Consider the following 57,671-nt stretch of genomic DNA (forward strand, 5'->3'; position numbering starts at 1 on the left):
TTGGCGAGCCAGGACTGGATCTTCTCGTTGTCGAGCACGATGCGGGCCGGATCGTCCTTGGCCTTCATCGGGTCGTAGGCGCCGACCTTGTCGATGAAGCGGCCGTCGCGCGGGGCGCGGGCGTCGGCGACGACGATGCGGTAGTAGGGGCGCTTCTTGGCGCCGCCGCGGGTGAGGCGGATCTTGAGGGACATCAGTCGTTCCTTTCGGTGTCTTTGGTCTGATCGACGCTTTGGGCGATCGTCTGGTGGTGCCGGATGACTTCCTTGACTACGAAAGCCAGGAACTTCTCGGCGAAATCGGGGTCGAGCTTGGCCTCGACCGCGAGATTCCTCAGGCGCTTGACCTGACGCGCCTCCCGGTCCGGATCGGAGGGAGGCAGGCCCTTGCGGGCCTTCAGCTCGCCGACCCGCTGCGTGCAGCGGAAGCGCTCGGCGAGCAGATGGATCAGCGCGGCATCGAAGTTGTCGATGCTGTCGCGCAGGCGCGCGAGTTCGGGATCGACCCCCTGGCCGGACAGAAGCGTCATTTCTTCTTGCCCGGCAGGAAGCCGCCGAGACCCGGCAGCTTGGGACCGCCGAGCCCCGGCAGGCCCGGCATCTTGCCGCCCCCCATAGGTCCACCCATTCCCGGAGGCATCGGCGGCAGCTTGCCGCCGAACTGCTTCTCGATCTGCGCGATCTGCTCCGGCGTCGGCTCGGGCATGCCCGGCGGCAGGCCCATGCCTCCGGGCATCCCGCCGCCGAGCCCGAACATGTTGCCGAGCGCCGCGCCGATGCCGCCGCGCTTGCCCGATCCCATCGCCTTCATCATGTCGGCCATGGTCCGGTGCATCTTGAGGAGCTTGTTGATCTCCTCGACCTTGACGCCGGCACCCGCCGCGATGCGCTTCTTGCGGGAATTCTTCAGGATGTCGGGGTTCTTGCGCTCCTGCGCGGTCATCGAGGAGATGATGGCGCGCTGGCGCTTGAACATCTTCTCGTCGAGGTTGGCGCCCTCGACCTGCTTCTTGATCTGGCCCATGCCGGGCAGCATGCCCATCAGGCCGCCGATGCCGCCCATCTTCTCCATCTGTGCGAGCTGCATCGACAGGTCTTCGAGGTCGAACTTGCCCTTCCGCATCTTCTCGGCGGTGCGGAGGGCCTGCTCCTGATCGATGGTCTCGGCCGCCTTCTCGACGAGCGAGACGATGTCGCCCATGCCGAGGATGCGGTTGGCGACGCGCTGCGGGTGGAATTCCTCCAGCGCGTCGACCTTCTCGCCGACGCCGACGAGCTTGATCGGCTTGCCCGTGACGGCGCGCATGGAGAGCGCCGCTCCGCCGCGTGAATCGCCGTCCATGCGGGTCAGCACGATGCCGGTGACGCCGAGCCGCGTGTCGAAGGCGCGGGCGGTGTTCACCGCGTCCTGGCCGGTGAGCGCGTCGGCCACCAGCAGGGTCTCGTGCGGGTTCGTCGCCGCCTTCACCTCGGCGGCCTCGTTCATCAGGCCCTCGTCGACCGTGGTGCGGCCGGCGGTGTCGAGCATCACCACGTCGAAGCCGCCCAGACGCGCGGCTTCCATGGCGCGCCGGGCGATCTGCACCGCCGACTGGCCGGCGACGATCGGCAGGCTCTCGACCTCGACCTGCTTGGCGAGCACCGCCAGCTGCTCCATCGCCGCCGGGCGGCGCGTGTCGAGCGAGGCCAGCAGCACCCGGCGCTTGTCGCGTTGGTTGAGCCTGCGGGCGATCTTGGCGGTGGTGGTGGTCTTACCCGAGCCCTGGAGACCCACCATCAGGATGGCGACGGGGGCGGGGGCGTTGAGGTCGATGATGCCGGCATCCGTGCCGAGCATGGTGATGAGCTCGTCGTTGACGATCTTCACCACCATCTGGCCGGGCGTCACCGACTTGAGCACGACGGCGCCGACCGCCTTCTCGCGCACCTTGTCGGTGAAGTCGCGCACGACTTCGAGCGCCACGTCGGCTTCCAGAAGCGCGCGGCGCACCTCGCGCATCGCGGCGGTGACGTCGGCCTCGGTCAGCGCGCCGCGGCGCGTCAGCCCGGAGAGGATGCCGGAAAGGCGGTCGGAAAGGCCTTCGAACATGCGTCGCGATCAGCCCGTGCTACTGGTGGAGGCCGGCATTGGCCACGCGGCGGGCGCGCAGCGCGTCCTCGAACGACGCGACCGCGCGGGCGAACTTGTCCCGGCACTCCGTGTTGCAGAAGCCGACGACGGCGCCGTTGTACAGCGTCAGCGCCTCGGCCACGATCGGCTTGCCCGACCACGGGCAGAGATCGTTGACGGCATCCTCGATGCGCAAAGTCGGGTCGTGGGCGGGCGCCATGAGCGGGCTCGGTGTTCGGCCTTCGCGCTTTTTCGGCAACGACGAGTGCGCCCGAGGGCGCGGACGCGCTGTCGGACGTTGACCTCCGGCCTCTCGGACCGGTCGGCGGCTCATCGGGACGTCGAAGCGTCGAAATGGAGTTCGGGCGGATAGGCGCGATGGCCCCTCAAGTCAATCCCGGCGGCGCCCGCGATGTCCCGGCGGCGGGCGGTCCGCCGAGGCACAACCTTTACCGATCATTAAGCATAACGGACGTAAACACTTCCATGCACCGCAAGGAGGTGCCCTGAGGACTGACCCGATGTCGGAACCCGCGCGACAGACTGCGTCCCACGAATCCGCCATCCGCGGACCCGGCACCGCTGCGCCGCTGCGCGACTGGCTCGCCGCCATGCGCGCCGTGACCGAGACCCGTCCGGCCGAGCCCGCCGCCGAGCCGGTGCTGCGCCCGCGCATCGTCGAGGCCGCCCCCGTCGCGCCGGAGCCCGTCGCCGAGGTCGAGACCGCCGTCGAGGACAGCCGCGCCACCCTTCAGGACAGCCGCAACGGCTGGGCCCCCCGCCTCGTCAACGTCGCCAAGGCCGGCGAGGAGGCCGACGACGAACTCGCCGAGATCATGGCCGAGAACATGATGCTCAAGGCCAAGCTGCGCCTGGAGGCCGAGCGCCGCGACGAGCTTCAGATCCTGCTCGCCGCCGAGCTGCGCGAGCTGCGCGCCCACATCGCCGAAGAGGTCGGCAAGATGGAAGACCTGCGGGCCGAGCGCGACCTGTGGCGCGCCCGCTGCGAGGCCCTGGCCTCGCCGCTGTTCCAGATCGGCCAGCGCTGAGCCGCCTCATCCCCGAACAAAAGCGAAGGGCCGCTCCCCGGTGGGGGAGCGGCCCTTCCATTGTCGAACCGGTCGGCCCGACGAAACCTGTCGTGATCCCGCGAATGCGTCAGGCGCAGACGAGGGAGGTAACGGTCCAGGTCGTGGTCGTCGGCGACGGCTGATGACAATGAGACACTGGATCACCTCCTTTCGTTCGTTGCTGGGAGCCACAAGGTAGGGACGTTCTTTGGGAGGCGAAAGCCCCAAGGGACGTTGTCCGCTGCGTTGTCTCGCCGCGGTGCAAAAACCGGTCTTTTCGGGCCGCTGGTACGCGGGGGCGGGAGCGCCTAAACAGGGCGCCCGTCCGAAACCGGTCAGCTCTTCAAAGCATGTCATCCGCCGCCGCCCCGCGCGCCTCCGACGACAGCCTCGATCCGAAGGCGATGCGCGAGCCGCTGTCCAACGCGTGGTACTGCGTGGGGCAAGCCGCCAGCATCGCGGGCGGCAAGATGCGGGCGGTGGCGCTCAACGGCGAGCAGGTGGTGCTCGGTCGGGGACGTGACGGCGCCTTGTTTGCGCTGCGCGACCGCTGCCCCCATCGCGGCATGGCGCTCTCCAGGGGCAAGTTCGACGGCGACACCCTGATGTGCCCGTTCCACGGCTGGCGCTTTTCCACCGACGGGCGCTGCCGCGACGTGCCGACCTTATCTTCGCACGACGCCTCCGACTTCTCGCGCATCGCGGTCCAGCGGTTTCCGATCCGCGAGAGCGCGGGCTTCCTCTGGGTCAATCCGCATCTCGGCCCCTCCGACCCGGCCGCCGTGCCGGCCGTGCCCGAACTCGGTTTCAAGGCGGCGGGCAGCCTCGTGGTGGAGCTGGAGGTCGAGGCCTCGTTCGACCTGACGACGCTGAGCCTCGTCGATCCCGGCCACGTCGCCTTCGTCCACGATTCGTGGTGGTTTCGCCCTTCGAAGGAGCTGCGGGAGAAGGTCAAAACCTTCCAGCCGGTGCCGCACGGCTTCGTCATGACCAGCCACGCGACGACGAAAAGCTCGCCGGTCTATCGCCTGCTCGGCGGCGTGCCCGAGGTCGAGATCGAGTTCCGCCTGCCCGGCGTGCGGCTGGAGCGGATCGCGGCCGGCGACAAGCGGGTGGCGAACTACACCTTCGCGACGCCGCTCTCGGCCAACCGCACGATGCTGACCAACGCGCTCTACTGGAGCATGCCGGCCCTCAACCTCTTGAAGCCGCTGGCTCGCCCGCTGATGCGCCAGTTCCTCGGCCAGGACCAGCAGGTGCTGCAGCACGCCCAGGCCGGCCTCGACCGCAAGCCGACCATGGTCCTGCTCGGCCAGGGCGACCTGCCCTCGCAATGGTATTTCCGCCTGAAGCGCGAGGCGCTGGAAGCCGCCCGCGAGGGCAGGGCCTTCGACAACCCGCTGACCCGGCAGGAGCTGCGCTGGCGCTCGTGAGGGGGTGGGGTGGGATGAGCCGATCGAACGGGCTCTTCCACAATCCGGGCGCGCTAAGAATCCGCACGTCCCGCGAAACTTCTCCGCCGCCCCCCCCGTAAACGACCCCGCGGCGCACCCGGCACCGCGGAGGATTTTTGCGCGTGCCGAGTCCGCACTACGTCGTCCGCCGCAGCCGCTCCGGGCGGTTCAACTTCACGCTGCTGTCCGAGCACGGACGCATCAGCGGCGTCGTGGTCGTGCCGACGGAGAAGCTGACGCGCGAGGAGATCGAGCGCAGCGCGCGGGTCAAGATTCAGGAACTTGCCGCCGCGCTGGTGGCGGCGGTCGGCCCGAAGCCCGAGGAATGAGGGCCTACCGCATCCCGGCGACGCGGCGGTCGCGCTTGCGCTCGGCGGCCGGCTGGTAGGCGATCTGGGCGTGCTGGGTGCAGTAGGGCAGGCCGGTGATGGCGCGACCGCCGCAGAAGCGGAAGTCGGGCTTGGTCGGGTCGCCCATCGGCCAGCGGCACATCGATTCCCGCAGGTCCATGATGGTGACGCGCTCCGACACGGCGAGCGCCACCGGCTGGGCGGCGGCCGGGGCTTGCGCTGCGGCCCGCACCGGCTCCAGCGGGAAGTCCGGCGCCGGGCGGTGGGCGACGATCGCGGGCGGCTCCGGGAGGGTCGGCTCCTCGACGATCCCGGCGGCCTCGACCACCCCTTCGTCCTGCGGCGCGTGGCCGTCGACGACGGGGCCGATCGCCTTCACCCGGCCGGCGAGCCCGAGGCGGTGGACCTTGCCGATCACCGCGTTGCGGGAGACGCCGCCGAGCTGCAGCGCGATCTGGCTGGCGCTGAGCCCTTCGTCCCACAGGCGACGCAGCAGCTCCACGCGCTCGTCCGTCCAGCTCGGGACCGCTTCCGTCATTGCCCCCTCCACCGCGCTCCGGCCTGAGCGGCCGAAAAATCTCGAAGTCGCCGCAGGCACGGCCCATGGCGCAAAGCCGCCGCGTGCGGACCGCCGGGGCGGCCCTGCACGGATCGGTTAACAAATTGCCGAAGACCCCCTCGGCAGTCCGGGGAGACTACAGGACAGCTCGGCCGCGGAGCAAGGGTCGCGGCGGGCTAGGCCGCGGTTTCCCCCGGCAATCGCCGGCCCGGCCGGCAGGGGGAGGGGCGGGTGGTTCAATGTTCGGCCAAGCCGTTACGAAATCTCGATAATTTTAGCGATTCCGGTGACGCTTCGCTCACCCCTCGCCGGGGCGCCCCGCCCCGGTGCGATGGCGTTCGGCGGTTCGCGCAACGTCCCCACCGGCCGCGCCCGAACCCGTGGACGACGCCCAAGAATTCCCACCCGGACCGGCGCTTCAGGCGCGCCCTGTGGCCAGGCGGCCTCACTGTTCTCCCGGCATTGGACTGATGGGGCGCTTCGACTATCTGTCGGGCACCGGGTCGCGCGCGCGGCCCCTTCGTCCTCGGAGTCCGCATGCGTCTGCGCCTCGCAACGACCCTCCTGCTTCTCGCCGCGGGCGGCGCCTCGGCGGCAGGCCCGGCCGCGCCGATGCCGGACGAGGCGCCGATCCGGCTCACCAACCACCGGGCGGTCTACGATCTGTCGCTGGCCAAGTCCGAGGGCACGCGGGCGGTGGAGGGCGTGCGCGGGCGCATCGTCATCGACTTCTCGGGCGACGGCTGCCGCGGCTTCACCATGCAGACCCGGCAGGTGACGCAGCTCGACTCGTCCGAATCCGGCAACCGCACCTCGGACCTGCGCAACACCACCTTCGAGGGCGGCGACGGCGCCACCTTCCGCTTCCGCACCGCCACGCTCATGAACAACGCGCCCTCGCCCCCCGTCGACGGCACCGCCGAGGCCGGCCCCCAGGCGCTGACCGTGAAGCTGAAGGAGCCCAAGCGCGCCGAGTTCCAGACGGCGGGCGAGGTGATGTTCCCGGTCCGCCACATGATCCGCCTGCTCAAGGCGGCCAAGGCCGGCGAGACCACGGTGTCGGCAAAAGTGTTCGACGGCTCGGACGACGGCCGCAAGGTCTACGACACGCTCGCCGTCATCGGCCGGGCGAGCGCGGCGCCCGCCGCCGATTCCGAGCGCGACAAGCCGCTCCACGAAGGCGAACTCGCCGGCATGCGCCGCTGGCCGGTGACGCTGAGCTACTTCACCGCCGGCGAGGGCGAGCGCACGCCGATCTACACGCTCACCTTCGATCTCTACGAGAACGGCGTCAGCGGCCGCCTCAACCTCGATTACGGCGACTTCGCCATCGCGGGGAACCTCACCCAGCTCGACCTGCCGAAGGACAAGAGCAAGGGCGAGGCGGAGTGCCGGCGCTGAGGTTCTTTCGGTGATCGCCGGTCCCCGGTGATCGCCGCGCGCTCCGCCCCAAACCCGTCATTGCGAGGCGAAGCCGAAGCAATCCAGCGCTCTGCAGGCCCCGAAAGGGTCGCGACGCGGCCGACGCTTCAATGATCGCCGCGCCTCATCGAGAGACCTCGCGCCCTGGATTGCTTCGGCTCCGCCTCGCAATGACGGCGTGAGGCGACGCGCGGTTAACCCCGCCGCTCGCCATCCCCCGAAAACACCAGCCCGCGCTGGATCGCGCCCGCGCCGAACTTTTCCCGCACCCGGTCGAGGGCGGCCTCGCGGCGGGCCAGCCGCTCGATGCCCTGATCGGCCAGATCGCCCCGGTCGGCGTGGAGTCCGGGGCAGAGGTCGCCGCCGCCGATGCCGATCAGGCGAAACGCGGTGCCGTCGCAGGCCGCGCGCAGCATCGGTTCGCCTGCGCGAAACAGGCTCTCGGCGAGCTGCGTCGGCGGCAGGCCGCCGCGGGTGCGGGTGCGCAGGCGAAAGCGCGCGTCCTTCAGCTTCAGGGTGACGCTGCCGGCGGCGAGTTCCGAACGCTTCAGCCGGGCCGAGACCCGCTCGCACAGCCGCCACAGGATCGGGCGCAGCTCCTCGAAGCGGGCGATGTCGGCGGCAAACGTCGTCTCGGCCGAGACGCTCTTGGCCTCGCGGGTCGGGCGCACGGGGCGCGCGTCGCGCCCGTCGGCCAGCGCGATCAGACGCAGCGCGTCGCGGCCGATCGCGGCGTGCAGCCGCTCGGCGCCGACCCGCGTCAGGTCGCCGACGCGGGTGACGTTGAGGCCGGCGAGCCGCGCCCGCGCGCTCTCGCCGATGCCGGGCAGGATGCCGACCGGGCGATCCTTGAGGAAGTCCGCGGCGTCCTCCCCGGCGATGATCGAGAAGCCGCGCGGCTTGTCGAGGTCGGAGGCGATCTTGGCCAGGAACTTGTTGGCGGAGAGCCCCACCGACACGGTGATGCCGACCTCCGCCTCGACCCGCGCCGCGAAGCGAGCGAGCGTCAGCGCGGGGCTCGCGCCGTGCAGGCGCTCGGTGCCCGACAGATCGAGGAAGGCCTCGTCGATCGAGACCGGCTCGACCAGCGGCGTCAGCGCCAGCATCATCGCGCGGACCTCGCGGCCGACGCGCGAGTACTTTTCCATGTCGGGCCGGACGACGACCGCCTCCGGGCAGCGCTTCAGCGCCTCGAACATCGGCATAGCCGAGCGCACGCCGGAGATGCGCGCGAGGTAGCAGGCGGTCGCCACCACGCCGCGCTTGCCCCCGCCGACGATCAGCGGCCGGTCGCGCAACCCGGGATCGTCGCGCTTCTCGACCGCGGCGTAGAACGCATCGCAATCGACATGGGCGATGGTGAGCCGGTCGCGGGCCGGATGGTCGAGCAGCCGCGGCGAGCCGCAGGCGCGGCAGCGCCGGGCGCCCTCGCTTTGCGTCGTCAGGCAATCGCGGCAGAAGGGGGACACTTGAGCATCGGCCCGAAAGGTGGACACCGGCTTGTCGGAGAAAGCCGATGCGGCATAGCAACTTAGACAATCGTCCTGGATTTCATATCCAAGACGATTGTCTAAAGACCTCCGCCTCCAGCCGGAGGCTTCGGGACGATAGTACGAATGACGAACGCGGCGGGCCAGGGGCGGACGGGCGATGCGGCGCCCCGTCCTCCGAAAATTCTGATCCTGGGGGGCACCACCGAGGCGAGCGCGCTGGTCCGGCGGTTGGCCGGACGCCCGGATTTCGACGTGACGCTGTCGCTCGCCGGGCGCACCGCCGCGCCGCGGCCCGAGCCGGTGCCGACCCGCATCGGCGGCTTCGGCGGGGCGAAGGGGCTGGCGCGGTCGATCGCGGAGCAGGGCGTCACCGCGGTGATCGACGCGACCCATCCCTTCGCCGCCCGCATCTCGGCCAACGCGGCGTCCGCCTGCCGCGCGGTCGGCGTGCCGCTGCTGGCGATCCGCCGCCCGTGCTGGGCGCGGCAGGCGGGGGACGAATGGATCGAAACGGAGAGCGTGGCCGCCTGCGTGCCGGCCCTGGGTGAGGCCCCGCAAACGGTGTTCCTCACGATCGGGCGACAGGAGCTGTCCGTCTTTACCGCGGCGCCGCAGCACGCCTATCTCGTGCGCACCATCGAGCCCGTCGGCGACGCGCTGCCGGGCCTGCGGCTCACCGAGCTGCGCGCCCGCGGGCCGTTCACCCTGGCGGACGAGATGCGGCTGATGCGCGAGGCCGGCATCACCGTTCTCGTGACGAAGAATTCGGGCGGGGCGGCGACCTATCCGAAGATCGAGGCGGCGCGCCGGCTGGGGCTGCCGGTCGTCATCGCGCAGCCGCCGGTGCTGCCGGAGGTGGCATCGGTGGAGGATGCGGAGGGGGCGGTGCGGTGGCTTCTTTCCTCTCCCCCTTGCGGGCCGGGCCGTCGCGCATGAGCAGAGGTGGCGACGGGATCGTCTTTGCTCCGCGAGGCCCGGTTCATCTTCCTACGGATGGGCAGATCGGAGAGCTACGCCCTCAAGGCTCGGCCCAGAAGCGATCGGGCCCCGAAGCGCGGCAGGCCGACCGCTCGTCTGCGATTCCCCTCCCCACACGGGGGAGGAGAATGCCTACTTCCGATCGGGCGCGACCCGGTCGTCAATGCCCCTTGGCCTGCGCCTCGAACCGCGCCTGCTGGTCGGGGCTCGCCTCGGTCTGGTGCGTCCGCTTCCACTCGTCGTAGGGCATGCCGTAGACGTGCTCGCGGCTCTGGTCCTTGGTCAGGCTGAGGCCGCGCTCGTCGGCAGCGTCCTTGAGCCAGTTCGACAGACAGTTCCGGCAGAAGCCCGCCAGATTCATCATGTCGATGTTCTGCACGTCGGAGCGGTTGCGCAGATGCGCGACGAGCCGGCGGAAGACGGCCGCCTCCAGTTCGGTCTGGGTGGTGGGATCGATGTCGGACATGAGATGACCCTCGTGGGATGTGGCGCTGAGGTCGGCTCGGGCGGGCTCCGCGTCAAGCCGGCACCGCTTTTTGCGCCGCATCGCGGGACCGATCTCGGCCCCGGACGTTCTCCCTTCCGAAACCGGACCGTCGCCCCGCGCGACGGAACCGAGACGAACAGGGAGTTCCACCATGGTAGACACGGATCGCATCGTCGGCGCCGCCAAGGATCTCGGCGGGCGGGCGCAGGGCGCAGTCGGCGACGCCGTCGGCTCGGACCGGGATTCGCTGGAGGGCCGCTACCGCGAGGCCGAGGGGACGGCCCAGCGCCTCTACGGGCAGGCCAAGGACACCGTGCGGGATGTCGCCGACGACCTCGGCGGCTATGCCAGCGACGCCTACGACCGGGTTTCGCGCCACAGCGGCACCTATCTGCGCGACGGGCGCGAGCGGGTGCAGAGCCAGGTCGGCGAGAACCCGTTCCTGGCCCTGCTGATCGCGGGGGCCGTGGGCTACGGCCTCTCGCTGCTGGTGAACAATTCGCGCCGCTGAAGGCGCGGAAAAGGGGCCGGCACGACCGGCCTCTCTCCCACCCAACCCCCTCATCCTGAGGTGCTCCGCTTCGCGGAGCACCTCAGGATGAGGGGGTTGGGTGGGAGAGGCGAGAAAAGCGGGCGGCTTACTGCGCCGTCCAGCCGCCATCCATCGCGAGGTTCGCCCCGGTGATCTGAGCGGCGCCCTCGCCGCACAGGAACACCGCGAGCGCGGCGACCTGATCGACGGTGACGAACTCCTTGGTCGGCTGCGCCTTCAGGAGCACGTCCTCGATCACCTGCTCCTTGGTGAGGCCGCGGGCCTTCATCGTGTCGGGGATCTGGCTCTCGACCAGCGGCGTCCAGACGTAGCCCGGCGAGATGCAGTTGACCGTGATGCCGAAGGTGGCGAGTTCGAGCGCCGCCGACTTGGTCAGCCCCGCGATGCCGTGCTTGGCCGCGACGTAGGCCGACTTGTAGGGCGAGGCGACCAGCGAATGCGCCGAGGCCGTGTTGATGACCCGGCCCCAGCCCTTGGCCTTCATGTGGGGAATCGCCGCCCGCATCGTGTGGAACGCCGAGGACAGGTTGAGCGCGATGATCTGGTCCCACTTCTCCAGCGGAAAGTCCTCGATCGGCGAGACGAACTGCACGCCCGCGTTGTTGACGAGGATGTCGACGCCGCCGAACGACTCCACCGCGAGGTCGATCAGGCCGCCGATCTCGGCGGGCTTGGTCAGGTCGGCGGGCGAGTAGGCCGCCTTCACGCCGAACTCGGATTCGATCTTGGTGCGGGCCGCCTCGATGTCCTCCGGTTTGCCGAAGCCGTTGAGGACGACGTTGGCGCCCTCACCAGCAAAGCCGCGGGCGATGGCCAGCCCGATGCCGCTGGTGGAGCCGGTGACGACGGCGGTTTTCCCTGTGAGGCTCATGGAAACGTCTCTCCGTTGCACGCCGCGCGGGCAGTCGGGGATGGACATGCCCGAAGGCGGAGGTGAAGTCGACTTACACACGCTCTCCCCCGTCATTCCGGGGCCGCGTCAGCGGAACGCGGAATCCACCCGTGATGCGGGACACCCAGCTGAAGCTGCACCGTCGCGGCCAGTCGTGGATTTCGGGTTCGCCTTCGGCGCCCCGGAATGACGGGTGCTGCGGGTGGTTCGGACGGCGGCGATGGCAGCCCATCGGCCCCCCACGGTTGACACCCGCGCCCGCTTTCCCGACATCACGCCCCACCGCGCCGGGGGGCCTGCGGACCCGAATTGGACTGGACCGACATTCGATGGCGGCGACGCGCTCCTATCTCGACTTCGAAAAGCCCGTCGCGGAACTCGAAGCCAAGCTCGAAGAACTCCGGGCGCTCGGCCAGCGCGACGGCGCCGTGTCGATCCACGAGGAGGTCGGGCGGCTGGAGGCCAAGGCGGCGCAGGCGCTGTCCGATCTCTATGCCGGGCTCACCCCTTGGCAGAAGACGCAGGTCGCCCGCCATCCGCAGCGGCCGCACTTCGTCGATTACTGCGCCGGGCTGATCGAGGAATTCACGCCGCTGGCCGGCGACCGCAGCTTCGGCGAGGACGAGGCGATCATCGGCGGGTTCGGGCGCTTCCGCGGCCGGCCGGTGCTGGTGCTCGGCCAGGAGAAGGGCGCGACCACGGAGGCGCGCCTGCGCCACAACTTCGGCATGGCCCGGCCCGAGGGCTACCGCAAGGCGGTGCGCCTGATGGAGACCGCCGACCGCTTCGGCCTGCCCGTGCTGGCCTTCGTCGATACGGCGGGCGCCTTCCCCGGCATCGAGGCGGAGGAGCGCGGACAGGCCGAGGCCATCGCCCGCTCGACGGAAGCCTGCCTCGCGCTCGGCGTGCCGAACGTCGCAGTCGTCATCGGCGAGGGCGGCTCCGGCGGGGCCATCGCCATCGCGACCGCCAACAAGGTCTTGATGCTGGAACACGCGATCTACAGCGTGATCTCGCCGGAAGGCGCCGCCTCGATCCTGTGGCGCGACCAGGGCCGCGCGCACGAGGCCGCCACCGCCATGAAGATCACGGCGCAGGATCTGCTGCGGCTCGGCATCATCGACGGCATCATTTCCGAGACGACCGGCGGGGCGCATCGCGACCGCGAGGCGGCGCTGACCGTCACCGGGGATGCCCTGGCCAAGGCGCTGGCCGAGTTCGACGGTTTGAGCCGCGACGAGATTCGCGACCGGCGGGCGCAGAAATTTCTGGAGATTGGCCGCAAGCTCTGAGAGGGGGTTCTTTCGGGTCATCCCAGCCTAACCCCTCATCCTGAGGTGCCGCGAAGCGGCCTCGAAGGAGGGCTCCAGGGATCTCGCGACTTCTGGAGCCCTCCTTCGAGGCCTCCGCTTCGCTCCGGCACCTCAGGATGAGGGGGTTGGATGGGAGAAGACCCACCCGCGATGCGTGAGACCGGTCCGAAAAGCTCCCTCCGCCTCCCCGGCGCCGGTCTGCTGAGGCGGCTCGTCCGCCGTCTCCCCCGCCGCGACACCCGCGAGCCGGGCGCGCTCAACCACATCTCGCTCGGCAGCCACTGCCACATGGCGCAGATCCTCAAGGCCGAGGGCTTGCGCACGTGGTCCGGCCCGTTCGACTGGATCTTTTCCGCGCCCGGCATGGTCCGCGACTGCCTCGCCGACGATTTTTCCGGACTCCTCGACCGTTCTCACTACGAGAGCACGCCGCTCGCCGAGCGCACGGCGCCGCACGAGACCCGCTGCCGCCACCGGCTGTACCGGGAACGTCACGCGATCCCCTTCGTGTTCAACCACCACGACCCGGCGACGAGCGAGGCGGATTACCGCTTCCTCGAAGCGGGCATCCGGCGGATGCGCACCGCGCTCGACACGCCGGGGACGGACAACCGCTTCTACCTGATGACCACGGTTCCGACCGACGACGCGGTTTTCCCCGAAATCCGCAAGCTGCTCGCCGCGCGGCGTGCGCAAAGCCACCTGACCGTGCTCGAACTCGTCCCCGGTGCCGAGGAACCGGCGACCGTCGAACTGGCCCGCGAGCCCCGATTTACCCGCCTCCGGGTCGAGACCCGCTCGCCCTCCACCGGAATCCGCTTCGCCGACCCTGCGGATGACGCCTTCGTGACCGCCCTGGTGCGGGGTCGGGCGCGACTTCTCAGGGAACCGTAACCCGCGGGCAACACTCGCCGACCAAGTGCGGCGGCGCCTTGTGGTAAGGTCCGGGTAAGTTTACCCGAGCTATGGGTGACGGGGAGTGGCGTCCGCGAACGGGCACGAGTCCGGCGGACGAATGAAGTCGAGGACGGGTTCCCCATGGCTGTGCGTCCGTTGGCGGCGGCTGCCGCCGCTCTGGCGACGAGCCTCGCGCTCTCTCTCGGTGCCTGCAACGACAGCGCCATGCTCGGCGGCGCCTCGACGCGCAGCCTGACGCCGATTCCGCCCCAGACCGTCTCGCTCATGCAGACCAAGGGCATGAGCCAGGGCGACCCGATCCTGATCCGCGCCTTCAAGAAGGAAGCGGAGATGGAGGTCTGGAAGCGCACCGGCACCGGCCAGTACGCGCTGCTCAAGACGTTTCCGATCTGCCGCTGGTCGGGCCAGCTCGGCCCCAAGACCAAGCAGGGCGACCGCCAGGCGCCGGAAGGTTTCTACACGATCACGCCGGGTCAGATGAACCCGAATTCCAGCTACTACCTCTCGTTCGACGTCGGCTATCCGAACGCCGTCGATCGCGCCAAGGGCGGCACCGGCAACTACATCATGGTGCACGGCACCTGCTCGTCGGCCGGATGCTTCGCCATGACCGACGCGTCGATGTCGGAGATCTACGCCATCGCCCGCGAGGCGTTCAACGGCGGCCAGCGCGCGTTCCAGTTCCAGGCCTATCCGTTCCGGATGACGGCGGCGAACGTCGCCAAGTTCCGCAACGACCCGAACGCGCCGTTCTGGAAGAACCTCAAGGAGGGCTCGGACTATTTCGAGGCCCTTAAGGAGGAGCCTCGGGTGGCCGCCTGCGGCACGAAGTACGTGTTCGGCGGCGCGGACGTGGCGGCGGGCAACTGCACCCCGCGGGTCGATCCGCAGGTGGCCGAGAAGCGCGACCGCGACAACCGCGAAGTCGCCGACCTAATCGCCAAAGGCACGCCCGCCACCCGCGTGGTCTACGAGGACGGCAGCCAGAACCCGGTCTTCCGCCCGCAGCCCGCGCCGAACGTGACCTTCGCCAGCCTGACCGACTCCGACAAGGAGAAGGACAAGGAACTCGCCTACACGGCAAAAGATTACGGCCGCCACCATCTCGGCGAGGTCAGCCGGCCCGAGAGCCTCGCGCTCGGCCCGAGCGAGATCGAGATCGACGCCAAGGGCAAGCCGATCCTCGTCGCTGCCGCCCCCGCCGACGCACCCGGCCCGACCAAGGCCGCCGCCGCCCGTAAGGCCCACGAGAAACCGGTGACCGTGGTGGCGGTGCAGGCGCCGGCCAAGGACGGCGCCAAGTCGGCCGATGGGAAGCCCGCCGAGACGAAGCCCGCCCGCATCACGGTCGCCGACGCCGACGGCGACGCGAGCGCCTATCACAAGCTGCTCGCCAACACCGCCAAGAAGCCCAAGGACGCCGCCCCGGCCGAGGCGGAGCCCGCCGGGCGGAAAGCCCCAGTGGCGACCGCCAAGCCGAAGCCGGCTGAGGCCGCGAAGGCCGCGACGCCCACGGTGAAGCCGCAGGCGGCGGTGGCGACGACGGGATCGCTGAAGAACTGACGCGTCCGTGGCGCCTCTCCTCCCCCTTGCGGGGAGGAGCCGGAGGTGGGGGTCGTGCCGGATGAAACGCCCCGGTGCCTCCTGCCCGACCCCCACCCCTGACCCCTCCCCACCCAGATCGGGCTTGCCCGATCTGGGTAAGCAAGGTGCGGATCTCGGGCAGGCCCGAGATCCGTGGGGAGGGGAACGCGCCCGACCGATCCGCCACCTCCGCATCCGCCTCGACGGCACCCGGCCCCGCCGCTGGCACCGGCTGCTCCTCGACCGCCTGACGGCGCGGGGCCTGCACGTCTCCTTCGACGACCGCCCCGGCCTCGGCGGCCTCCCGGCCAGCGCCGAAACCCTGTTCCGCCTCGAAGCCCTGCTGGGCCGCCTGCCCCTCGACGGCCCCGCCGCCCCGCTGCCGCCGGGCGCGCTCACGGCCTACCGCACGTCGTCGGTAGCCCCCGACCTCACCCTCGACCTGTGCGGCGACATCGAATCCGGCTCGGTCTGGCGGCTCGCCTATGACGGCGCCTGCGGCGAGGCCGCCCTGCTCGCCGCCCTGATGGCCGGGCACGCGCCCGTGGCCGCCTTAAGCGAGGGCACCCGCCCCATCGCGGCGGGCCGCCTCGGCAGCGAGACGCCCGGCACGATGCGGGCCGCCTTCGAGGACGGGCTGATGCGCACCATCACGTTCGTCGCCGCGGCTTTGGCCGGCGCGCGTCTCGCCGCTGAGCCCGGCCCCGCGCCCCCCACCCCCACGCCTGCCGCGATCGGCACGCGGGCGCTGCGGGTGCTGGCCCGGTCGGTCGTCTACCGGCTCTACCGCCTGTGCTACCGCGCCCCGCACTGGCGGGTCGGCTGGCGCCGGCTCGACGGGCCCGACCTGATCGACCTGCGCGCCCATCCGGCGAGCGGCTGGCGCGGGCTGCCCGACGACGGCCGGCGCTTCTACGCCGATCCGTTTCCCCTCGACGCGGACGGCCGCACGGTTCTGTTCGTGGAAGAATACCCGCACGCCACCGGCAAGGGCGTGATCTCCGCAGTGACGCTGGGCCCCGACGGGCCGGAGGGCACGCCCCGGCCGGCGCTGGAGGAGCCGTGGCACCTCTCCTACCCGTTCGTGTTCGCCCGCGACGGCGCCGTCTGGATGGTGCCGGAGGCGAGCCGGAACGGCACGGTCGATCTCTACCGGGCGCGCGCCTATCCGGGCGGCTGGACCCGGGAGGCGACGCTGCTGTCCGGCGTCACCGCGAGCGACGCGACGCTTCTCGAGCACGGGGGCCGCTGGTGGCTGTTCGCCACGGTCCGCGACGGCGCCACCGCGCGCGATCCCCACGGCTCCTTCTCGGACACGCTGTGCCTGTGGTCGGCGCCCGATTTCCGCGGGCCGTTCGCGCCGCATCCGAACAACCCGGTGCTGATCGACATCGCCGCCGCCCGCCCCGCCGGTCGCGTCGTCGCGCGTGGCGGCCGGCTGATCCGCCCGGTGCAGGACAATCGCGCGGGCTACGGCGCCGCGCTGGCGCTCGCCCGCATCGACCGGCTGGACGACGAGGGCTTTTCGCAGACCGTCGAGACGATCCTGCGCCCCGGCCCGCTCTGGCCCGGCACCCGGCTGCACACGCTGAACCGGAGCCGAAACTTCGAGTTCATCGACGGCTCGGCCCGCGCGCCGCGCTGGCGGTGACGCGACCGCTCTCCTCCCCCGGCCGCCAGGGGGAGGGGACCCGTGCTCGATGCGGGATCGGTCGGACCTCACGACGCCATCGGCTGCGGCAGGGCCGGCTCCTCGCGCCATCGGGCCGGAGCGACGCCGGCCGGGGCGTATGGCAGGAAGCCCTCGACGATGCTTTTGGGGATGTCGAGCGGGCGGTAGTTGCGGGTATCGACGAACATCAGGCTCTGCTCGCCGCGGCCCAGCAGCCCCTGCGTAACGCTGTGGATCTCGTGCTCCAGCGTCACGAACTTGCGGTTGGCGTGCTTGACGCGGATGCGCACCGTCAGCGGCTCGAACTCCCGCGCCTCCCGGCGGAAATCGTGCTGGAACGACTTCGTCAGGATGTAGAACTCGGTCGAGGCGAGGTCGAAATCCGGCACGCAATGGCGGAAGAACAGCTCGCGCGCCTTGCCGACCCAGCGGACGTAGTTGGCGAAGTAGATGTTTCCGACCGAGTTGGTGTCGTCGTAGGTCGGCGTCAGGCGGATGACGAAGTCGCGGCCCTCGAAGCCCTCGGCGCCGGCTGCGTTGTCGTTGACCACGCGGATCACGGTGGCGACCGGCTCGGGCGCGGCCACCGGCGCCGCGGGAACGGGCGCACTCCAGCCCAGAAACTGCGAAAACATCGGCAGGGCGCCGACCAGCGGCACCAGGGCCGAAAGGGTGAGGAGCCCGGCATTGGGGGTGACGTAGCCGGCGACCGCCAGGAGCGCCGCGGTGGCGCCGAGCAGCGCGCAGAGCATCGGATCGTAGGCGCGCCGCGCGCCGAGCGCCTCCAGCAGCAGGCAGGCGGCGGCGCCCGCGAGCAGGGTGGCGAAGGGTAGCATCAGGTAGATCATCGACAGGTCCGCCGCCGCGACCCCGGCCGCCAGCGCGCCCGCGCCCAGCAGCACCCAGACCGGCGAGGCGACGAGGCTCGGCGGGACGAAGGTGAGCAGCACCGACTCGCTGCGCGCCGTCACGGCCCCCATCGACCAGCGCAAAGCCGCGTAGGCGCTGTCGATGGTCGAGAGCGCGGCGATCACCGCCCACAGCGCGAAGGCGGTGCCGGCGGATTCGAAGGCAGTGCTGAGCACGGCCGCGGTCACCGCCGGCTGGTATCCGAGCAGGCCGTCGGCGCTCGTCGCCGCGCCCGCGGGGCCCGCGGCCGAAGCGATAAGGGCGTTTAGCGTGAGGAGTCCGAGGAACAGCCCGGCGCCGACCCCGTAGGCGAGCCGCACCGAGCCGCCGCCGCGGCGGATTTCGATTACGCGCTGCCAGTGCTGCAGATCGGTCCAGGGCCCGAGCATGAAGCCGACCAGCGTCGGCGCGACGAGGCCGAAGAAGCGTTCGTCGGCGACGAGCCACGGCGTCGGCCCGGCGGGGGGCGCGGCGGCTAGACCGGTCCAGGCGAAGAGCCCCGCGCCGATTCCGACGACGAGCCCCCCGGCATGGACCCAGCGCAACCGGCGCAGGGTGAGCGCGTGGCCGAGGATCGCGGCGACCAGCACGAGGCCGACGAGGCCCCCCGCCGCCCGCTCGCCGAACAGCGGCGCGCCGACGTAAGCGTAGAGCGCGAACAGGGTGATCGCGACGGCGAAGAGCTGCGCCAGCAGGAACAGCCCGGCGTAAGTGCCTTCCGCCTTGCGCAGGATCGCCGCCGGGTCGCGCCGCGGATCACCCAGCACCCAGCCGAACAGGAACAGCCCGAGGGCGTTGGGCCCGGCGAAGGCGGCAAAGCCCATCCAGCCATGGGCCAGCACCACGTGGATCGCGTAGAAGAAGCCCAACCCCCACAACCAGGAGAGGGCCACGGTCGGCGACCACGTGAGGGATTCCGAGAGATTCGAGCGCATCGCCGAGTGTCCGCGACCCGGTTGACGATCCGGGATGCCGCAAGATTAAGAGCGGATTAAAGCGCCGGGTATGCGACGCGATGCATGGCTCGCAAGATTCTTGGGGGGTGTGACGAAATTCTCTCGCCGATGTCTTTTCGAGGTCAACGCATCGACTTCTTAGGTTTGCATCGTCGCACGCGATCGATCCGGCCAGTTGTTTCTCTCTCGACCATGCTCGACCACCGCATCCGAGAAGTCGTCCGGGCCGTTGTCGTGTATCGACGATATGAAAGAATTGTCATTGGCGCCCCCAAAACGGCCGTCGTATGCATTTACTCAAGGTTGTATTCAGCAAATGTCAAGCTGCCGCGCGCGGAAACAATCTTCGCTGTATCGGATCGGCCGCGCGCACGGCGTTCGACGTGCCATTCCAACACCTTATCCCCCTCTCGACTGCGCTGCCCCACAAATACAACCTAAAGGCAACTTGCTGTCGATTGGTTTCGTCTACGACCTTACACAGGCCGAGCCCACCAGCCCGGCGTCGCGCGGCGTAATCGGAGTCTCCGAGCCATGCGTCGGGCCGCACGAGCCCCCGAGCCGGCGCTTGCCTCGCGCAAGCCAGTGCGGCCACCATCGCTTCCGAGTTTCGGAGGCCGGCATGGTCACGCACGACGTCGTCATCGTGGGGGGAAGCGTGGCGGGCTGCGCCGCCGCGATGTTCTTTGCCCGCGCCGGCCTCACCGTGGCGCTGGTGGAGCGCAACCCCGATCCGGACGCCTACAAGCGGCTGTGCACCCACTACATCCAGGCGAGCGCCCTGCCGGTGCTGGAGCGGCTCGGCCTCGCCGAAGCGATCGAGGCGAGCGGCGGCGTGCGCAACCGGCTCGACCTTCACACGCGCTGGGGCTGGATTCGCGAGGGCGAGGCCCTGGCCGGCCATCCCGCCCACGGCTACAACCTGCGCCGCGTCCGCCTCGACCCGCTGATCCGCGCACACGCCGCCGCGACCCCCGGCATCGAATGGCTCAGCGGCCACACCGCCACCGGGCTCGGCATCGAGGCCGGGCGGGTCGCCGCGCTCACCGTCCGCGATGCCCGCGGCACTGAGCGAATTCTTCGCGGGCGCCTGCATGTCGGGGCGGACGGGCGCGCCTCGGCGCTGGCGCGTTGGGCCGGGCTCACCTCCCGCGAGACCCCCAACGCCCGCTTCTTCTACTACGCCGCCTATCGCGGGTTGGATGCGAACGACGGCCGCTCGCGCATGTGGATGGGCGAGGAGGGCATCTGCTACACCTTCTCCAACGAGGACGGGATCACGGTCGCGGCGGCGACCCTGCCGAAGGCGCAGCTCCCCGCCTTCAAGGCCGACCCGGAGGCCGCGCTCGCCCGCACCCTCGCGGCGCTCCCCGAGGGCCCGAACCTCGCCGCCGCCGAGCGGGTCGGCCCGGTGATGGGCTTCGTCGACATGCCGAACCTGCGCCGCCCCGCGTCGCGGCCCGGCCTCGCGCTCATCGGCGACGCGGCGCTCTCGGTCGATCCGGTCTGGGGCACGGGCTGCGCCTTCGCCCTGCAATCGGCCGCGTGGCTGGCGGACGCCACCGCCGAGACGATCCTTTCGCACGGGCCCGTCGACCGCGCCCTCAAGGTCTACGCCCGCCGCCACGCCCGCGAACTCGCCGGCCATGCGTGGCACATCGGAAGCTACGCCAGCGGCCGCCGCTGGTGGCTCCCCGAGCGCCTGATGCTGGAGGCCGCCGCGCACGACCCCGCCCAGGCGGCACGCCTGTTCGCCTATGCGGCCCGCAGCATGGGCCTGACCGCGTTCATGGCGCCGACGGCCCTGGCGCGGGCCGCCGCCACGGTCTTGCGCGCCCGGCTCTCGGGCGGGCGCCCGCGGCTCGACCCGCGGGTCGAGGCGGTCTGAGGGCCCGCCCATGACGGCGTGAAAAAGGGTCAGGCCGTCTTCTGCCGCAGCCCGGCAACCGTATTCCAGGCCGGCGCGATGACGTAGCTCGTCACCGGGATCAGCAGCGCCCCGACCGCGAGGCCGACGAGGCCGGAAGCCGCCGCAGTCACGAGCCATTCGACGAAGCCGTGCGCCGCCGGAACGAGACCGGCCACCGAGGCCGCCGCGTCGTGGATCACATGGGCCGGCGCCTTCACGCCGTACTCTTCGAGCCCGTGGATCAGGATGCCGCCGCCGACCCAGATCATCGCCGCGGTGCCGACCACGGCCAGAATCTTCAGCAGATACGGCATGCCCTTCACCACCGCCCGGCCGATGCCGCGGCCGAGGCCGCCGAGGAAGGACGGGTTGCGGTTGGCGGCGAGCGCCATGCCGGCGTCGTCCGCCTTCACGATCACGGCGACCGCACCGTAGACCGCCACCGTGATGCCGATCGCCACCACGGCGAGCACGGCCGCCTTGGTCCAGAACGTGCCCTCGGGAATCGCCGCGAGGGTGATCGCCATGATCTCGGCGGAGAGGATAAAGTCGGTCTTGATGGCGCTCGCGACCCGGCGATCCTCCATCGCGCTGTCGGGCGCCCCGGCGACTTCCTCCTCGTGGCCGTGGGCCTTGTGGGGGAACAGCGCCTCGTAGACCTTCTCGGTGCCCTCGTAGCAGAGGTAGGCGCCGCCGAGCATGAGCAGCGGCGTAATCGCCCAAGGGGCGAAGGCGCTGAGCGCCAGCGCGCCGGGCAAGAGGAACAGCAGCTTGTTGCGCAGCGACCCCAGCGCGATCCGGCCGACGATGGGCAATTCCCGCTCGGCGGCGAAGCCCACGACGTAGCGCGGCGTCACCGCGGCGTCGTCGATCACCACGCCGGCCGCTTTCGAACCGGCCTTGGCGGCCTGGCCCGCCACGTCGTCCAGCGAGGCCGAGGCCATCTTGGCGAGCGCCGCGACATCGTCCAGCAGCGCGATCAGTCCGACACTCAAGCGAAAGCCCCCCGGTACAGCTCCGCTGTAAAGACGAGCGAGCGGGCGATTCGATCCACCGGCCTGCGCGATTCCGCGCAGCGTCAGGCGCTCTCGACGGTCTCCATGTCGAGCGACAGGTGCGCGCGGAACAGAACCTTGCCCTCCGCGTCGCGGGCGATGGCGAAGAAATCCTGGCGGTCGTCGGTGGCCGTCACCCCGCGCACGACCTTGGTCATGATGCGGGCGAGCCGCTCGCGCACGGCGTCCGGGCCTTCGAGGTCGAAGCCCTCCTCGTCCTTGACGAAGTTGGTGCCGTCATGGAGATCGAAGAAATAGAGGGGCATGCGACGCCAAATTGTGGGATTATGTCCCACACTAGCACCGATCCTCCCTCCGTCGCCAGGGCCGGCAAGGTCGCAGCATGGCCTAGGCCGGATGGTGCGGACCCTAGCTTCCCTTCAAATCTCGTGCCGCGTCGGCTCCCCCCTCGCGGGCCGATGCTCTAGGGACGGGCGCTTCCCCCGAGGCTCCCGCGACAGGCGCCCCCGATGTCCGCCCCCATCCTTTCCGCCCCCGCGTCCGCGCGAGGCCGCGCATGGTGATCGATCCCGAGACGATCGCCGGCCTGTTCGGCGTCGCGGTCCTGGCCGGCGCGGTCGATGCCATCGCGGGCGGCGGCGGGCTGCTGACGCTGCCCGCGCTGCTGCTCGCCGGGCTCGATCCGGTGAGCGCGATCGCCACCAACAAGCTCCAGGGCACCGCCGGCTCGACCTCGGCGACGCTCGCCTTCGCCCGGCGCGGCCTGATCCGCTGGCGGGAGGCCGGCCCGGCCGCGCTCGCCGCGGGCCTCGCCTCGGTGGCGGGCGCGCTCTGCGTCAGCCTGCTGCCGCGCCCGGTACTCGACGCGATGGTGCCGGTGCTGCTCGTCGGCATCGCGCTCTACTTCGCCACCGCCCGGCGGATGAGCAACGAGGACGCGACCGCGCGGATCGGCCCCGGCCTGTTCGCCCTCACGCTCGCCCCCGCGGTCGGCTTCTACGACGGCGTGTTCGGCCCCGGCGCGGGCTCGTTCTACATGATCGGCTTCGTGACCCTGCTCGGCCTCGGCGTGGTGCGGGCGACCGCGCACACCAAGCTGTCGAACGCCGCGAGCAACCTCGGCAGCCTCGCCCTGTTCACTGTCCAGGGCGTGGTGATCTGGCCCTTGGGCCTCGCCATGGCGGTGGGGGCCATCATCGGGGCGCAGATCGGCTCGGTGCTCGCGGTGCGGCTCGGCGCCCGGCTGATCCGCCCGCTCCTCGTCGTCATCGCCTGCACGATGGCCCTGCGGCTGCTGTCGAACCCGGCCAACCCCCTGCGGCAGGCCGTGGCCAGATTCTTCTAGAGCATCGGCCCGAAAGGTGGGAACCGGCTTTCGGAAAGAGCCGATACGGCACGAAAATCCAGAGCAGCGGCTGCGACGCGGCGCGGACTCGCGCCCGTCGCGTCTCTGGACTAGAACAAAAATAGTACGAACGAACCGGGGCGCGATCGGCCCGAAAGGAGAACCCCATGGCCTTCAAGCCGAAATCCGCCGCCGAGACCAAGGCCCGCGACCTCGGTCTGGCGCTCGCACGGCTGGCCGAGAACGAGGGCGTGCCGGCCAGCATCGGCATCGACGCCCTGCGCCGCGCCAGCCCGCGCCTGACCCCGCTGGCGATCGGGCAGATGGTGCGCAAGCAGCGCGACACGGTGGAGGCGACGCTGGCCGAGCGCGGATTGATGCTCGCCGACTACGCCGACCAGGGGCCGGGCCGGGGCATGGAGTTCACCATCGAGCAGGCCGCCTGAGCGGATGGGTTACACCGGCTCGAAGCGGGCATGGGCGATGACGAGGGCGAGGTTGGCGGCCAGGTCGTCGAGATAATCCGGCATGATCAGCGAGCCGCCCAGGCGCGGGTTGATCTCGAGCACCTGCAAGGTGCCGTCCGGCAGGATCTTGTGATCGACGTTGCACGGCCCGTCATGGGCCAGCGGGATCAGGAAGCGTTCGAGATCGGCGAGGTGGGCGTCACAGAGCGTGCGGACCTCGCTCGCCGGATACGACACGGGGCCCCGGATCGGCGCCTCCGGCGCGACGACGTAGCGGAAGGTGCGGTGCCACGCGATGCGCCCGGCCCGGCAGAACAGATAGGTGCTGTAATCCTGCTCCTCCGCGAGGAAGGCCTGCAGGATGTGCGGATGCGCCGCCCAGGCCGGCGAGGCGCTGAAGGCCTCGTACGCCTCCCGGTCGTGCAGGAGGCGGATGCCCTGGCCGCCGTTGCGGGCGATCGGCTTGGCGAGACACGGGAAGCGCGCCTCTTCGACGGTGTCGTAGACCGCGGGCGCGAGCGCATCGAGGCCCTGACGGCGCACGTAAGCCGCGAAGGCGCGCTTGTCGGCCAGCGTGTCGAGCGCCTCACGGCTGGGACAGAGCGTGAAGTAGCCCGGCGGTCGCGACCGGATATGCGGCTCCAGCAGCGGGATGAGGACGGGCCGGCCCTGCGCGGGATCGGGCGGGAGGTCGAAGCCGGGCGACGACCGCTCCAGCACGCGCACGCTCCGCACGCCGCTCAGCTTCGTCCAGACCGGCGCGTTCTCGTCGAGAGCCCGCATCCAGTTCGCGACGTGTCGGCCGAAGATGGTGATCGCGACGGATTCGCTCGATTCAGACACGGAGGCAGACACCCGAAATCGACGGCCCGGCCAAACACGCGTTAAAACCGCCCGCGGTTCCCAGGGGAACGGCCGAGCGGCATGAACCGGTTCTCACGATGTGATCTGAAGTGTTGGCTCCCCGAGCAGGACTCGAACCTGCGACAAAGCGATTAACAGTCGCTTGCTCTACCAACTGAGCTATCGGGGATCACCCGGCCGCCTCGGCGGCGCTGGGGGTCTCTAGCCTCGCTGGATTGCCGGCGCAAGGGTCTCGGGCGATTCCGGCGTCGCTTTTTTGCAAATGGCCGCGGTTGACCGGCCGCGCGACGGTTCCGTGACGATCGCGCCGGAAAGGGCGTTGCCCAACGGCCCGCGGCTCTGCTAAGGACGCCTCGCTCCGGGCCGGCCGCCCCGCCGGAGCTTCGCGCATCACGCCGCGAACGAGGCCTCGTGGCGGAGTGGTTACGCAGAGGACTGCAAATCCTTGCACCCCGGTTCGATTCCGGGCGAGGCCTCCAAACAAGCATCCCCCCCGGCAGACGAGACGCGAACGCCGCCGAGGCCGCGCGGTAAGCCGGGCAATAGCCTTGCAATTCCCCATTCGATCCGTGAAAACCCCTGCCGCTCAGGGGGCGGCTCACGCGCCGACCCGGTCCGGCGGCGAGGGAAACACGGCTCCATGCTCGATTATGCGCAGGCGCGACGCCTCATGGTCGATTGTCAGCTCCGGACCTTCGACGTCAACGACAACGCCGTGCTCGACGCCTTCGACAGCGTCCCGCGCGAGCGCTTCGTGCCCACAGGCCGCGAGGCCTTCGCCTATATCGATCAGGCGCTGACGGTGGCGACGCAGGGCGACGGCCCGCGGGTGATGGCGGCGCCGATGATCCTGGCCCGCATGGTCCAGGCGCTGAAGGTCCGCCCCGGCATCCACGTGCTCGATGTCGCCGCGGGCTACGGCTACGCCGCCGCCATCCTCGACCGGCTCGGCGCGCAGGTCACGGCGCTCGAATCGGACGAGGCGCTGGCCGGCGCTGCCAAGGAACGGCTCGGCGGCCGGGTCGAGGTGGTTCGCGGCGGCCTGACCGAAAAGGTCTCCGGCGGCCCCTTCGACGCGATCCTCGTCGAGGGCCGTGTCGAGACCCGGCCGCAGGCCTTGCTCGACCAGCTCGCGGACGACGGTCGCCTCGTCTGCGTCCTCGGCCCCGACCGCAACGCCAAGGCTACCCTGTTCGTGCGCGCGGGCGATGCCTTCGGCGCGCGTCCGCTGTTCGACGCCAACCTGCCCGCTCTCAAGGCCTTCGCGACCGAGCCCGGCTTCGCGTTCTAGGAACCGCATGAGCCCGCCGAACCGATTCATTCGGTCCGGCGGCGTGTAACGATTCCTTAACCCTGTGGATCGTATCTGCCCCATCGTTGGGCAGATCGGCACCGGATCGGTGCATTTTCGGGCAGCCCCCGCCGCTGCCCCGGCCGAGGATCGTGTCGGCGCCATCGGCCGCGCGTCGAGTCCGACGGATTCCGGCCTCCGGCCCGGAGGCGACCCCCGTCGGGTGTCGCTTTTATGAGCCACCCCACAGGCAATCCGATCACGCGGGCGTGCGTGGCCCTGTCCCTGCAGGCTCAAGCTAAGCTATGCTGCGCCGCGAGGCGGGCAGGCTGTCCCGGCGCTTCAGGCGCGGGAGAGGCCGTGCCGACGAGCCCGGCGGATTTCGAACCGGCGACGCCCTTCGGAGGGCGGGCGCGGGACGAAGACCGAGCCGGGCGCGGCGAAACGGCGAATCGAGAAACCGCAAGGGCTGATCGACGTGAGAGAACGGAACCCTGCGGCGCGGTCTGCACTCCGGTTCGCCGGTGCCGTCGTCACGGCACTGGCGGTCGCGAGTCCGGCCGGCGCCGAGACCCTCGAGAGCGCCCTGTCGCGCGCCTACCAAGCCAACCCGGCGCTGAACGCCGCGCGGGCCAACCTGCGCGCGACCGACGAGGACGTGAACCGCTTCCAGTCCGGCTACCGGCCCAACGCCGCGATCTCGGCCGATATCGGCGTCCAGCAGTTCCAGGGCTCGATCTCCGGGATCCAGGTCGGCGGGCGACGGGGCTCGACCGTTCCGGCCGGCGCGGGCATCACCGTCAACCAGAACCTGTTCGACGGGTTTCAGACCGACAACCGGGTCCGCTCAGCCGAATCGACCGTGCTCAGCACGCGCGAATCGCTGCGCCAGACCGAGATGAACACGCTGTTCAACGCCGCCCAGGCGTACATGAACGTGCTGTCCGACACCGCGACCCTGGAACTCCAGCGCAACAACGTCGAGGTGCTGGAGGAGCAGCTCCGCCAGACCCGCGACCGCTTCAACGTCGGCGAGGTGACCCGCACCGACGTCGCCCAGGCCGAGGCCCGCCTCGCGGGCGCCCGCTCGCAGGTGGCGACGGCGGAGGCGAACCTGCGCGCCTCGATCGGCATCTTCCGCCAGATCATCGGCGTCGAGCCGCGCCAGCTCGCCCCGGGCCGCCCCCTCGACCGGTTCGTGCCAAGCAACCTCGATCAGGCGATCCTGATCGGCCTCAAGGAGCACCCGCAGATTCTCGCCTCGCTCCACGCGGTGGACGTGGCCGAGCTGCAGGTGAAGGTCGCCGAGGGCGCGCTCTATCCCCAGGCGCAGCTCACCGGCGCGGTGCAGCAGCGCTACGACCAACAGTTCCCCGGCGACAACGGCGTCACCGCCTCCATCGTCGGCCGCGTCAACATCCCGCTCTACCAGGGCGGCGCCGAATACGCGGTGATCCGGCAGGCCAAGGAGAACGTGGGTCAGGCCCGGCTCGTAGCCGACCGCGACCGCGACACGATCCGCGCCTCGATCGTGCGGACCTGGGGCAATCTGGAGGCCTCCAAGGCGCAGGTGATCGCCTCGCAGGCGCAGGTGCAGGCCAACGAGGTGGCGCTGAACGGCGTGCGCGAGGAAGCCCGCGTCGGCCAGCGCACCACCCTCGACGTGCTGAACGCGCAGCAGGAACTGCTGAACGCCCGCGTCAATCTGATCCTGGCCCAGCGCAACCGCGTGGTGAACTCCTACGACGTGGTGCAGGCGGTGGGTCGGCTCACCGTGCGCTTCACCTCGCTGCCGGTCACGCCCTACAGCCCGCGGGAGCACTTCGATCAGGTGCGCGATCTGTGGTTCGGCGTCCGCACCCCCGACGGCCGCTGATCGGAATCGCCGAATCCTGTTGGCGGCGCCGAGCGAGCGGTTGATGTCGGAAGAGACGATGAAATAGTTGGTTAACCATTTCGTCGTCTTGTCAATCGTCACCGAGTATCGCCCGAGATGAGCGCAGCGAGCCTTAAGGTCCAGGACAAGACCCAGGAACCCTCCATGGAGGAGATCCTGGCCTCGATCCGCCGCATCATCGCCGACGATCAGGCCGCCAAGCCCGCCGAGGTCGCCGAGGCGCCGCCGCCCCCTCCGCCGCCGCCGCCGGTCGAGGACGACATCCTCGATCTCGCCGAGGTGGCCGAGCCGGTGCGCAAGCCCGAGCCCGCCAAGCCCGAGCCGGTCCCGTTCGACATGCCGGAGATCGACTTCCGCATGCCGGAGCCCGAACCGGAGCCGACGGTCGATTTCGACTTCGAACCCGAGCCGGGCTTCGAGCCGGAGCCCGCGCCCGAACCCGAGCCGGTCTTGGTTGCCCCACCGCCGCCGCGCCCGGCCGAGCGGATCCGTGCCGCGGTCGAGGAGGAGGTGACCGAGCGCCTCGTCTCGTCGAGCACCGTCGAGAGCGTCGGCCAGAATTTTCAGCTGCTCGCTCACACGGTCCTGTCGAACAACGCCCGCACGTTGGAGGATCTCGTCAAGGAGATGCTGCGGCCGATGCTGAAGGGCTGGCTCGACGAAAACCTGCCGCAGATGGTCGAGCGGCTTGTCCGCGCCGAGATTGAGCGGGTCACCCGCGGACGCTAGCCGCGTTCCTTCACCCCACCCCCGTCATTCCGGGGCTCGCCGAAGGCGAGAACCCGGAATCCACGACTGGCCTCCACGCCTCGTATAGCCGCGCATCACGGGTGGATTCCGGGTTCCGCTGCGCGGCCCCGGAATGACGGCGGTGGGTTCGAGTCCCGCTCCGGGCAACGCTATCCCGGGTCGTCGGCGCCCCGTCGAGGTTGACGGCACCGGGGCCGCGGGCCGATAGCGGCGGCAGCTTTTTCCGTCGTCGAAACGCCCGCTCCGCCCATGATGGACAAGACCTTCGATCCCGCCGCCGTCGAGTCGCGCGTCTCCGCGGCTTGGGAACAGGCGGACGCCTTCCGCGCCGGCCGGCCCGAGCGCGCGGGCGCCGAGCCCTACTGCATCATGATCCCGCCGCCGAACGTGACGGGCTCGCTGCATATGGGCCACGCCCTCAACAACACGATCCAGGACATCCTCGCCCGGTTCGAGCGGATGCGCGGGCGCGACGTGCTGTGGCAGCCGGGCATGGACCATGCCGGCATCGCCACGCAGATGGTGGTCGAGCGCAAGCTCGCCGAGACGGGGCAGCCGGATCGCCGGACCTTGGGTCGCGAAGAATTCCTGCGCCGGGTCTGGGCCTGGAAGGAGGAATCGGGCGGCACCATCATCGGCCAGCTCAAGCGGCTCGGCGCCTCCTGCGACTGGTCGCGCGAGCGATTCACCATGGGGGCCACCGGCGCGCCGGACGACCAGATGGTCCGCGCAGTCACAAAAACCTTCGTGGACCTGCACGCGCAGGGGCTGATCTACCGCGACAAGCGCCTCGTGAACTGGGACCCGAAGTTCCAGACCGCGATCTCCGATCTCGAAGTCCAGCAGGTCGAGACCAAGGGCCATCTCTGGCACTTCGACTATCCGGTCGTGGACGAGGCTGGCGCCGAGACCGGCGAGGTCATCACCGTCGCGACCACGCGGCCCGAGACCATGCTCGGCGACACCGCGGTTGCGGTCCACCCCGAGGACGAGCGCTACACCGCGCTGGTCGGGAAACGCGTGCGCCTGCCGCTCGTCGGCCGCCTGATCCCCATCGTCGCCGACAGCTATTCCGACCCGGAGAAGGGCACCGGCGCGGTCAAGATCACGCCTGCCCACGATTTCAACGACTTCGAGGTCGGTCGCCGCGCGGGCGTCGCCGCCATCAACATCCTCGACCCCGAGGCGCGCATCCAGATCGCCGGCAACGCCGCGTTCCTCGAAGGCGCCGAGCCGGAAGAGGCCGCGATGGCGCTCGACGGCCTGGAGCGGGAGAAGGCGCGCAAGCAGGTCGTCGCCCTGATGGAGGAGCGCGGGCGCCTGCGCACCGTCGAGCCCAACACCCACGCGGTTCCGCACGGCGACCGCTCCGGCGTCGTGATCGAGCCGTATCTCACCGACCAGTGGTACGTGAACGTCAAGCCGCTGGCCGAGCGCGCGCTCCAGGCCGTGCGCGACGGGCAGACCCGCTTCGTCCCCGACAACTACGAAAAGACCTTCTTCCAGTGGCTGGAGAACATCGAGCCGTGGTGCATCTCGCGCCAGCTCTGGTGGGGCCATCAGATCCCGGTCTGGTACGACGGGGAGGGCAACTGGTTCGTCGCTGGCAGCGAAGACGAAGCGCTGGCCCAGGCGCAAGCCAAGAACGGCCGCCCGGTCGCGCTCACCCGCGATCCCGACGTGCTCGACACGTGGTTCTCCTCGGCGCTGTGGCCGTTCTCGACGCTCGGCTGGCCCGACGCCATGCCCGAACTCGCCCGGTTCTACCCGACCAACACCCTGGTCACCGGCAAGGACATCATCTTCTTCTGGGTCGCCCGGATGATGATGATGGGCCTCCAGCTCACCGACCGCGCCCCGTTCGACACCGTCTACCTGCACACCCTCGTCCGCGACGAGAAGGGTGCCAAGATGTCGAAGTCGAAGGGCAACGTCGTCGATCCGGTCGATCTGATCGACCGTTTCGGCGCCGACGCGCTCCGTTTCACGCTCGCCGCGCTCGCAGCCCCCGGCCGCGACATCAAGCTCGGGCCGCAGCGGGTCGAGAGCTATCGCAACTTCGCGACGAAGCTCTGGAATGCCGCTCGGTTTGCCGAATTGAACGGCTGCGCGCTGAAGGCCGATTTCCGCCCCGAGGACGTCGGGGAGACGCTGAACCGCTGGGCGCTCACCGAGGCCGCCAAGGCGGTGGCCGAGGTGGCCCAGGGCATCACGGTCTACCGCTTCAACGACGCGGCGGCCGCCGCCTACCGCTTCGTCTGGAACGTTTTTTGTGATTGGTACCTCGAACTCGCCAAGCCCGTGCTCCAGGGCGAGGGCGTCGACCCGGCGGCGCGCGCCGAGACGCAAGAGACCGTCGCCTTCCTGATCGACCAGATCGCCAAGCTGCTGCATCCGTTCATGCCCTTCCTCACGGAGGAGCTGTGGGCGATCAAGGGCGAGGTGCTGCCCGATGCCCGCGGCTTGCTCGCGCTCGAATCCTGGCCCGATCTGTCGGCCTATGCGGATGCCGAGGCCGAGGCCGAGATCGGCTGGCTGGTCGAGCTGATCTCCGAGGTGCGCTCGGCCCGCTCCGAGACCAACGTGCCCGCCGGCGCCCAGGTGCCACTGGTGATGGTCGCGGCCGACGCGACCGTGCGCGCCCGCCTCGACCGCTGGAGCGAGACCCTGGTGCGCCTCGCTCGCCTCTCCGAGATCGGACATGCGGATGCCGCTCCGAAGAACTCGGTGCAGCTCCTCGTGCGCGGCAGCGTCGCCGCCCTGCCGCTGGAGGGCATCGTCGATCTCGCGGCGGAAGTCGCCCGCCTCCAGAAGGAGGGCGGCAAGGCGCGCGCCGAGATCGCCAAGCTCGACGGCAAGCTCAACAACGCCGACTTCATCGCCCGCGCGCCGGAAGAGGTGGTGGACGAGCAGCGCGAGCGCCGCGACGCCGAGGCCGCGCGGCTCGCCAAGATCGAGGAAGCGCTTGCCCGGTTATCTGATTAATTAGACGCTCTTCGTCGTAACAAGATCGAGCCATGTTCGACGCAAGATCAGTGTCAAATTTTTTTATCGACAGGGCTCTTTCGGAAGGAAGGGCCCTGTCCGTAATGACGCTATTGAAGGTTTTATACTTTGCGCATGCTTGGCATTTAGTTAAATACGGCGAGCCTCTGATCGGACAGCCTTTCGAAGCATGGAAATTCGGGCCGGTCAATCGAGTGGTTTACGATCAATGCAAGCAATCGGACAAGCATGCCATCACTGCAAAATTCAAATCTTTCAGCATAGCAAGCTCTGGGTTTGTCGAGTCCCCCTATGACTTCAATGAAGAATTGACAAAATTTTTGGGAGAAATATTCGATTATTACTCAAAATTTCATGCGTACAAGCTGTCCGATCTTACACATGAAGCCGGTGCGCCATGGGACGTCGTCTGGCGGCAGGCAGATTCAAAGGCAGTGGCGGGGATGGTTATCCCCAATTCGTTAATCCGCAGTTGGTTTAGTGACCAGACGGCATTATATTGGACAAGCCGTGAACGGGAGTCTCCTTCGTGACGCCGAAACTGCCGTCCCTTTCAGTACCGGATTTAGCTAGAGTCGTTGGCAATACTCCTGACGAAGCCGCAGAATGGCTCATTCATTATTCCAACGAGCCCGGCGGATCTTTCAACTACATAAAGGGAATGAGATCCATTAAGGCTGCATATTCCGGCCTGCATCGTTTGGATCAACTGCTTTTGGCCTGCGAGGGTGAGAGGACAGAGCTTGGTCGGAAGTCAAACAAAGACCTTGTCTTTGAGGTTGCTCCAGGCGCGTTCGGCCGCACAACACAAGTCTTCGATCTTTCTGCCCGAAAATTTAGCTACGGTCGCAGACAGGCCGGATTTAGAGTGCCTTTTTTCTTTGTTGAAAATAGTGTCGTGAATATTTGTTTCATCTGGCCGCGCAAAGGAACCAATCTAACTGCCACTCAGATTGGAATGATTGCCACTATAATGAAAATTTATTTGCTGGATACGGAATTTTACGGCCTCCCATCTGATATCGAATTTATCGAAGCCAGCGCTCCAATTGGGACAAAACAACGCGTAGTTGATCGCTTTAATCTTTCAAGTATCAATTTGTGGGACCACGATATGCTTACCAGCAGGCTAACTACTATTAGTAATGCTCTAGATATTGTAGAGGCAAGCAACAGGGTCAAGCCAAGGAGACGCAAGGAAAAATCGACAATTATAGACATGCCGTTATTCGATTGAGAAAATCATATTTTGCATATATACTGATCGCAATCGTGCTGTCAGTATTATTCACCGTTATACTAACGGCGAAAACTGGCGACCTGGCGCTCTACCCGACGAACGAGGCGGACGCCGAGACCGTGCTGCTGGTCAGCCACGGCTGGCATTCCGGCCTCGTGCTCCGGCGCGAGAGCGTGACGGGGGAGGGGGCGGGCGCGGCCCTGCGCAACGTCGCCACCCGCTTCCGCGACTTTTCGGAGCTGGAATTCGGCTGGGGCGAGGCCCGCTTCTACCGCGCCACGCCGACGCTCGCTGCCTTCGACTGGCGCCTCGCTTTGAGCGCCCTTTTCACCCCCGGCGGCAGCGACGGCGTGATCCAGGTGGTCGGTCTCGAACGCCCCGCCCGCGACTCGTTTCCGAGCGCCGACATCGTCCCGGTCCGCGTCTCCCGCGCCGGCCTCGCGCGCCTGATCGCCCGCCTGGAGGCGAGCTTCAAACTCACAAAAAATCAGCCGGTCGATCTCGGCCCCGGCCTCTACGGGCCGAGCCTGTTCTACGAGGCGAACGGCCGCTTCTCGTATGCCAACGTCTGCAACCACTGGGCGGCGGACCTCCTCGACGCGGCGGGCGTGCCGACGACGCCCGTGCTCGACACCCATCCGCTCGGCCTGCTGGCGGACCTGCGCTGGCGAGCCGGCGCCGCGCCGCTGGCGCCCCTCGCGGACTGAATCGCCACCTGTCCAAAACGTAACCTTCGCGACACCCCGGCGTCAGACGGGCCTCCCTAGAAACACTCTCACGGCCCGCCGCCCCGGCGGCCGGCCCACAGAGTTTCGGAAGAGAGACCCGTCCATGACCCTGACCGTTCGCCGCCGCGCCCTCGCCTCCGCCGCCGCGGCCGCCCTCGTCGCGGGGGGCGCCGCCGGCTTCGGCCTCACCCCGCCCGCGACCCCGGCCTACGCCCAGGCCCTGCCGCAGACGCCGATCGCCGCGCCCCAGCATCCGCCGGGCTCGTTCGCCGACGTGGTCGACAAGGTGAAGCCCGGCGTCGTCGCCGTGAAGGTGAAGCTCAACGCCGACGCCAGCGACGACGATGACGACGACACCCCCGGCAACGGCAACCTGCAGCAGGTGCCGCCGCAGCTGCGCGAGTTCTTCAAGCGCTTCGGCCAGGGCGGCCAGAACGGCCCGCAGGGTCGCAGCGCCCCGCAGCAGCGGGCTGAGCGCGGCGCGGTCGGCTCGGGCTTCATCATCTCGGGCGACGGCTACGTGGTCACCAACAACCACGTCGTCGACAAGGCCAAGACGGTGCAGGTGACGCTCGACGACGGTCGCACCCTCGATGCCAAGGTGATCGGCAAGGACCCGAAGACCGACCTCGCGCTGCTGAAGATCAACGAGAGCGGCACCTTCCCCTACGTTCAGTTCGGCAAGGGCGCCCCGCGCGTCGGCGACTGGGTGGTGGCCATCGGCAACCCGTTCGGCTTAGGGGGCACGGTGACGGCCGGCATCGTCTCGGCCCGCGGTCGCGACATCGGCGCCGGCCCCTACGACGACTTCCTCCAGATCGACGCGCCGATCAACAAGGGCAACTCGGGCGGCCCGACCTTCAACGTCAACGGCGAGGTCGTGGGCGTGAACACCGCGATCGCCTCGCCGTCGGGCGGCTCGGTCGGCCTCGCCTTCGCGATCCCCGCCGAGACGGTCCAGGCGGTGGTCGATCAGCTCCGCACCGACGGCAAGGTGGTGCGCGGCTATCTCGGCGTGCAGGTCCAGCCGGTGACGAAGGACATCGCCGACGGCCTCGGCCTCGACAAGGCCAAGGGCGCGCTGGTCGATCACGCCGAGACCGGCACGCCCGCCGCCAAGGCCGGCCTGAAGTCCGGCGACGTGATCGAATCGGTCAACGGCGCGCCGATCAACGACGCCAAGGAGCTGTCGCGCAAGATCGCCGGCCTCAAGCCCGGTACGGCGGTGAAGCTCGCCTACCTGCGCAACGGCAAGAACGACGTCGCCACGGTCGAACTCGGCACGCTGCCCACCGACGGCAAGGTCGCGAGCCGCAGCAGCGACGACGACGCCGCGAGCGGCCAGCCGCGTCTGGGCCTCAGCCTCGCCCCGGCGGGCGATGTCGGCCTCGGCGGCGACGGCGTGGCGGTGATGGACGTCGATCCCTCCGGCCCGGCCGCGGCCAAGGGCATCGAGCAGGGCGACGTGATCCTCGATGTCGCCGGCACCAGCGTCTCGAAGCCGTCCGACGTGCAGGCGCAGATCAAGGCGGCGCAGGCCAATGGCCGCAAGGCGGTGCTGATGCGCGTCAAGAGCGCCAAGGGCCAGACCCGCTTCGTCGCGGTGGCGCTGACCACCAAGCAGGGCTGACCCGCGACCCGGCGGGACCGGCGACGGTCCCTCCGCCCCATCCCTCGTGTTTTCCTCCCCCGACTTCACGGCCCGCTCCCCGGAGCGGGCTTTTTTGTTCCCGGTCGGGATGAGGCGCCCGGAGCCGCGTGTCGTTGCGCACGCCTTTTGCTTGGGTCTCCGGAACCCGCGGCACGTCGAAAACTTCGGTTCTCGTCGCGGCCGACGTGTCGCCTATCGAGGACGAGACCGGGATGACGCTGCTTCACCGTACCCTCCTCGGAAGCCTCGTCGCCTCCGGCGTGGCGCTCGGTGCGCCGGCCGAGGCGCGGCCCGGCTGGGTCTCCGGCACCTGGGTCTATGCCGACCTCTGCACCAGCCCCGAGGACGGGGCGCAGGCGGGGCGGCGCATCACCCTCAAGCGCTCGCCCAACGGCGACGGCCTGATCTACGAGGGGGCCGGGCTTCGGGCACCGGTTTCCACGACGGTCGTCGTGGACGACGCCACCAAGGACGTCGCCTTCCGCATCGAGACCGAGGCCGGCCTCGTCAGCTTCCACGGCACCGCCGGCCCGGAGGCGCTGGTCGGCACGCTGGACAGCGCCGCGGGCTCGCAGCCCGTTCGCCTCAAGCGCGTCCTGCGGGTGCGTGCCCCCGCGGCCTGCCCCGGCGAGACGACAGGCTCGATCAACTGACACCGCTTCTCCGCCCCCGGCATTGACGCCGGAGCCCCGCGGCGCGAGGGAGACCGAAAGGTCGCGCCGGGAGGATATGTTGGCGGAAGGCAAGCGCAGCTATCGGATCGCGGTGATCCCCGGCGACGGCATCGGCAAGGAGGTCGTGCCCGAGGGCGTGCGCGTGCTGGAGCGGGTGGCCAAGCGCCACGGCTTCGAGCTGCGCCAGGACTGGTTCGATTTCGCCTCCTGCGACTATTACGAGGCCCACGGGCGGATGATGCCCGAGGACTGGAAGGCGCGGATCGGCACGCACGACGCGATCTATTTCGGCGCCGTCGGCATGCCGGACCGCGTGCCCGACCACATCTCGCTGTGGGGCTCGCTGATCCTGTTCCGGCGCGAGTTCGACCAGTACGTCAACCTGCGCCCCGTGCGCCTGATGCCGGGAGTGAAGAGCCCGCTCGCCGGCCGCGAGCCCGGCGACATCGATTTCTGGGTGGTCCGCGAGAACACCGAGGGCGAGTATTCCAACGCGGGCGGCCGGATGTTTCCCGGCACGGACCGCGAGTTCGCGATGCAGGAATCGATCTTCACCCGCCACGGCACCGACCGGGTGCTGCGCTTCGCCTTCGACCTCGCGCAGAGCCGGCCGAAGCGGCACCTGACCTCGGCGACGAAGTCCAACGGCATCTCGATCACCATGCCGTACTGGGACGAACGCGTGCGGGCGATGGCCGAGCACTATCCGGACGTGCGGTGGGACCAGTACCACATCGACATCCTGACCGCCCATTTCGTGCTGAACCCCGACCGGTTCGACGTGGTGGTGGCCTCCAACCTCTTCGGCGACATCCTGTCCGATCTCGGGCCGGCCTGCACCGGCACCATCGGCATCGCGCCCTCGGGCAACATCAACCCGGAGCGCAAGCACCCGTCCGTGTTCGAGCCGGTCCACGGCTCGGCCCCCGACATCGCCGGGCAGGGGCTCGCCAACCCGATCGGGCAGATCTGGTCCGGCGCGATGATGCTGGAGCATCTCGGCGAGCGGGAAGCGGCGGCCGAGATCGTCGCTGCCATCGAGCGGGTGCTCTCGGAGAAGACCCTGCGCACGCGCGACCTCGGCGGCAACGCCGACACGCAGGCTTGCGGGAAGGCCGTCGAAGAGGCCCTGGGCTAGGAGCGCCGAGCATGCGGCCCGTCGTCGTCACGGTGGCGATCACCGGCTCGGTCGCCCGCAAGGCCGACAACCCGACCGTGCCGATCACGCCGGCCGAGCAGATCGAATCGACGCGGGCCGCCTACGAGGCCGGGGCGGCGCTCGCCCACATCCACGTGCGCGAGGACGACGAGACCCCCTCGCACGATCCCGACCGCTTCGCCCGCGTGCAGGACGGCATCCGCCGCCACTGCCCCGGCATGATCGTGCAGTTCTCGTCGAGCGGATCGGAGCCGGACGCGGACCTGCGCGGCGCCTGCCTTGCCCACCGCCCGGACATGGCCTCGCTCACCACCGGCTCGACCAATTTCGCGGCCGGCGTCTACCGGAATCCGGCCCCCCTCTACACGGCACTCGCCGAGCGGATGCGGGCGAACGGCGTTCGGCCGGAGATCGAGGTGTTCGACCTCTCGCACCTCCACAACGCCCGCCGCCTGATCGATGCCGGCCTCACCGACCCGCGCAGCCACATCCAGTTCGTGCTCGGCATTGCCGACGCCATGCCGGCCGACCCGCACTGCCTCGACATCCTGCTCGCCGAGACCCGCCGCCTCCTGCCGCAGGCCACCTGGGGCGCCTTCGGCATCGGCCGCTTCCAGCGCGAAGCGATCCGCTGGGCACTGGCGCGGGGCGCCACCGGTATCCGCACGGGGCTGGAGGACAACATCCGCCTCTCCAAGACCGAACTCGCCGACGGCAACGCCGCGCTGGTGCGACTCGCGGTCCAAATCTGCGCCGAGTACGGTGCCCGCCCAGCGACGTCCGACGAGGCGCGGGCGATGCTGCATCTGAACTGAACCGACGCGCCGGGCCCCAGCCCCCCCTCATTCCCACCCACTCCCCTCATCCTGAGGTGCTCCGCTGCGCGCCGCCACCTCAGGATGAGGGCGAGAGGGGGAAAAGCGTCGAACGGAACGCGGCGCGATCCCGAAAAATCCGCCCGGACAAATCCCCTTCTCTGTCCCGCCATCGCTCCGAAACCCGGGCGATTCGCGGAACGGTTTGTCCGCACCGGCCGTTGCGAGGCCGGTTTCGGCGCTGTGGGCAGCGTCGCGTAGGGGACAGGGACGTACCATGAGCAAGTTCTTACGCAGCACGGCCACAGCGGCCATCCTCGTGCTCGGCGCCGCGACGGCCATGGCTCAGGGCGGCGGCGCGGGCGGTGGCGCCGGTGGCGGTGCGGGCGGCGGCGCAGGCGGTGGCGGCGCCGGAATGGGGGCCGGCGGCGGCGCGGGTGGCGGCGCGGGCGGTCCCGGCGGCGGCGGCGCGATGCGCGGCGGTGAGGCCGGTGGCGCGGGCGGCGCCGGTGGCGCCATGCGCGGCGGCGAGGCCGGCGGCGGCGCGGGTGGTGCCATGCGCGGCGGCGAGCCGGGCGGTACCGGCGGCGCGATGCGCGGCGGTGAGCCGGGTGGTGCCGGCCGGGCCGGCGAGCCCGGCGGCAAGGGTGCTGCGGGCGAGCGTGGCGGCAAGGACGCCGCCGGTGAGAAGGGCGGTCGCGACGGCGCCGAGCGCGGCGAGCGCGGTGGCAAGGACGCCGCCGGCGAGCGTGGCGGCCGTGACGGCACCGAGCGCGGCGAGCGTGGCGGCAAGGACGCCGCCGGTGAGCGCGGTGGTCGTGACGGCGCCGAGCGCGGTGAGCGCGGCGGCAAGGACGCCGCCGGTGAGCGCGGTGGTCGTGACGGCGCCGAGCGCGGTGAGCGCGGCGGCCGGGACGGCGCGGCCGACCGTGGTGGTCGCGGCGGCAACGTCTCCGAAGCCCGCGGCGCCTCGCGCAGCCTGAACAGCACCCAGCGCACCGAGTTCCGCCAGTCGATCACCAGCACCAACGTCACGCGCGTCACCAACGTGAATTTCGGTCTCAACGTCGGCACGGCGATCCCGCGCTCGATCGCGCTGCACCCGCTGCCGCCGGCGATCCTGACCCTGGTGCCGGCCTATCGCGGCTTCCAGTTCATTCTGGTCCGCGACGACATCGTCATCATCGATCCCGACACCTACGAGATCGTGGACGTGATCCCCGCCTGATCCGGTCCCGGATCGGCCGAGAGGCAGCGAAGAGGGCGGCGGAGCTTCGGCTCCGCCGCCCTTTCCTTTCGAGCCGTCGCCCTCAAAACGGCCAAGGACGCCCTTGCGGAACAGGTGGGGAACGTCTAGCCTGTTCGCGATTTGTTTTTCCGTGATCGGGCCGCGCCTCTGCGGCGTTCGACAGCAGGTGCCGCATGCTGACCCGCAAGCAACTCGAACTGCTCCAGTTCATCCAGGCCCGGATGCAGGAGAGCGGCGTCCCCCCGTCCTTCGACGAGATGAAGGACGCGCTCGATCTCAAGTCGAAGTCCGGTATCCACCGCCTGATCATGGCGCTGGAGGAGCGCGGCTTCCTCCGTCGTCTGCCGAATCGCGCCCGCGCGCTCGAGATCCTGCGCATGCCCGACGCGCCGGCCGCCAAGCCCGCGCCTGCCGAACCGCGCCGCTTCACCCCGAGCGTGGTCGAGGGGGGACTTGCCGGCAAGCCGAAGGCGCCGGTGGTTCAGGCCCAGGACGGCGAGGGCCGCCCGGTGATCGTGCCGGTGATGGGCCGGATCGCCGCCGGTACGCCGATCTCGGCCATCGAGAGCCAGAGCCACACCATCGCGATGTCGCCGGACTTCCTGGCCGGGGGCGAGCATTACGCGCTCGAAGTGCGCGGCGATTCGATGATTGAGGCCGGCATCCTCGATGGCGATCTGGTGGTGATCCACAAGCAGGAGACCGCCAACAACGGCGACATCATCGTCGCGCTGATCGACGACGAGGAAGCCACGCTGAAGCGTCTGCGCCGCCGCGGCTCCTCGATCGCGCTGGAGGCCGCCAACCCGGCCTACGAGACCCGCGTGCTCGGGCCCGACCGGGTGCGCATCCAGGGCAAGCTCGTTAGCCTCGTGCGCCGCTACTGAGGCGAATCGGGCGCTTCGACCGGCTCGGGGGCGGCCTCGGGGCTCGCGGCCGGGGGCGGCGCGGGCGGTCCGGTGCCGGGGCGCTCCTGCCAGGGCTTGGGTGAGCCGGCGCCGCGGGCGGTGACGACCTCCGGGCCGGTCGGTCTGAGGCGGATCGCGGTGGCGCCGTTCGCTGCGAGATAAGCGCGGTCGATCCGCAGCGGCGCGGCGCAGTTCGGCGGGGCCGTCAGGCGGCTGATCAGGATGTCGGCGCGGGCGCAATCCTCGGCGAAGGCGCGCTTGTCGGTGACCAGCGCGACCTTGCGGCCATCGGCGGCGATCATGGTGCAGCCGAGGCGGTCGCAGCGCACATCCGGGCCGCCGCTCACGTCGGCAGCCCTGCGCGCGTCACCGTCGGCCTTGAGCCACTGCTCCAGCACGAAGCCCGGCGGGCGCCCAAGCACGGCGAGCCGCCCGTCCGATCCGCGGAGCGCCGCCCCGGCCCCGTCGCGGTCCACGTAGAGATCGAACCGTGCCGGGCTCGCCGCGAAGGCGAGGCCGAGTGCTGCGGGCAGCACCGCCAGCGCCCGCAGGCGCGAGACCGGCAGCGTCGCGACGAGGAGCGCCAGCGCCAGCAGCGCGAGCGCCCCGGTGCCGAAAGCCGGCAGCACGACGTTGGCTTGGCCGAAGCCCGAGATCCAGGCGGAGATGTCGAGCATGCCCCGCACGGCGAGCCCCATCAACCACCAGACCGGTTTGTCGAGGGCAAACGGATAGGCCAGCATCCCGAGGACCGCCGCGGGCATCACCGCGAGCGAGACCAGCGGCAGCGTCAGCGCGTTGCCGAAGAGGCCGAACGGCTGCACGGTCTGGAAGTGGTAGGTCGCGAAGGGTGCGGTCGCGATCTGTGCCACCAAGGTCGTGGCCAGCGTTCCGACGCCGACCGTCATCAGCCAGGACAGGGCGCGGGCGAGCCACGAGCCGCCGTCACGGGCAAACAGTCGCCCGTCGAGGAGTGGCGCGCAGGCGATCAGCCCGGCGACCGCCCCGAACGACATCTGGAAGCTCGGGCCGAGCAAGGCTTCCGGCTCGCGGGCGAGCGCGATGATAGCGGCGAGCGCGAGGTTGCGCATGCTGAGCGCCGGGCGGTCCACGAGGATCGCGCCGAGCATCACCAGCGTCATGATGAGCGCCCGCTCGGCCGCCACGTCCCAGCCGGAGAAGGCGCAATAGGCGGTCACCCCCAGCATCGCGGCGCCCGCGGCGACCTTCTTGATCGGAAAGGCCAGCGCCAAAATCGGCACCAGGGCGAGCCCGGCCCGCACCAGCCAGAACACCACGCTGGCCGCCAAGACCATGTGCAGCCCGGAAATCGAGACGACGTGGTAGATGCCCGCCGCGCGCAGCACGGCGTTCGTCTCCTCCGAGATCAGCCCGCGCTTGCCCGTCACCAGGGCGGCGGCCACCGCGCCGGCCTGCCCGCCGATGGCCTCGGTGATGCGCCGGGTCAGCGTATTGCGTGCCTCGTCGATGGAGGCCGTAAGGCGCAACCCTTGAGGCAGGGGCGCTGAGGGAGAAAGAATCTCGACCTTGCCGGTGAGCGAGCCGACCGCGCCGATGCCGCGGAAGTAGGCGTCGCGGGCGAAGTCGTAGCCGCCGGGCCGCGCGGCCTCCGGCGGCGGCAGCAGCCGGGCGGTGGCGCGGATCGAATCGCCCGGCCGCACGACCTGCGCGGTGCGATACGAGACCCGCACCCGCCGCGGGCGGTCCGCCTCGGCAAGCTCGCCGAACCGCTCGACCCGCACGATCAGCCGCGCCCCGCCCTCGCGCTCGTCCAGCGCCTCCACCGTGCCGGCGAGCGGCGCGATGGTGGTGCGCGCCAGCACCGGCCCGGCCACCGAGGCCACCCGCCAGACGCCCGCGGCGAAACCGAGGAAGGCGGCGGCCAGCCCGAGCACCAGCGCGAGCCAGACCGGCCGCGCCCGCAGAAGCGGCGTCAGCCCGAGGCAGACAGCGGCGGCGATGAGGGGTGCGGCGAGGGACGGTACCCCGTCGGTCGCGGTGAAGAAGACGAGGATGCCGGCCCCGAACGCCACGGCGAGCCAGGGAAACAGCCGCCGTTGCTCGGCCTCGCGGGCCAGTCCGCCGCGCAGCTCATCGGCGGCCCATTCGAACAATCGCGCGGGGGCGGGGAGGCGGCCGGCGGCGAGCGCGGGCAGCGCGCCCCGCACCGCCCTGCCGCCGTCCTCCGCCATCGTCGCGCGCGCTCCGCTTGCCGCGCGGTGCCGGCCTGCGCGGCACCGATGAGGATTCCTTAACGCATCCGCATCCGCGTGCTACACGCCCGGCCCAGAGCAGCCGCGGCCGCCCTCCCGAAATCCCAGGTTTTTCAAGAAAAGATCGATGTCGGCACCCGTCGTCACGCGCTTCGCGCCCTCGCCCACGGGCTTTCTCCATATCGGCGGCGCGCGCACGGCCCTGTTCAACTGGCTCTATGCCCGCCGCTTCGGCGGCAAGATGCTGCTGCGCATCGAGGACACCGACCGCGAGCGCTCGACGCAAGGCGCCATCGACGCGATCCTCGACGGGATGCGCTGGCTCGGCCTCGATTGGGACGGGGAGGTGATCTACCAGTTCGCCCGCGCCGAGCGTCACCGCGAGGTCGCCGAGAGCCTGCTGGCCTCGGGCAACGCCTACCACTGCTATGCCACCGCCGACGAACTGACGCAGATGCGCGAGACGGCCCGCGCCGAGGGCCGGGCCCCGCGCTACGACGGGCGCTGGCGCGACCGCGACCCGTCGCAGGCGCCGGCCGGCGTCAAGCCGGTGATCCGCCTGCGCGCTCCGCTCGAGGGCGAGACCGTGGTGGAGGACGGGGTGCAGGGCCGCGTCACCTGGGCCAACCGCGACCTCGACGACCTCGTGCTGCTGCGCTCCGACGGCACGCCGACCTACATGCTCGCCGTCGTCGTGGACGACCACGACATGGGCGTCACCCAGATCATCCGCGGCGACGACCACCTCACCAACGGCGCCCGCCAGAGCCAGATCTACCGCGCTCTCAGCTGGGACGTGCCGGCCATGGCCCATATCCCGCTCATCCACGGGGCGGACGGGGCCAAGCTGTCGAAGCGCCACGGCGCGCTCGGCGTCGAGGAGTACCGCGACCGCGGCTACCTGCCCTCGGCTTTGCGCAACTACCTCGTCCGCCTCGGCTGGAGCCACGGCGACCAAGAAATCTTCTCCACCGAGGAGATGGTCGCGGCCTTCGATCTCAAGGCGATCGGCCGCTCGGCGGCGCGGTTCGACTTCACCAAGCTGGAGAGCCTCAACGGCCTCTACATCCGCGGCAGCGACGACGCGGCTCTGGCCGACGCCATCGACGCGATCCTCCCGGCCCGAGGTCCCGAGCGCGGCCTGCCGACTCACCTGACGCCGGACCTGCGTGAGAAACTGATCGCGGCGATGCCGGGGCTGAAGGAGCGCGCCAAGACGCTGGTGGAGCTTCTGGACAGCGCCTTCTACCTCTACGCCCCGCGCCCGCTGGCGTTGGATGCCAAGGCCGAAGCCCTGCTCGCGGGCGATGCGCTCGAGCGGCTGCGCGCGCTGATTCCCGAACTCGAAGCCCTTCCCGAATGGACGGCCGCCTCCACCGAGGCGGCGGTGCGGCGCTTCGCGGAAGGTGCGGGGGTCAAGCTCGGCCAGGTCGCCCAGCCGCTGCGGGCGGCGCTGACCGGGCGGGCGACCTCGCCGCCGGTCTTCGACGTGCTCGCCGTGCTCGGCCGCGACGAATCGCTGGCGCGCCTGCGGGATCGCGTTCCGGGCTGAGCGCGCTGCCGCAAGGCCGGTGACAAATCGGCCCGGTTCTCGCATCTGCGAAGGACGGCAGGCACCCGCCCGTTGATGGGCGGGAGCCGATCCGCTAACCCGGAGTTCCAGTGAGCAGGCGCAGCGTTCCGCTGCGGCGCCACAACGGAGCGGGAGGCGGTTCGGCTTCCGGTCCGGTGCTGTCCCCGTCGCGAGAAAGGTCCGCGTTCCCATGAGCGCTTCCGCCAGCACCATCATCGTGGGCGACAAACACGTCGAGCTCCCCGTCAAGTCCGGCACCATCGGCCCCGACGTGGTCGATATCGGCAAGCTCTACGCCCAGACCGGCAAATTCACCTTCGATCCGGGCTTCACCTCGACTGCCTCCTGCGAATCGAAGATCACCTATATCGACGGCGACGAGGGGGTGCTGCTCTATCGCGGCTACCCGATCGAGCAGCTCGCCGAGAACGGCGACTTCCTCGAAACCGCCTACCTGATGCTGTTCGGCGAGCTGCCGAGTTCGGCCCAGAAGGCCGATTTCGACTACCGGGTCACGCGCCACACCATGGTGCACGACCAGATGAATCGCTTCTTCCAGGGCTTCCGCCGCGACGCCCACCCGATGGCGGTCATGGTCGCCTGCGTCGGCGCGCTCTCGGCCTTCTACCACGACTCGACCGACATCTCGGACGAGAACCAGCGCATGATCGCTAGCTTGCGCATGATCGCCAAGATGCCGACGCTCGCCGCGATGGCCTACAAGTACACCATCGGCCAGCCGTTCGTGTATCCGAAGAACGACCTCGACTACACCTCGAACTTCCTGCGGATGTGCTTCGCGGTGCCGTGCGAGGAGTACGTCGTCAACCCGATCTACTCGCGCGCGCTGGACAAGATCTTCATCTTGCACGCCGACCACGAGCAGAACGCCTCGACCTCGACGGTGCGTCTGGCCGGTTCTTCCGGCGCCAACCCGTTCGCCTGCATCGCCGCCGGCATCGCCTGCCTGTGGGGCCCCGCGCACGGCGGCGCCAACGAGGCCGCGCTCAAAATGCTGATGGAGATCGGCCACCCCGAGAACGTGCAGAAGTACGTCGCCAAGGCGAAGGACAAGAACGATCCCTTCCGCCTCATGGGCTTCGGCCACCGGGTCTACAAGAACTACGACCCGCGCGCGCGCATCATGCAGAAGACCACCCACGAGGTTCTGAACGAACTCGGGATCAAGGACGACCTGTTGGAGGTCGCGATCCAGCTCGAACAGATCGCGCTCAAGGACGAGTACTTCATCGAGAAGAAGCTCTACCCGAACATCGACTTCTACTCGGGCATCACCCTGAAGGCGCTCGGCTTCCCGACCTCGATGTTCACGGTGCTGTTCGCGCTGGCCCGCACGGTCGGCTGGATCGCCCAATGGGCCGAGATGATCGAGGATCCGTCCCAGAAGATCGGCCGCCCGCGCCAGCTCTATGTCGGCCCGGATCGGCGGGACTACGTGGCGATCGGCCAGCGCGGCTGATTCTTTTCTTTTCGATTTTGCCGTACCGGCCCTCGGGGTCGGTACGGCCGCGAAGGTTTGCTCGGCGCGTACGGCTTGGCGCTGCGTATTCCGCGGCTCCACCGTCATTGCGAGGCGGAGCCGAAGTAATCCAGAGCGCGACTTCTCAGGACGAGGCGGCACCGCGCCGACCCGTCGCTCGTAAGTCACGCCACTTTCGGAAGCTGCGGAGCCCTGGATTGCTTCGGCTTCGCCTCGCAATGACGGTGCGGGGTCCTCCGAGGCGTCGGCGTGAGCGTCGCCGATGCGTTCCGGGTACCAACCGAAGCTTTCCCTCGGGAACTTAACCGCCCGATCCTCGCCTTCCCCGGCAGGACGGCGCGTCGCGCCGTCTGCGGAAGGAGACGGCGGTGGCGCAGCAGATCCCGATCGACCCGCAGGCGCGCGCCGACGATCCAACTGCTGATGCCGCGCGCGACGACCGCACCCACGCCGTCGCGCCCGATCTCGCCTATCGCCGCCTCGTCCTCGTCAACGTCGTGTTCGTCGGCGAGCCCGGCGCGGGGGACCGCGGCTGGGTGCTGGTCGATGCCGGCATTCCGGGCTCGGCGCCCGCGATCCGCGCGGCGGCCGAGGCGCGGTTCGGGGCCGGGGCGCGGCCCGCGGCGATCGTGCTGACGCACGGGCATTTCGACCATGTGGGCGTGCTCGAAACGCTCGCACGGGAATGGGATGCGCCGGTCTACGCCCACGCGCTGGAGCGGCCCTATCTCGATGGCAGCGCCGCCTATCCGGCGCCGGACCCGAGCGTCGGCGGCGGGCTGATGGCGCGGATCGCGCCGCTCTATCCGACGCGTCCGGTCGACGTGTCGGAGCGCTTGCACGATCTCCCGGAGGACGGCAGCGTGCCGCCGCTGCCGGGCTGGCGCTGGCTCCACACGCCGGGCCATTCGGTGGGCCACGTCTCGCTCTGGCGCGAGGCCGACCGCAGCCTGATCGTCGGCGACGCCTTCGTGACGACGGCGCAGGAATCGGCCTACGCGGTCGCCACCCAGGCGCCCGAACTGCACGGGCCGCCGATGTACCTGACCCTCGACTGGCCCGCCGCCGCGGCCTCGGTGCGGGCGCTGGCCGCGCTGAAGCCGGAGCGCGCCGTCACCGGCCACGGCCGGCCGCTCGCAGGGCCGGAGCTGCGGCGCGGCCTCGACACCCTGGCGCAGGACTTCGAGCGCGTCGCCGTGCCGGAGGGCGGGCGCTACGTCGAGCACCCGGCAACAGCCGAGGACGGCTCCGCCTACCGCACGCCGTGAGGGTGCCGGCCTTCGAAGTTTTTCTCAGCGGGCCTCATCCGGCCCAAACCCCCTCATCCTGAGGTGCGAAGCGTAGCGAAGCCTCGAACGAGGGCTCCAGAGATCGCGCGACTTCTGGAGCCCTCCTTCGAGGCTGCTTCGCAGCACCTCAGGATGAGGGGAATGGGTGGGACAAGCCCTCCGAACCGGCTCACGCCTGGAACGACAGCACCGCCCGCGTCCCCGGGCGGCCCGGCGCATAAGTCAGCGCCGAACGGAGGTTCGAGGCCATCGCCCGGATGATGCGCGAGCCGAGCCCCGTGCCCTTGGCCTCGCCCTCGCCGGTCCAGCCGATGCCGTCGTCTTCGACCGCGAGCGAGAGCGTGTCGGCGTCCTGGCGCTCGACGGTGACGCGGATCTCGCCCGCGGCTTCGGCCGGATAGGCGTATTTGTAGGCGTTGGTGACGAGTTCGGTGACGACGACGCCGAGCGAGACCGCCTTGTCGGTGGCGAGCCGGATCGGTTCGGCCTTGAGGCGGATGGCGTGGTCGCGGCCGGACGCCTTCATGGCGAGCTGCAATTCCTCGACGAGGCCGCTGAGATAGGCGTCGAGTTCCACCGCCTCGACGTCCTGCGAGGTGTAGAGGCGGCGGTGGATGCCGGCGATGGCGGAGATGCGCGCCTGCATCTCCTTCAGCGCTTCCTTGGCGGCCGGGTCCTTGACCGCGCTGGTCTGCATGTGGGCGAGCGCCGCCACCAGCGTCAGCGAGTTGGCCACCCGGTGGTTGACCTCGCGCAGCAGGAGTTCGGCCCGGTCGCGGGCCTCGCGCACGGCGGCCTCGGCCCGCTCCTTGTCGCGCCGCATCGCCTCGGCGCGAAGCGCGGTGTCGATCGCCTCGCCGAGCAGCTCGCGGAACTGGCCCTGTACGTCCTTCCACACGTAATCGACCGCGCCGGCCTTGAGCGCGGCCACCGCGACGCGGCTGTCCTCGGAGCCGGTGACGTAGACGACCGGCGGGGCGTCGGGCAGGGCGCGGATTTCGGGCAGCAGATCGAGGCCGGTCTGGCCCGGCATGTGATGGTCGAGGGCGACGAGGTCGATCCCGCCCCGGCGCAGCCGCGCCAGCCCGGCCTCGCCGTCGAGGACGATCTCGACGTCGTAGCCGCGCGTCTGCAGCGCCCGCTGCACGAGGCGGCCGAGGCCCGGATCGTCGTCGATGTAGAGGACGCGGCAGGAAGCGGGGGCGGTCATGAGTTCTCGGGCACCTGCATCACCGAGAAGAACAGCCCGAGCTGGCGGATCGCGTTCGAGAAGCCTTCGTAGTTGACCGGCTTGGTGATGTAGACATTGGCGCCGAGATCGTAGCAGCGCTGAATCTCGCGGGCGTCGTCGGTCGTGGTCAGCACCACCACCGGCGAGCGGCGGGTATGCGGATTGGCCTTCACCCGCTCCAGGATGTCGATGCCGGTCATGTCCGGCAGGTTGAGGTCGAGCAGCACGAGGAGATGGCGGCGCGCGCTCACCTCGCCGGAGCCGTCGGGCCCGAGCAGGTATTCGAGCGCCGAGGTGCCGTCGCGGAACGGCACGATCTCGTTGTTCACGCCCGCGCGGCGGATGTTGCGCTCGATCAGGCGAGCATGGCCCTCGTCGTCCTCGATCATCACGATGCAGACGGGATGCATGGTGGTCTCCATCGTCATTCGGCGGCCATCCGCGTTGCAGCGCGTTGACTTTTGTCGGCTGTAGCGGTCCCGCGCGGCAGCGTCACCGTGAAGGTGGTGCCTTCGCCCAGTTTCGATGACAGCTCGATGCGCCCGTCGAGCGCTCGCACCAGCGCCTTGACGTGGGCGAGGCCGATCCCTTCGCCCGGCTGGTCCTGCTGGCCGGAGCGGCGAAAAAGCTCGAACACGCGGGCGTGGTCCCGCTCGGCGATGCCGCGGCCGTTGTCCGAGACGGTGAAGCGCACGCGGTTGCCCGGTGCGGGCTTCGCCGCGATCTCGATCAGGCCGGGTCGGGCGGGGTCGAGGTATTTCAGCGCGTTGTCGATCAGGTTGCCGAAGATCTGCTCCACCGCGAGCCGGTCGGCGGCGATGGTCGGCAGGTCGGGCGCGACGACCACGCGGGCGCCCTTGCGCTCGGCCTGATGGCGCTGCGCGTCCGCGATGCCTTGCAGAAGGGCGCTCATGTCCAGCGGCTCGGCATCGAAGCGGCGGCGGCCCTCCCGCGACAGCTTGAGGATCGCCGCGATCAGCCCCTCCATCTTGGTGATGGCCGCGCTGATGAAGCCCAGCGCCTCGCCCATGTCGGTGTCGATGCGCTGCGCCTGCGGGTGATTGCCCAGCGCCGCGCGAATGTCCTCGCGGGTCGCCTCGAGCTCGCTGGTGAAGCCCATCACGTTGACGAGCGGCGCGCGCAGATCGTGGCTGACGATGTAGGCGTAGCGCTGGATCTCCTCGTTCGATTCGCGCAGTTCGGCTTCCGCTTCGCGCTGCTCGGTGATGTCGGTGTGGACGCCGACCCATTCGCGGATCGCCCCGTGCGCGTCGAGCACGGGGATCGCCCGGATGGCGAAGTGGCGCCACATGCCGTCACGCGCCCGCACCCGGTGCTCGTGGACGAAGGTGCGCCGCTCGGCCACCGTCCGGTTCCATTCGTCGATGCTGGACTGCCGGTCGTCGGGATGGACCGCGTCGGCCCAGCCGTAGCCCTGGTACTCGTCGCGCGTCTGCCCGGTCAGCGCCGCCCAGCCGGGCTGCTCGCCTGTCATCCGGCCGGTCGGGTCGTTGGTCCAGAGCACACCGCGCACCGCCTGGACCGCGGCGCGGAAGCGCTCCTCGCTGGCGCGCAGTTCGCCGCCGATCCGCTGCTGATCGACCGAGGCCGCGAGGATCGCCAGGAACAGGATGACGAAGGTCGCGCCCGCCACCGCCAGCGCGAGGTTCTGCTGGTCCATGCTGGTGGCGGCGATGTGGGCTGCGTGCGATCCGGCCTCCTCCGCCGTAACGGTCGCCGCCGCCATGCCGGTGTAATGCATGCCGGCCACCGCCGCGCCCATCAGGCAGGCGGCGCCGAGCCGCTGCCACGGGCTGCCGGGGCGGAAGGTGAGCCACAGGGCGGCGGTCGCCGCGGTGACCGCGATGGCGACCGAGAGCGCGACGATGATCGGGCTGAAGGCGAGGTTGCCGTGCACCTGCATCGCCGCCATGCCGGTGTAGTGCATCGCCGCGACCCCGAGTCCCATCACCGGGCCGGCGATCAGCACGTCGCGGTCGCGGGCGCCGTCGCGGGCGACGTAGCCCAAAGCCGCCCCGGTGAAGCCGATGGCGATGGCGAGCGACAGGGCGGTGAGGCCGAGATGGTAGGTCGCGGGCAGGCCCATCTCGAAGGCCAGCATGCCGACGAAGTGCATCGACCAGATGCCGCCGCCCATCGCCAGCGCCGCCCCGGCGAGCCAGACCGGCCGTGCGTTCGCCGCCGCGCCGCGCACCCGCCCGCCGAGGTCGAGCGCCGTGTAGGAGGCGAACACCGCAATCGCGATCGAGAGGGCGACCAGCGCCGGATTGTAGCCTGTGGGGACCATCGTCTCGGATTTTTTGGAGCGCGTACCGGATGCGCCGCCTCAGGCTACCCGGTCGGGGCAAGCGGCGCCATCGGATTGGATCGCTCCGTCCGTCCTCTTTGTGGCTCCAGCACGGCCGACCGGCGGCGGCAGTTCGTTCGGGTCAACCGCATCCGAGCGTCAAGGTTAACTCAATGTTGAGCGATGGCGGCCCACAGTCGCCTCCGGGCCGATACGGTTCCGGGGGGGAGTTTTTCGTCGTGGAGTCATCCGCCGAACCGGTCGGCCGCGCGCCCCGCCGGGATTTCGCCGCCGCCCACCGGGCCGCCTGAGGCGTCCAGGCCATGCCCGCGCCCGCCCCGCCGCACCGTCCCGACTGGAGCTTCGCGTGAACGCGCCGGCCTCCTTCCTGCTCTCGCGCCATCACACGGCGATCCGCTGCCTGTTCGTGATGGCGCTCCACCGGGGCGTCCAGCTCCGGCCCGAGGCCATCGCCGGGATCAGCGAGGACGACCCGACCGGCTCGATGCTGAAGGTGCTGGCCGCCTCCGGGCTGGAGGGCCGGCTGCTGACCAAGCGCCGCTGGAAGCACCTCGCCGCCATGGGCGGCGCGTGGCCGGTGATGGCGCAGCAGAAGGGCGGCAACTGGGTGCTCGTCACCGATTCCGCCGATGGTCCCGAGGGGCCGGGCGTGATGGTTCTCGACCCCCGCACCGAAGCCGACGGCGGCGTCCCGGTCGCGCGTGAAAAATTCGTCGCGGAGTGGTCCGGCACGTTGATGCTGTGCCGTCCGGCCAAGGCGAAGCCCACCGAGCCGGAGACCTTCGGCCTTACTTGGTTCCTCCCCGAGATTTTGCGCGAGCGGCGCTATCTGCGCGACGTCGCGGTCGCGGCCGTGATGGCGACGATCATCGGCTTCGCTACGCCGCTCACCTTCCAGGTGCTGATCGACAAGGCGCTCGGCCATCAGAGCTACCGGACGCTCGGCGCCATCGTGCTGATCGCCGCGATCCTGATCGTGTTCGACGGCCTGTTCTCCTACGTGCGCCAGTACCTGATGCTGTACGTGACCAACAAGGTCGACGCGCGGCTCGCCACCCGCACCTTCCGGCACATGCTGCACCTGCCGCTGCACTTCTTCGAGGGGCAGAGCGCGGGCGCGCTGACGCGCAACCTCCAGCAGACCGACACGATCCGGCAGTTCCTCACCGGGCGCCTGTTCCAGGCCGCGCTCGACGCGGTGACGCTGCCGCTGACGCTGGGACTGCTCGCCTTCTACTCGGGCAAGCTCACCATCGTCGTGTTGCTGTTCTCGCTGGCCATCGCCGCGGTGATCGGCGCCATCGTCCCGATCTTCCGCCACCACCTTCAGCGGCTCTATCAAGCGGAAGGCTCGCGCCAGTCGCACCTCGTCGAGACGATCCACGGGATGCGCACCGTGAAGTCGCTGGCCCTCGAACCGGCCCGGCTCAAGGAGTGGGACACCACGGTCGCCACGGGCGTCGCCCGCCGCGCCGCGGTCGGGCGGCTCGCGGCCTTCGCCAACGTGATGACCACGGGGCTGGAGAAGAGCATGCAGCTCTGCGTGCTGGGCCTCGGCGCGCTCGACGTGTTCGACGGCTCGCTCAGCATCGGCGCGCTCATCGCCTTCAACATGGTGGCCGGTCGCGTCACCGGCCCGCTCATCCAGATCGTCGCGCTGGTCAACGAATCGCAGGAGACGCGGCTCGCCGTCGAGATGCTCGGCACGGTGATGACCCATCCGCCCGAGCGCGATCCCCGCCGCCCCGGCATGAAGCCCGAGCTGTCCGGCCGGATGGAATTCGAAGAGGTCACCTATTCCTATCCGGGCGCGGCGGCGCCCGCGCTCGATAGCGTCTGCTTCACGGTCGAGCCTGGGCAGGTCGTCGGCATCGTCGGGCGCTCCGGTTCCGGCAAGACCACGGTGACGCGCCTGATCCAGGGCATCCAGACCGCGCAGGGCGGGGCGATCCGCCTCGACGGGATCGACCTGCGCCAGATCGATCTGCCGCATCTGCGCACGCAGATCGGCGTGGTGCTCCAAGAGAACTTCCTGTTCCGCGGCACGATCCGCGAGAACATCGCCGCGGCGCGCCCCGACGCATCAATCGCCGAGATCGTCGAGGCCTCGCGCATGGCGGGGGCGGCCGAGTTCATCGAGCGCCTGCCCGCCTCCTACGACACGATGGTGCAGGAGAACGGCTCGAACTTCTCCGGCGGTCAGCGCCAGCGCATCGCCATCGCCCGCGCCCTCGTGCTGCGCCCGCGCCTGCTCATCTTCGACGAGGCGACGAGCGCGCTCGATCCCGAGAGCGAGGCCATCGTGCAGGAGCATCTGGCCGAGATCGCGCACGGGCGCACCATGGTCATCGTCTCGCACCGCCTGACCTCGCTGGTCACGGCCGACAAGATCCTCGTGCTCGATCGCGGCCGGGTGGTCGATTGCGCGCCGCACGCCGAGCTGGTCGAGCGCTGCGAGGTCTATCAACGCCTCTGGCACCAGCAGACCAGGCATTTCCAGTGATGCTGCGCCGCTCAAGGGCATCCGACGTGCCACGCGCTCCCCATGCCCGCCGGGCCCGGCTGAAAGGTGCCGCCGCCTGGACCCGCCGCACCATCGACGGCGCGGCCCGTGCCCGCACGGCGCTGCGCGACGAGCCGCAGGACCTCGACGCGCTGTTCGCCGAGCGCCCGCCCGGCGCCATGCGGATGACCCTCTACGGCGTCGTCGCGCTGGTGGCCGCGCTGACGCTGGCCTCGGTCTTAGTCAAGGTCGACATCATCGTCTCGACCTCGGGGCGGCTGCTCGCCGACGCGCCGAACATCGTGCTCCAGCCGCTCCAGCTCTCGATCATCCGCGAGTTGCGGGTGAAGGCCGGCGACACCGTGCGCAAGGGCGACGTGCTCGCCCGCCTCGACCCGACCTTCGCCCAGGCCGACCGCACCGCGCTCGCCAGCCAGCAGGAGGCGCTGCGGGCCGAGCTGGAACGCCTGGAGGCCGAACTCGCCGATCAGCCGCCGCGCTTCACCGGGACCGGCCCGGACGTGGCGCTCCAGACCAGCCTGCACCGGCAGCGGCATTCGCAGTTCGAGGCGCAGTTGCGCTCGTTCGATGCCGAGATCGCCCGCCTCACGGGGAGCCTCGCGGCGGCCGGCGTCAACGCCAAATCGGCCGAGCTGCAATTCGACGTCTATTCCGAACTGGAGCAGATGTATTCGCAGCTCTACAAGAAGACCGTCGCCTCGCGGGTGCAGTATCTCGGCGCGTCGGTGAGCCGCCTCAAGGCCGAGCGCGATCGCCAGGAGGAGGACAACCGCCGCAACGAGCTGGAGAACCAGCTCGCCGCCAAGCGGGCCGAGCGGCAGGTCTTCGTCGATCGCTGGCGCGGCGAGCTGATGGAAGCGCTGGTCAAGGCGCGCAAGGAAGAGAAGAGCGTCTCGGAGAGCCTCGTGAAGGCCAACCGCATGAACGAACTCGTGGTGCTCACCGCCCCAGAGGACGGCGTGGTGCTCGATCTCGCCCGCCGCTCGGTCGGCTCGGTGGTGCAGCCGGCCGAACCGGTGCTGACGCTGCTGCCGCTCGACGCGCCGCTGTTTGCCGAGGTGATGATCGGCTCAGGGGACGCGGGCTACGCCAAGCCCGGCGACGAGGTGATGGTGAAGCTCGACGCCTTCCCCTACCAGCGCCACGGCACGCTGGAGGGGCGCCTGCGCTCGGTCCGGATGGAGACGGCGCAGGGCGCCACCGGCCCCAACACCGCCAACATGACCCATCGCGGGCAGGTGGAATTGGTCGGCAACCACCTGCGCGGCCTGCCCGAGGGCACGCGGCCGATTCCCGGCATGGGCGTCACCGCCGAGATCAAGGTCGGCACCCGCAGCGTGATCTCGTACTTCATCTATCCGCTGATCCGCGGCTTCGACGAGAGCATCCGCGAGCCCTAGACGGCGGCTCGAATCATCACCCGATCCGAATCGAATCCGGCGCAGCGGTCTCCGCTTCGCCGGTTTTATTTTTGCGAAGATCGCGGCGTCGCAGTCGAAGAACCGAATTCCGTAGCCGGGTCGAGACCGCGCCGTCTTCGGACACCGATGATGGATTGTACTCGACCGACGGCGTTACCGGGCGATTCAGCACATGAACGGCCGGCTTCGACATTTCGCAGGCCTATCGGGTTCGGCCGTCCGACTTAAACCGGTTTTAACCGATCGGCCCGCATCGTGGATGAAAGGGCGTCCAATGCGCTGAAAGGCCGGACGCGGGGGCAGACGTTTCGAGCGATCACCGCGGGCTCCATGAGCCCGGCGGAGACGCCCAGCGGCGCCACGCCCCGCGACCGGCCCGCCGACACCGACCCCTCCTTGAGACAATCGCCGCTCCGCCTCGTCCCGAACGAGGCGACGGATTACGCCGCCGACAGGTGGCAGCGCTTTTCGGGTGTTGGAGCGGACCGTGCCCTCGACGATTGCCAACCTGACCACCACCGAGATCATCGCGCTGTCGACGACGACGATCGCCGCGCTGACCACCACCGACATGGCGGACTTCGTCCCGACCCAGATCGCGGTGCTGACCTCGGCCCAGCTCGAAGCGCTGACCACGACCAACCTCGCGCGGATTAACGTCACGCAGATCGCGGGCCTCACGAGCGCCCAGCTCGACGCGCTCGACAACGCCCATCTGCAGGCGCTCACCTCGACGCAGATCGGCGCGCTCACCACGACCCAGCTCTCGGGCCTCCAGGCCAACGACGTCGGCGCGCTCACCACGACGCAGATCGACGCCCTCACGGCGGCCCAGCTCCCGAGCCTCACCGCGACCCAGTTCGGCGGCCTGACCTCGACCAGCCTCAACCGTCTGAACGCGACCCAGTTCGCGAGCCTGACCGCCGACCAGTTCGGCGCGCTGACCTCGACCAACCTGCTCGCCCTGAACGCGACCCAGTTCGGCCTCCTGAGCGCGACCCATATCAGCGGCCTGAACACCGCGGCCCTCCAGGCCCTGACCACGACCAGCCTCAACGGCCTGACCACGACCCAGATCGACGGCCTGACCGCGAGCCAGGTCAACAGCCTGACCTCGACCCAGATCGTCGGCCTCGCCAACGGCTCGCTCAACAGCCTGACCTCGACGCAGTTCGGCTACCTGAACGGCGCCTCGCTCGGGGCGCTCAGCACGACGCAGATCGCCGCCCTGACCGCCGCCTCGCTCAGCGGCTTCAAGCCGACCCAGCTCGACGCGCTCTCGACCGTGCAGCTCGGCGCGCTCACCAGCACCCAGCTCGGCGGCCTCTCGACCACGCAGATCGGCGGCTTCTCCTCGACCGACATCGGCGACTTCGACACGACTCAGCTCTCGGGCCTGACCAACGCGCAGGTCACCGCGCTCAAGGCGACGCAGCTCGGCGACCTCAGCTCGACCAACCTCGCCTCGCTCACCACCGATCAGCTCAACGCGCTCACCACGACCAATCTCGGCTCGCTGGCGCCGGCGCAGCTCGGCGGCCTGACCTCGACCAAGCTCGGCGGCCTCACCTCCACCCTGCTCACCGGCCTCAAGGCGGCCCAGGTCTCCGCGCTGACCACGACGCAGATCGACGGCCTGACCACGACGCAGCTCTCCAGCTTCACCGCGACCCAGATCGGCGCGCTCGACGGCACGCAGTTCGCGAGCCTGGACGCGACCCAGCTCAACGGCCTGACCACCGCTCAGATCGGCAACCTGACCACGACCTCGCTCGGCTACCTGAGCACCACCCAGGTCACGGCGCTCAACACCACCGCGCTCAGCGGCTTCAAGCCGACCCAGCTCGACGCGCTCTCGACCGCGCAGATCGGCGCGCTCACCAGCGTCCAGCTCGGCGGCCTCTCGACCACGCAGATCGGCGGCTTCTCCTCGACCGATATCGGCGACTTCGACACCACCCAGCTCTCGGGCCTGACCGCCGCGCAGGTCGGCGCGCTGCGGGCGACGCAGCTCGGCGACCTGACCTCGACCATGGTCGGCGGCCTCACCGTCGCCCAGCTCAACGCCTTCACCACGACCGCGCTCGGCTCGCTCTCCTCGACGCAGCTCGGCGGCTTGACCTCGACCAAGGTCGGCGCCCTCACCACCACGTCGCTCACCGGCCTGACCTCGACCCAGGTGCTGGGTCTCACCACCACCCAGATCGACGGCCTGACCACCACGCAGCTGTCGAACTTCACCGCGACCCAGCTCGCTGCCTTCGACGGGACGCAGTTCGCGAGCCTCGACGCGACGCAGGTCAACGGCCTGACCACCGGTCAGATCGGCGGCCTCACCACGACCTCGCTCGGCTACCTGACCACGACCCAGATCGCCGCGCTCAACGCCACCGCGCTCACCGGCTTCAAGCCGACCCAGCTCGACGCGCTCACCACCGTGCAGATCGGCGCGCTCACCAGCGTGCAGCTCGGCGGCCTGTCCACCGCGCAGATCGGCGGTTTCTCCTCGACCGACATCGGCGACTTCGACACCACCCAGCTCTCGGGCCTGACCACGGCTCAGGTCGCCGCCCTCAAGGGCACCCAGCTCGGCGACCTCAGCTCGACCAACCTCGCCTCGCTCACCACGACCCAGCTCAACGCGCTCACCACGGCAAGCCTCGGCTCGCTCACCTCGGCGCAGCTCGGCGGCCTGACCTCGACCAAGGTCGGCGCCCTCACCACCGCCTCGCTCACCGGGCTCACCGCGACCCAGGTGCTCGGCCTGACCACGACGCAGATCGACGGCCTCACCACCACGCAGCTCGCGAGCTTCAACGCGACCCAGCTCGCCGCCTTCGACGCGACGCAGGTCGGCAGCCTCGACACGACCCAGGTCAACGGCCTGACAGCGACCCAGATCGGCAACTTCACCGCCGACACGCTCGGCGCGCTGACGACGACCCAGATCACGGCGCTCGACAGCGCGGCGCTCGCCGCCTTCAAGCCGACGCAGCTCGACGCGCTGAGCGTCGCCCAGCTCGGGGCGCTCACCTCGGCGCAGCTCGGCGGCCTGACGACCACGCAGGTCGGCGGCTTCTCCTCGACCGATCTCGGCGGCCTGAACACCACCCAGCTCACCGGCCTCACCACCGTCCAGTTCACCGCGCTGAAGACGGCGCAGCTCGCCGGCCTCAGCTCGACCCAGCTCGGCGGCCTCACCACCACCCAGCTCAACGCGCTCACCACGAGCGGCCTCGGCTCGCTCACCACGGATCAGCTCAGCAGCCTGACCTCGACGAAGATCCGCGAGCTGAGCAGCACCCTGCTCGGCGGCCTGAAGACGACCCAGCTCGGAGCGCTGACCGCCGCCCAGGTGGGCGGGCTCACCGCCGACCAGCTCTCGGCCTTCACCGCGACCCAGCTCGGCGGCTTCGTCTCCACCCAGTTCCAGGCGCTGACCGCGACCCAGTTCGACGGCCTGACCGCGACCCAGTTCGGCGGCCTGACCACGACCTCGCTCGGCCTGCTGACCTCGACCCAGCTCGGCACCCTGAGCACGATCTCGCTCTCCGCCTTCCGGGCGACCCAGCTCGACGCGCTGACCTCGACCCAGCTCGACGGCCTGAAGAGCGACCAGCTCGGCAGCCTGACGACGACGCAGGTCGGCAGCTTCACCTCGACCGACCTGAACGAGTTCACCACGACCCAGCTCGCCGGCCTGACCACCGCCCAGGTGACCGCCCTGACGACGGCGCAGCTCGGCGGCCTGACCTCGCTCCAGCTCGCCGCGCTCGCCACCGAGCAGCTCAACGCGCTGACCACGACCGGTCTCGGTTCGCTCACGACGGTGCAGATCGGCGGCCTGACGGCCACGAAGCTGCCCGATCTCACCACCAACC

The 57,671-nt window shown here is 69.9% G+C and carries 48 protein-coding genes and 2 tRNA genes (2 of these 50 cut by a window edge); 33 read left to right on the forward strand and 17 right to left on the reverse strand.

The annotated features are described in order from the left end of the window. The 4 genes in view from rpsP to AAHG03_RS19465 are tightly spaced (at most 19 nt apart) and all read right to left on the reverse strand, a layout consistent with a single transcriptional unit that may run on beyond the window. A protein-coding gene (rpsP, locus tag AAHG03_RS19450) for a 30S ribosomal protein S16 (RefSeq protein ID WP_012452566.1) crosses the window boundary here: on the reverse strand, positions 1-194 show its 5' portion. The gene continues 169 nt to the left of window position 1, outside the view; only the first 194 of its 363 coding nucleotides appear in the window; its start codon is at positions 192-194; its stop codon lies off the left edge, out of view. Further along, a complete protein-coding gene (locus AAHG03_RS19455; protein WP_342152547.1) occupies positions 194-529 on the reverse strand; it encodes a chorismate mutase in 336 nt (111 codons plus the stop codon). Before AAHG03_RS19455 ends, rpsP begins: the two co-directional genes overlap by 1 nt. Beyond that, the gene (ffh, locus tag AAHG03_RS19460) at positions 526-2,088 is read right to left on the reverse strand and encodes a signal recognition particle protein (protein WP_342152548.1); all 1,563 of its coding nucleotides are present in this window, start codon (positions 2,086-2,088) and stop codon (positions 526-528) included. The genes AAHG03_RS19455 and ffh overlap by 4 nt, the downstream gene beginning before the upstream one ends. Positions 2,089-2,107: 19 nt before the next feature. Beyond that, the gene (locus tag AAHG03_RS19465; RefSeq protein WP_342152549.1) at positions 2,108-2,329 is read right to left on the reverse strand and encodes a glutathione S-transferase; all 222 of its coding nucleotides are present in this window, start codon (positions 2,327-2,329) and stop codon (positions 2,108-2,110) included. 301 nt (positions 2,330-2,630) lie between these two features. Here AAHG03_RS19465 and AAHG03_RS19470 point away from each other — a divergent pair, with 301 nt between their 5' ends. The 3 genes from AAHG03_RS19470 (at position 2,631) to AAHG03_RS19480 (ending at position 4,962) form a co-directional block, all read left to right on the forward strand. Next, on the forward strand, positions 2,631-3,158 hold the full coding sequence (locus AAHG03_RS19470) for a hypothetical protein (RefSeq protein ID WP_342152550.1): 528 nt from the start codon (positions 2,631-2,633) through the stop codon (positions 3,156-3,158). A gap of 371 nt (positions 3,159-3,529) precedes the next feature. After that, a complete protein-coding gene (locus AAHG03_RS19475; protein WP_342152551.1) occupies positions 3,530-4,612 on the forward strand; it encodes an aromatic ring-hydroxylating dioxygenase subunit alpha in 1,083 nt (360 codons plus the stop codon). A gap of 143 nt (positions 4,613-4,755) precedes the next feature. Then, positions 4,756-4,962, forward strand: coding sequence for a hypothetical protein (locus AAHG03_RS19480; RefSeq protein ID WP_342152552.1), 207 nt, complete (start codon positions 4,756-4,758; stop codon positions 4,960-4,962). A 4-nt stretch (positions 4,963-4,966) separates the two neighbouring features. On the opposite strand, the gene AAHG03_RS19485 is transcribed toward AAHG03_RS19480, so the two are convergent. Beyond that, positions 4,967-5,521 (reverse strand): GcrA family cell cycle regulator, encoded by a 555-nt coding sequence (locus AAHG03_RS19485; protein ID WP_342152553.1) that lies wholly within the window; start codon positions 5,519-5,521, stop codon positions 4,967-4,969. 558 nt (positions 5,522-6,079) lie between these two features. On the opposite strand from AAHG03_RS19485, the gene AAHG03_RS19490 reads away from it, so the two are divergent. Next, positions 6,080-6,943 carry a cell envelope integrity EipB family protein gene (locus AAHG03_RS19490; protein ID WP_342152554.1) on the forward strand — a complete coding sequence of 288 codons (864 nt, stop codon included), beginning with the start codon at positions 6,080-6,082 and terminating at the stop codon, positions 6,941-6,943. A 215-nt stretch (positions 6,944-7,158) separates the two neighbouring features. On the opposite strand, the gene AAHG03_RS19495 is transcribed toward AAHG03_RS19490, so the two are convergent. Further along, complete coding sequence (locus tag AAHG03_RS19495; protein ID WP_342152555.1) at positions 7,159-8,433, reverse strand: DNA polymerase IV; 1,275 nt, start codon at positions 8,431-8,433, stop codon at positions 7,159-7,161. A 147-nt stretch (positions 8,434-8,580) separates the two neighbouring features. Between AAHG03_RS19495 and AAHG03_RS19500 the strand changes: the two genes are divergently transcribed. Then, on the forward strand, positions 8,581-9,393 hold the full coding sequence (locus AAHG03_RS19500) for a cobalt-precorrin-6A reductase (protein WP_342152556.1): 813 nt from the start codon (positions 8,581-8,583) through the stop codon (positions 9,391-9,393). 202 nt (positions 9,394-9,595) lie between these two features. Here AAHG03_RS19500 and AAHG03_RS19505 read toward each other — a convergent pair whose 3' ends face one another. Next, the gene (locus AAHG03_RS19505) at positions 9,596-9,901 is read right to left on the reverse strand and encodes a DUF1244 domain-containing protein (protein ID WP_342152557.1); all 306 of its coding nucleotides are present in this window, start codon (positions 9,899-9,901) and stop codon (positions 9,596-9,598) included. Positions 9,902-10,073: 172 nt separating this feature from the next. Here AAHG03_RS19505 and AAHG03_RS19510 point away from each other — a divergent pair, with 172 nt between their 5' ends. Beyond that, positions 10,074-10,433, forward strand: coding sequence for a CsbD family protein (locus AAHG03_RS19510; protein ID WP_342152558.1), 360 nt, complete (start codon positions 10,074-10,076; stop codon positions 10,431-10,433). 127 nt (positions 10,434-10,560) lie between these two features. Here AAHG03_RS19510 and AAHG03_RS19515 read toward each other — a convergent pair whose 3' ends face one another. Next, the gene (locus tag AAHG03_RS19515) at positions 10,561-11,346 is read right to left on the reverse strand and encodes a 3-hydroxybutyrate dehydrogenase (RefSeq protein ID WP_342152559.1); all 786 of its coding nucleotides are present in this window, start codon (positions 11,344-11,346) and stop codon (positions 10,561-10,563) included. A 350-nt stretch (positions 11,347-11,696) separates the two neighbouring features. Here AAHG03_RS19515 and AAHG03_RS19520 point away from each other — a divergent pair, with 350 nt between their 5' ends. From AAHG03_RS19520 to AAHG03_RS19535, 4 genes are all read left to right on the forward strand, one after another. Continuing rightward, a complete protein-coding gene (locus AAHG03_RS19520; RefSeq protein ID WP_342152560.1) occupies positions 11,697-12,659 on the forward strand; it encodes an acetyl-CoA carboxylase carboxyltransferase subunit alpha in 963 nt (320 codons plus the stop codon). A gap of 171 nt (positions 12,660-12,830) precedes the next feature. Then, on the forward strand, positions 12,831-13,574 hold the full coding sequence (locus AAHG03_RS19525; RefSeq protein ID WP_342152561.1) for a DUF1796 family putative cysteine peptidase: 744 nt from the start codon (positions 12,831-12,833) through the stop codon (positions 13,572-13,574). Between the two features lie 144 nt (positions 13,575-13,718). Continuing rightward, positions 13,719-15,161 (forward strand): murein L,D-transpeptidase family protein, encoded by a 1,443-nt coding sequence (locus AAHG03_RS19530; RefSeq protein ID WP_342152563.1) that lies wholly within the window; start codon positions 13,719-13,721, stop codon positions 15,159-15,161. Between the two features lie 124 nt (positions 15,162-15,285). Next, positions 15,286-16,833, forward strand: coding sequence for a glucosamine inositolphosphorylceramide transferase family protein (locus tag AAHG03_RS19535; protein ID WP_459558963.1), 1,548 nt, complete (start codon positions 15,286-15,288; stop codon positions 16,831-16,833). Positions 16,834-16,901: 68 nt separating this feature from the next. Here the strand turns inward: AAHG03_RS19535 and AAHG03_RS19540 are convergent, their stop codons facing one another. Continuing rightward, the gene (locus AAHG03_RS19540) at positions 16,902-18,698 is read right to left on the reverse strand and encodes a thioesterase family protein (RefSeq protein WP_342152564.1); all 1,797 of its coding nucleotides are present in this window, start codon (positions 18,696-18,698) and stop codon (positions 16,902-16,904) included. Between the two features lie 643 nt (positions 18,699-19,341). Here AAHG03_RS19540 and AAHG03_RS19545 point away from each other — a divergent pair. Then, positions 19,342-20,607 (forward strand): NAD(P)/FAD-dependent oxidoreductase, encoded by a 1,266-nt coding sequence (locus AAHG03_RS19545; protein WP_342152565.1) that lies wholly within the window; start codon positions 19,342-19,344, stop codon positions 20,605-20,607. Between the two features lie 29 nt (positions 20,608-20,636). Here the strand turns inward: AAHG03_RS19545 and AAHG03_RS19550 are convergent, their stop codons facing one another. Both AAHG03_RS19550 and AAHG03_RS19555 read right to left on the reverse strand, forming a co-directional pair. Beyond that, positions 20,637-21,623, reverse strand: a complete 987-nt coding sequence (locus AAHG03_RS19550) for a DUF808 domain-containing protein (RefSeq protein WP_342152567.1) — start codon at positions 21,621-21,623, stop codon at positions 20,637-20,639. Positions 21,624-21,706: 83 nt separating this feature from the next. Next, complete coding sequence (locus tag AAHG03_RS19555; protein WP_342152569.1) at positions 21,707-21,949, reverse strand: DUF6894 family protein; 243 nt, start codon at positions 21,947-21,949, stop codon at positions 21,707-21,709. A gap of 251 nt (positions 21,950-22,200) precedes the next feature. On the opposite strand from AAHG03_RS19555, the gene AAHG03_RS19560 reads away from it, so the two are divergent. Continuing rightward, positions 22,201-22,989, forward strand: a complete 789-nt coding sequence (locus AAHG03_RS19560; protein ID WP_342152570.1) for a TSUP family transporter — start codon at positions 22,201-22,203, stop codon at positions 22,987-22,989. Between the two features lie 167 nt (positions 22,990-23,156). After that, a complete protein-coding gene (locus AAHG03_RS19565; protein WP_342152571.1) occupies positions 23,157-23,435 on the forward strand; it encodes an adenylosuccinate synthase in 279 nt (92 codons plus the stop codon). 9 nt (positions 23,436-23,444) lie between these two features. On the opposite strand, the gene AAHG03_RS19570 is transcribed toward AAHG03_RS19565, so the two are convergent. Next, complete coding sequence (locus tag AAHG03_RS19570) at positions 23,445-24,299, reverse strand: hypothetical protein (protein ID WP_342152572.1); 855 nt, start codon at positions 24,297-24,299, stop codon at positions 23,445-23,447. A gap of 114 nt (positions 24,300-24,413) precedes the next feature. Beyond that, positions 24,414-24,489, reverse strand: a tRNA-Asn gene (locus AAHG03_RS19575). Positions 24,490-24,725: 236 nt separating this feature from the next. On the opposite strand from AAHG03_RS19575, the gene AAHG03_RS19580 reads away from it, so the two are divergent. The 14 genes from AAHG03_RS19580 (at position 24,726) to lexA (ending at position 39,667) form a co-directional block, all read left to right on the forward strand. Next, positions 24,726-24,799 (forward strand) — tRNA-Cys (locus AAHG03_RS19580). A gap of 161 nt (positions 24,800-24,960) precedes the next feature. After that, positions 24,961-25,611, forward strand: a complete 651-nt coding sequence (locus AAHG03_RS19585) for a protein-L-isoaspartate O-methyltransferase family protein (RefSeq protein WP_342152573.1) — start codon at positions 24,961-24,963, stop codon at positions 25,609-25,611. Positions 25,612-26,089: 478 nt separating this feature from the next. Then, a complete protein-coding gene (locus tag AAHG03_RS19590; protein WP_342152574.1) occupies positions 26,090-27,487 on the forward strand; it encodes a TolC family outer membrane protein in 1,398 nt (465 codons plus the stop codon). Between the two features lie 117 nt (positions 27,488-27,604). Further along, positions 27,605-28,237, forward strand: coding sequence for a PopZ family protein (locus tag AAHG03_RS19595; RefSeq protein ID WP_342152575.1), 633 nt, complete (start codon positions 27,605-27,607; stop codon positions 28,235-28,237). A gap of 270 nt (positions 28,238-28,507) precedes the next feature. Continuing rightward, positions 28,508-31,243 (forward strand): valine--tRNA ligase, encoded by a 2,736-nt coding sequence (locus tag AAHG03_RS19600; protein WP_342152576.1) that lies wholly within the window; start codon positions 28,508-28,510, stop codon positions 31,241-31,243. A 32-nt stretch (positions 31,244-31,275) separates the two neighbouring features. Further along, on the forward strand, positions 31,276-31,797 hold the full coding sequence (locus AAHG03_RS19605) for a Panacea domain-containing protein (protein WP_342152577.1): 522 nt from the start codon (positions 31,276-31,278) through the stop codon (positions 31,795-31,797). Beyond that, positions 31,794-32,501 carry a hypothetical protein gene (locus tag AAHG03_RS19610; RefSeq protein ID WP_342152578.1) on the forward strand — a complete coding sequence of 236 codons (708 nt, stop codon included), beginning with the start codon at positions 31,794-31,796 and terminating at the stop codon, positions 32,499-32,501. Before AAHG03_RS19605 ends, AAHG03_RS19610 begins: the two co-directional genes overlap by 4 nt. Before the next feature lie 35 nt (positions 32,502-32,536). After that, positions 32,537-33,211 carry a DUF2459 domain-containing protein gene (locus AAHG03_RS19615; RefSeq protein ID WP_342152579.1) on the forward strand — a complete coding sequence of 225 codons (675 nt, stop codon included), beginning with the start codon at positions 32,537-32,539 and terminating at the stop codon, positions 33,209-33,211. Between the two features lie 124 nt (positions 33,212-33,335). Beyond that, positions 33,336-34,862 carry a Do family serine endopeptidase gene (locus AAHG03_RS19620; protein ID WP_342152580.1) on the forward strand — a complete coding sequence of 509 codons (1,527 nt, stop codon included), beginning with the start codon at positions 33,336-33,338 and terminating at the stop codon, positions 34,860-34,862. Between the two features lie 233 nt (positions 34,863-35,095). Continuing rightward, entirely contained in the window at positions 35,096-35,536 is a 441-nt protein-coding gene (locus tag AAHG03_RS19625; RefSeq protein WP_342152581.1) for a hypothetical protein, read from the forward strand. Between the two features lie 76 nt (positions 35,537-35,612). After that, a complete protein-coding gene (locus AAHG03_RS19630) occupies positions 35,613-36,695 on the forward strand; it encodes a tartrate dehydrogenase (RefSeq protein WP_412759772.1) in 1,083 nt (360 codons plus the stop codon). Positions 36,696-36,706: 11 nt separating this feature from the next. Beyond that, the gene (locus AAHG03_RS19635) at positions 36,707-37,531 is read left to right on the forward strand and encodes a beta-keto acid cleavage family enzyme (protein ID WP_342152584.1); all 825 of its coding nucleotides are present in this window, start codon (positions 36,707-36,709) and stop codon (positions 37,529-37,531) included. Positions 37,532-37,808: 277 nt separating this feature from the next. After that, positions 37,809-38,759, forward strand: a complete 951-nt coding sequence (locus tag AAHG03_RS19640) for a DUF1236 domain-containing protein (protein WP_342152585.1) — start codon at positions 37,809-37,811, stop codon at positions 38,757-38,759. Between the two features lie 194 nt (positions 38,760-38,953). Next, the gene (lexA, locus tag AAHG03_RS19645; protein ID WP_342152586.1) at positions 38,954-39,667 is read left to right on the forward strand and encodes a transcriptional repressor LexA; all 714 of its coding nucleotides are present in this window, start codon (positions 38,954-38,956) and stop codon (positions 39,665-39,667) included. On the opposite strand, the gene AAHG03_RS19650 is transcribed toward lexA, so the two are convergent. Continuing rightward, positions 39,661-41,901: a ComEC/Rec2 family competence protein gene (locus tag AAHG03_RS19650; protein WP_342152587.1), complete on the reverse strand. Its 2,241-nt coding sequence runs from the start codon at positions 41,899-41,901 to the stop codon at positions 39,661-39,663. The two genes, lexA and AAHG03_RS19650, sit on opposite strands and share 7 nt — an antisense overlap. Before the next feature lie 148 nt (positions 41,902-42,049). On the opposite strand from AAHG03_RS19650, the gene gltX reads away from it, so the two are divergent. The 3 genes from gltX to AAHG03_RS19665 all read left to right on the forward strand — a co-directional run bounded on the left by gltX (position 42,050) and on the right by AAHG03_RS19665 (position 46,264). Further along, positions 42,050-43,474 carry a glutamate--tRNA ligase gene (gene gltX, locus AAHG03_RS19655; protein ID WP_342152588.1) on the forward strand — a complete coding sequence of 475 codons (1,425 nt, stop codon included), beginning with the start codon at positions 42,050-42,052 and terminating at the stop codon, positions 43,472-43,474. Positions 43,475-43,685: 211 nt separating this feature from the next. Next, entirely contained in the window at positions 43,686-44,975 is a 1,290-nt protein-coding gene (locus AAHG03_RS19660) for a citrate synthase (protein ID WP_342152589.1), read from the forward strand. 389 nt (positions 44,976-45,364) lie between these two features. Further along, entirely contained in the window at positions 45,365-46,264 is a 900-nt protein-coding gene (locus tag AAHG03_RS19665; RefSeq protein ID WP_342152591.1) for an MBL fold metallo-hydrolase, read from the forward strand. 190 nt (positions 46,265-46,454) lie between these two features. Here AAHG03_RS19665 and AAHG03_RS19670 read toward each other — a convergent pair whose 3' ends face one another. The 3 genes from AAHG03_RS19670 to AAHG03_RS19680 are packed head-to-tail and all read right to left on the reverse strand — an operon-like array spanning position 46,455 to position 49,824. Next, positions 46,455-47,495 (reverse strand): sensor histidine kinase, encoded by a 1,041-nt coding sequence (locus AAHG03_RS19670; RefSeq protein WP_342152592.1) that lies wholly within the window; start codon positions 47,493-47,495, stop codon positions 46,455-46,457. After that, a complete protein-coding gene (locus tag AAHG03_RS19675) occupies positions 47,492-47,926 on the reverse strand; it encodes a response regulator (RefSeq protein WP_412759773.1) in 435 nt (144 codons plus the stop codon). Before AAHG03_RS19675 ends, AAHG03_RS19670 begins: the two co-directional genes overlap by 4 nt. A gap of 14 nt (positions 47,927-47,940) precedes the next feature. Next, the gene (locus AAHG03_RS19680; RefSeq protein WP_342152596.1) at positions 47,941-49,824 is read right to left on the reverse strand and encodes an MHYT domain-containing protein; all 1,884 of its coding nucleotides are present in this window, start codon (positions 49,822-49,824) and stop codon (positions 47,941-47,943) included. Positions 49,825-50,254: 430 nt separating this feature from the next. On the opposite strand from AAHG03_RS19680, the gene AAHG03_RS19685 reads away from it, so the two are divergent. The 3 genes from AAHG03_RS19685 to AAHG03_RS19695 all read left to right on the forward strand — a co-directional run. Next, complete coding sequence (locus AAHG03_RS19685; protein ID WP_342152629.1) at positions 50,255-52,348, forward strand: peptidase domain-containing ABC transporter; 2,094 nt, start codon at positions 50,255-50,257, stop codon at positions 52,346-52,348. 26 nt (positions 52,349-52,374) lie between these two features. Next, on the forward strand, positions 52,375-53,769 hold the full coding sequence (locus AAHG03_RS19690; protein WP_342152597.1) for an HlyD family type I secretion periplasmic adaptor subunit: 1,395 nt from the start codon (positions 52,375-52,377) through the stop codon (positions 53,767-53,769). Positions 53,770-54,277: 508 nt separating this feature from the next. Continuing rightward, positions 54,278-57,671 carry the beginning of a beta strand repeat-containing protein gene (locus AAHG03_RS19695; RefSeq protein ID WP_342152598.1) on the forward strand. 5,987 nt of this gene lie beyond the right edge of the window, so the window shows 3,394 of its 9,381 coding nt (coding positions 1-3,394); its start codon is at positions 54,278-54,280; its stop codon lies off the right edge, out of view.

This window comes from Methylorubrum subtropicum (assembly GCF_038442325.1).
GTDB classification, from domain to species: Bacteria; Pseudomonadota; Alphaproteobacteria; order Rhizobiales; family Beijerinckiaceae; genus Methylobacterium; species Methylobacterium subtropicum.

Bases quoted from the DNA above. Each gene is read 5' to 3' on its own strand.
- AAHG03_RS19455 (WP_342152547.1), bottom strand. From the start codon at position 529: ATGACGCTTCTGTCCGGCCAGGGGGTCGATCCCGAACTCGCGCGCCTG.
- ffh (WP_342152548.1), bottom strand. From the start codon at position 2,088: ATGTTCGAAGGCCTTTCCGACCGCCTTTCCGGCATCCTCTCCGGGCTG.
- AAHG03_RS19465 (WP_342152549.1), bottom strand. From the start codon at position 2,329: ATGGCGCCCGCCCACGACCCGACTTTGCGCATCGAGGATGCCGTCAAC.
- AAHG03_RS19470 (WP_342152550.1), top strand. From the start codon at position 2,631: ATGTCGGAACCCGCGCGACAGACTGCGTCCCACGAATCCGCCATCCGC.
- AAHG03_RS19475 (WP_342152551.1), top strand. From the start codon at position 3,530: ATGTCATCCGCCGCCGCCCCGCGCGCCTCCGACGACAGCCTCGATCCG.
- AAHG03_RS19485 (WP_342152553.1), bottom strand. From the start codon at position 5,521: ATGACGGAAGCGGTCCCGAGCTGGACGGACGAGCGCGTGGAGCTGCTG.
- AAHG03_RS19490 (WP_342152554.1), top strand. From the start codon at position 6,080: ATGCGTCTGCGCCTCGCAACGACCCTCCTGCTTCTCGCCGCGGGCGGC.
- AAHG03_RS19500 (WP_342152556.1), top strand. From the start codon at position 8,581: ATGACGAACGCGGCGGGCCAGGGGCGGACGGGCGATGCGGCGCCCCGT.
- AAHG03_RS19505 (WP_342152557.1), bottom strand. From the start codon at position 9,901: ATGTCCGACATCGATCCCACCACCCAGACCGAACTGGAGGCGGCCGTC.
- AAHG03_RS19510 (WP_342152558.1), top strand. From the start codon at position 10,074: ATGGTAGACACGGATCGCATCGTCGGCGCCGCCAAGGATCTCGGCGGG.
- AAHG03_RS19515 (WP_342152559.1), bottom strand. From the start codon at position 11,346: ATGAGCCTCACAGGGAAAACCGCCGTCGTCACCGGCTCCACCAGCGGC.
- AAHG03_RS19520 (WP_342152560.1), top strand. From the start codon at position 11,697: ATGGCGGCGACGCGCTCCTATCTCGACTTCGAAAAGCCCGTCGCGGAA.
- AAHG03_RS19525 (WP_342152561.1), top strand. From the start codon at position 12,831: ATGCGTGAGACCGGTCCGAAAAGCTCCCTCCGCCTCCCCGGCGCCGGT.
- AAHG03_RS19530 (WP_342152563.1), top strand. From the start codon at position 13,719: ATGGCTGTGCGTCCGTTGGCGGCGGCTGCCGCCGCTCTGGCGACGAGC.
- AAHG03_RS19540 (WP_342152564.1), bottom strand. From the start codon at position 18,698: ATGCGCTCGAATCTCTCGGAATCCCTCACGTGGTCGCCGACCGTGGCC.
- AAHG03_RS19545 (WP_342152565.1), top strand. From the start codon at position 19,342: ATGGTCACGCACGACGTCGTCATCGTGGGGGGAAGCGTGGCGGGCTGC.
- AAHG03_RS19555 (WP_342152569.1), bottom strand. From the start codon at position 21,949: ATGCCCCTCTATTTCTTCGATCTCCATGACGGCACCAACTTCGTCAAG.
- AAHG03_RS19560 (WP_342152570.1), top strand. From the start codon at position 22,201: ATGGTGATCGATCCCGAGACGATCGCCGGCCTGTTCGGCGTCGCGGTC.
- AAHG03_RS19565 (WP_342152571.1), top strand. From the start codon at position 23,157: ATGGCCTTCAAGCCGAAATCCGCCGCCGAGACCAAGGCCCGCGACCTC.
- AAHG03_RS19585 (WP_342152573.1), top strand. From the start codon at position 24,961: ATGCTCGATTATGCGCAGGCGCGACGCCTCATGGTCGATTGTCAGCTC.
- AAHG03_RS19595 (WP_342152575.1), top strand. From the start codon at position 27,605: ATGAGCGCAGCGAGCCTTAAGGTCCAGGACAAGACCCAGGAACCCTCC.
- AAHG03_RS19600 (WP_342152576.1), top strand. From the start codon at position 28,508: ATGATGGACAAGACCTTCGATCCCGCCGCCGTCGAGTCGCGCGTCTCC.
- AAHG03_RS19605 (WP_342152577.1), top strand. From the start codon at position 31,276: ATGTTCGACGCAAGATCAGTGTCAAATTTTTTTATCGACAGGGCTCTT.
- AAHG03_RS19620 (WP_342152580.1), top strand. From the start codon at position 33,336: ATGACCCTGACCGTTCGCCGCCGCGCCCTCGCCTCCGCCGCCGCGGCC.
- AAHG03_RS19625 (WP_342152581.1), top strand. From the start codon at position 35,096: ATGACGCTGCTTCACCGTACCCTCCTCGGAAGCCTCGTCGCCTCCGGC.
- AAHG03_RS19630 (WP_412759772.1), top strand. From the start codon at position 35,613: ATGTTGGCGGAAGGCAAGCGCAGCTATCGGATCGCGGTGATCCCCGGC.
- AAHG03_RS19635 (WP_342152584.1), top strand. From the start codon at position 36,707: ATGCGGCCCGTCGTCGTCACGGTGGCGATCACCGGCTCGGTCGCCCGC.
- AAHG03_RS19640 (WP_342152585.1), top strand. From the start codon at position 37,809: ATGAGCAAGTTCTTACGCAGCACGGCCACAGCGGCCATCCTCGTGCTC.
- lexA (WP_342152586.1), top strand. From the start codon at position 38,954: ATGCTGACCCGCAAGCAACTCGAACTGCTCCAGTTCATCCAGGCCCGG.
- AAHG03_RS19650 (WP_342152587.1), bottom strand. From the start codon at position 41,901: ATGGCGGAGGACGGCGGCAGGGCGGTGCGGGGCGCGCTGCCCGCGCTC.
- gltX (WP_342152588.1), top strand. From the start codon at position 42,050: ATGTCGGCACCCGTCGTCACGCGCTTCGCGCCCTCGCCCACGGGCTTT.
- AAHG03_RS19660 (WP_342152589.1), top strand. From the start codon at position 43,686: ATGAGCGCTTCCGCCAGCACCATCATCGTGGGCGACAAACACGTCGAG.
- AAHG03_RS19670 (WP_342152592.1), bottom strand. From the start codon at position 47,495: ATGACCGCCCCCGCTTCCTGCCGCGTCCTCTACATCGACGACGATCCG.
- AAHG03_RS19675 (WP_412759773.1), bottom strand. From the start codon at position 47,926: ATGCATCCCGTCTGCATCGTGATGATCGAGGACGACGAGGGCCATGCT.
- AAHG03_RS19680 (WP_342152596.1), bottom strand. From the start codon at position 49,824: ATGGTCCCCACAGGCTACAATCCGGCGCTGGTCGCCCTCTCGATCGCG.
- AAHG03_RS19685 (WP_342152629.1), top strand. From the start codon at position 50,255: ATGGCGCTCCACCGGGGCGTCCAGCTCCGGCCCGAGGCCATCGCCGGG.